We start from the raw sequence: 46,380 nt of genomic DNA, 5'->3' as shown, positions 1-46,380 counted from the left end.
ATTTTGGATGCAAGTCAACAGATCGTGCCCATCCTTCTTCTCATGCATCGGCTATGGGGTGTTTCAAAGGTCAATATCACGGCAGGGGGCACCGCTTACGGATTGCTAATTGGCGGTGCATTGGCCTCAAATGGGAAAATCGCTTGATTAGCGGTGGGCCCGCTTCTGGGGTCGGCGGCAGGGCTCCTTTTCTGGTTGGTTCTTCAGCGCGATCTCCAAAAGAAGGAGCCTAACCAATCGTTCAAGGGGACGCCTGACGGCGCCCCTTAACTCCGACGTTAGAGCTCATGGACGGTATCAGCCACCTGACATTCCTCGTTAGAGACCTAGATCGCATGGCGAGATTCATGTGTGAAGGTCTGGGTGCTGTCGAGGTTTATGACAGCAACGGCAAGAACTTCTCTCTCTCTCGCGAGAAGTTCTTTGTCCTAGGAGGTGTCTGGGTCGCCGCCATGGAGGGGATGCCTCCGGCTGAGCGCAGCTACCAGCACGTGGCCTTCCGCGTTCAACAAGAGGACCTTTCGCAGTACCGCGAGCGACTTGAGCGTATCGGGGCCGAGGTTCTTCCGTCGCGCTCTCGTGTTCCGGGTGAGGGGGAGTCTTTGTATGTCTATGACTTCGACAACCATCTCTTTGAGCTGCATTCCGGCACACTTCAGGAGCGCCTTACTAGGTACGCCGTAGAGCGCTAACATTTCGCTCAAGCGGACGTTATACCTCGTAGGCGTAGAACACATCTCACCGCCAAGAAATTCTTGATCCGGGAGCTGAACCGTCCTGATGCAGAGGAAATTCGAGAGAGTTACCTTTCACTGCCAAATCAAAGTAATGAGCTCGTATTCTTCCCCCTGCGGCTCCGGCCGCCCATCACGTCAAACGTCAGGCTCAGCGAAAACAGGCACCACGGCATGCAAACTGGCTTACTGTCACGGCTCAATCAGGCCGTCTGCCCTGAAAGTCAGCCAACCGCCGGGCTTTTTGCTCCGGGGTGCCTGGATGTCACTTGCACAACTAACTGTATGCATGTACAGTAATTTGGAAATCTTATGATACACAACATCAGGACCTATACATGCTTGATCACATGACGTTTCGCGTAAAGGATATTTCACGCGCGAAGGAGTTCTACAGTGCTGCTCTTGCACCACTAGGCTACAGTGTGTGCTTTGAGGGCAACTACGGAGCGAACATACTTGGGTTGGCCTATCCAGACGCCTCGGAGCCCGATGGTAAGAAGGCAGATGTGTGGTTTATTGACGGGCCATCTCCGTATGGAGGGCCAAGTTCGACGACTGGGTGCCATCTTGCGTGGCGCGCGAAAAGTCGTGCGGAAGTAGATGCATTTTACAAAGCGGCTCTTGCCGCAGGTGGAATAGACAACGGATCCCCGGGCTTGCGCCCGAATTATCATGCGAATTATTATGGCGCATTCATTATTGATCCAGAAGGCAATAATATAGAGGCGGTCTGTCACCTTCCGGAGTAATTGCGACATTCCACGCCCCGTCATATCAAATCAATTCCAATAAGTGGCTGCTACGTTTTCCAGCGCGGATTGATACTTGAAGTGCAACACCTAGCAATTCAGACCATGCGTACTTGCCAAACCTTCCACTCCGCGCCTCAGCCTAACTCAGCGTTGCACGCAGACGCAAAAACCGGCCATGCCTTCGGCATTTTCATGGCCGGTTTTTCGCCCTCCGCCCTCACGGGCTTCGGCGCCGGTGAACTCGGTGTTATGCACCAGTAAGCCGTTCTTCGGAGTAGACAGAGTGAGTATGCGATTTTTATATGTCATGGATCCCATGTGTGCCTGGTGTTATGGGTTTCAACCGGAGTTGGATCGGTTTCTAGAACAGTACCCTTCAGTGGAGGTGGACTGGATAATGGGAGGGTTAGCGCCTGATACCAAAGAACCCATGAGCGAAAACCTGAAAGAAGCTATTTCTTCCTATTGGCATCAAATAGAAAAGGTTTCTCAAGTCATGTTTAATCACAGTTATTGGGAACGGAACACACCTTATCGTTCAACATACCAAGCTTGTAGAGCAGTGATAGCAGCTGAGAAGTTAGCTGCCAGAAGCTCACCAAATATGGCAAAAGCAATTCAATCTGCTTATTACCGTGAGGCCAGGAACCCGTCTTTAGATGAAACGCTGATTGATTGCGCTGGCACAATAGGGTTGTGCGAGGAGCAGTTTTTAACTGTCCTTCACTCCAAAGAAACTGAACATGAGTTTCAAGAACATTTGGCAATTGCACGTCATCTTCAAGTTAGTGGGTTTCCCGCCCTCTTCTGCATTAACAAAGAGAATCAGGCTTATCCTCTAACTCACGGTTTTTGCAAAGCTGAGGCGCTTTTTGAACGTTTCAGTTCAATCGCAGAAGATTAAGCACATAACAAAGCGTTTAAGAGCGACTCAATAAAGCGGAGTTACATTAAACCGGCTCAAGACTACGTTGGGGGCGCTTGAAGTCGAAAGTCTGACGGCCGCTCCGGCCGTTAAACAGTCAAACACTCGACGCCTGCTGAATTACATCCATATCACTGGCATTTACCTTGAGCCACATGGAATCAGCGGGCGAGAGCTTGCAAAAAAACTGGACGTGGCGCCCTATACGCTCAGCCGTATCCTCAACGGTAGTAGCCGGGTAACACCAGAAATGGCACTTCGGCTTTCCAAGGCGATCGGGCGATCACCTGAAAGTTGGCTCGCCATGCAAGACGCTCACGATTTGTGGATAGCACGGAAAAATGTGAATCTACGCCGTGTGGGCAAGCTTCGAACTGCATTAATCAATTCGCCTTCCAAAATCGGTACTCCGCCTTGTAACTCACCTCGGCTTTTTCGCCTTCATTGTCAGCAGTACATTTTTTGGAGGGCGCAACACCGCCCTGCGTATTCACACGCTGTACATAACTGACTCCGGTCAAAGCACCCTGCCCGCCAGCCACATCGGCTTTCACCAGTTGAAGGGGAATATTCTTGCTGCCATTGGGCGACACCGCCACTTGCGAACCAGTGACAAACGAGCCGTCTTTGTGAGCCCAGCGCGCGGGCGGGCCGGAGTAATCGCCCACTTTCTCACCGCCCTTATCGGTCAGTTCGGCTTTCGGACCCACCATGGTCCACTTGTAAGTGGTCAGCGGGTCTTTTTCCTTGCTGCACTGGTATTCAATGATTCCGCTGGCTTTGGTTTCAAGCACCAAAGTATTGGCAGTGGCCACCTGAATGAGTGCGGGCAAATCTTTTTGCGCAGAATCAGTTTGTGCAAAAGCTGCAGGCTGCGCGCAAAGCGCGACCAATCCAAACATCAACAAACCAGTTTTTTTCATGGGTATTGCCTCGTACTGCTTTGTTTCATCAACTAAAGCTAACGCGGGCAAACGCACATGCGTTTACAAACCTGCCTAGAACACGCCGCGCATCATGTTCACTGCAATGCCGAACACCACGATGGCGAACACTTTTCGAAGCAAGGGTGCAGGCAGAATGTGTGCCGCCTGTGCGCCCCATGGGGCTAGCAACACACTGGCCACCACGGTGAACAACAATGCCGGTGTGTATACAAAACCCAGGCTACCAGTGGGTAGACCAGGCGCAGTCCAGCCGTTGAATATAAAACCCAGCGTGCCTCCCAATGCGATCGGAAAACCCATCGCCGATGCAGTGCCAATTGCATTTTTAATCGACACATTGCACCAGACCAAAAACGGCACCGTGAGTGCACCGCCACCTACAGCAACCAGTGAAGACGCCGTACCAATAAAGGTGGCTACACCCATTTGCCCGTTGCGTCCTGGCAGTACACGGCCGGGTTTTGGCTTGTATTCAAAAAACATTTGAAAGGAGGCCAAACCCATGAAGAGCGCGAAAAACACAATCAGGAAAGTGGTGGACACATGCCGAGCGAGGAAGGTACCAAACAAGGTTCCCAATAAAATGCCGGGAATGAAATTTTTCACAACATCCCAGCGCACAGCACCATGAAGGTGGTGCGAACGCACACTGGAAACCGAAGTGAACAAAATGGTGGCCATGGAAGTGCCGAGGGCCAAACGGAAGTTCCACTGCCCGGGCAATGCGGCCAGCTTAAAAGCCCACACCAATGCAGGCACCAGCACACTGCCCCCGCCCACGCCCAAAAGGCCAGCGAGAAAACCGGCAACAATACCGATTGCAATGTACGCAGCCACTGCCTGCACCGTGAAAATTTCAGCAAACAGTGCTGCGTTCAATTCAACCAATTCAATGCACCTTCAAGGGTTTGAAACTCGGACAAGGAACGCGCTTTCACATTCGGAAATCGCTCGCGTACCATGCGGGTGAGCGTATTGCCCGGGCCCACTTCAAAATAAACGGTGGCACCCATTTCTGCAGCAAGATCCAATGTACGGGCCCAGTTCAACGGCTCTGAAATTTGGCGTGCAAGGCAGTCGATTGCCTCGGTGCGACTTTCAACAGGACTGCCATCCAGCGCACTTAGCACCGGGCATTCAAAATTGTTCCAAAAGGCGGCCTGCAATGCGGTTCGATAAGCCACGGTGGCATCAATCAACCATGGCGTGTGCGAAGGCACCTGCACATTCAAATGCACCACATGCGCACCCAACTCACGCTCCATGGCTTTGCAAATTGACTTCATCACCGCGGTGGGGCCAGCGAGCACAGCATGTTGCTCATCATTCACAATGGCCACTGCCAAGCCGTGTTGCTGTGCAATCGATTGAAGCTTCTCTAGCCGTATGCCCTTCACGGCCATCATGCCGTAGGCGGCGGGTGCGGCATGGTCCATGCACTGTGCGCGTTGAACGGCCAGGGTGATGGCATCCAGTGGCCTTACACTGCCAGCCACCACATGCGCAGTCAGCTCACCAATGCTGTAGCCTGCGCTTAAATCGGCCCGAATACCCTGCGCTTTCAGTGCCTGTGTAACGGCTGCGCCCACCGCCACAATCAATGGCTGTGCGTGGGAATTCATTGAGTTAAGTTCGGGATTTTTCGCAACGGCCAAGGCGTCGAATGGCATGCCACTGAACAAGGCTGAAAGGTGGGATGCAATCAGTGGTTCGGCCAGCAAACGTGGCAGCATGTCGGTGGTTTGGCTGCCCTGCCCGGGGCACAGGATGCACAGGCTCATTGCCGGGCCACCATAAAATTTGGTAACTCTGAATTTACTCGCACCAAGGCCTGAATGAACAGGGCTGCTGAAAGCAAATCAGCACTACCGCCCGGGCTTAACCATTGCGCTTCAAACTGACTGCAAAGGTGTTCGGCCCTGCTACGCCAACCCGGTGTAAACACACCACCTTCTGCCAGAAATTGATCAGCCCGGCTTTGCGCCCATTGCAAGCCCTTCAAGCCACCGCGATGTGCAAGGTTGGTATCCGGCAACTTTCCAATCGTGCACACCAGGGCATGCAACTGAGCCTGCTCTGCACTCAAACCCTCGGACAAAGCCCAACGCAATTGGGGCAACGTGGTCCAGAACAGCACCGGGAAACCTTCGGCCGCTTGCTCGCGCGCACCGGGCAAACCAAAGGCATCTTTCACGCGGCGACCATGCGTTGGTGAGTCAAGGCGTTGAACCTGGTCTTGCACGCCTGCCAACAATATATTCACGCCCCATTTGGCCGCCACCAACCTGCCTAGGCTAATCGGGTCGAAGCAACCATGTTCACGAAACTGGGTGCCCGCTGCACCCGCCAGCAAACCCATCAGAAAAATGGCACCTTTGTGGGTATTTATACCTTCAGTGGCCTTGAACATGGCTTTCTCGGCGGCCAGCCCATGCGCCTGCAATGTTCTGAATTCTGCGCCCACTATACCGGCGGCAAAACATCTTCCGAAGTACCCCTGCAAAGCGGCAATACTGCGGTAGAAGGTGGTGCAATTCATGTCAGCGTGGCTGCCATTGTTGCCTGGGCAAACCAAGCCTGGCTTGTACTCCAGGTCCACTTCCTGTCGAAGGGCTTCGCAGGCTGCTGCATCAATTCGCGCGACCAGTTCTTTCATGCAGCACTCCCAACCGGGCACTGGAAACCGGATCGGTAAATGCTCAAACCAAGAAGATTCACGGCGTGATTGGTTTTCACCAGCAACTGCGAATTGGGATCGGAAAAGCTTCGAAGTAGTTCACGCCACTGCACAGCATCGCCGCTTGGGCTGAGTACTTCACCATCCACCTTGAATTCGGGGTATTGGTTTTGAAGTGCATGCAGAAATAGGCACAGCTTTTCTGCATCAGCCCAACTCGATGGCTTGAACAACACATCGAGATCAGAACTTTCAGTCATACATGGCAAACCCGTGAGCACCTGAACTGCACTGGAGCCATACACATGAGCGGCAATACTGTGCTTGGCCAGAAAGAACTGCAATTCGCCCCCACCCGGCTGCCAATGTTGTGGCAACAGGGGTAACACCGCAGCCAACGATGGTCCCTGCTGGTGCTTTTCAACACCTTGGACATTCACCAAAAACGACAAACGCCGCTTGCCCCACGATGCGGGCTCAGCAAGCCCAAGTCGCAAGAAGCCCTCTGGTACATCAGCCTGACGCGCCACAATCAGCGGGTAGTCACCCAGCACCCAGCGGTGCAACAGCGACAAGGCACTGACGGGCTCTATAGGTGCAGGCCCAACGTACTCGGCATGCTTCACGGCATCCAGTTTCAACCACACCAGGTCATGGCGATTAAATGTACTCATTGAGTGCTCACAGGCTGCTCATCAATTCGCCAAAACACGCTCAAGCACCACACCGGCTGCTGTTCTGCCGCCGCGTTCAACGCCACGTTCAATTCGCCTGTCTTTGCCAATTTCCTCACGTGATCTGGCTTGCAAACGGGTGATTGAATCGGCCAGTTGCGCAGCGTAATCGCCTTGCCACACTGCATCCAGGTGGCCCATGCGGAAGTAATTCTCCACCCCGGGTGAAAACACCGGCGACTGTTTGGCCAATTCCTGCAAATGATCCAAAGGAATTTTTGTAATGCGTGACATCGCCGGCAAATTCATCACCTTGATTTCCGCATCGGCCAAGGCATAGCAGGCGTCTGCCATCATGCCAGTGCTGATGTATCCGCCACTGACCGCTTCACCATACACCACGCTCAGAATCACATGACCGCGCTGGCGAGCCAGTTCAACCACCTTGGCCAGGTGCGCCATGTAACCGTTCAAACCCATCAACTCGTCTCGACGTCGAAGACGCTGGCCTTGTGTGTCCAGTAAAAATACGATTGGTTCGCCCGGACGTTGCCTGATGGTTTCAATCACCACACGCGCCATGGTCAGGGCCATGTCTGCACCCACTTCGGCTTTTTCAGAGGTGCCAATCACAGTCACTTCCTGATTGGCAACCCTGGCGCGACCGTAAAAATGATCCGCCTCGAGGTAATCCGCTTTCCAGCCATCGGCAAACAAGGCGTTCAATACCTGGTCCCTGTTCATCGCGTACCCCTTGCTACGTTGCGTGCGCTGTCAGTTGCGCGTACAAATTCATCTGCAGGCATCAACGCCAGTTCTTCGGCGCTGGGTAACCCCAGGCGTTGCCAGATTTCCTTCGCATCCCGGCAGTCACCAAACTGTTCAAGCCGTTGCGTCAACATGGCATGTTCATCTTCCAGATTCTCAAGATCAAAACCCACCTTGCCGGAATCTAGTGCGGCCAAAGCGGCGTTGCGAAACGCATCCACTTCATCGGCCACCAAGGCTTGAATGTCGCCCATCACATAACGATGCTTGCCACCGCTGACCCGCCACACCAGGGCGCGATCGCGTGAATCGAATTCTTCCACGCCATACACTGTTTCAATCACCTCCGGGCCGGACATGGCCAAGCGCCCTTCTTCGGACATGATCAACACATCGCAGCAACGGGCAATCAAGCCGGTACCACCAAAGCAACCTGCAGCACCACCAATCAAACCAATGAACTGCACACCTTGTGCACGGGCTGCGCACACCGCACGCATAATTTCCGAAACCGCAATTAGGCCGGCATTGGCCTCGTGCAAACGCACGCCTCCACTTTCAAAAATCAGCAGCACTGCGCTGGGCTTTTCCTTAATGGCCTTGGCAATGAGCGCAGTAATTTTTGCACCATGCACTTCGCCAATGGCTCCGCCCAGAAACTCACCTTCCTGGGCAGCGACCAGCACAGGTGCGCCACCCAAAGTGGCTCGCCCAATGACCACGCCATCGTCAAATGCTACGGGTTGTTCCAGCAGCGCCATGTGCGGGCTGCTGATGCGATCCGACGGTTTCAGGATTTCTTGAAAGCTGCCTGCATCGCACACGGCCTGCACACGCTCGCGCGCACTGGCCTCCAGAAAACTATTGGCCATGTTGGTTCTCCCATGCCTCAATGGCTTGATCCAGGCGCAAGCTGACCACAGCGGGTGTTGCGCCCACATCATGAATTTCAATTTTCAAACCGCCTGCATGTTTACGCTCTGCAAAGTCGTTCAACACAGCCCGCCAAATTTGTCCAAATCCGCGTGCTGAAGTTTGAATGTCCACTGAACAATGCGCGGCATCTTCGCCTTTCTCCAACAACACTTCGCAGTTGCCGCTGGCGGTGACGCCCACCAGCACTGCGTCGCGGTTTGTTTGCTGAATCTTGCTGGGCAAGTTGTATTTCAGTTGTTCCATGCTCATGATGAAAGCCCCTTACCAGTTGCGGAAACGGCTGGGCGGATTGTACAAACCACCTGAAGCACGCACCAAGTCTTTCACGGTTTTTGCGGCCAATAAATCGCGTGTGGCATCGCACCGGGCAACGCCCAAATCTTCAGCGCGTTTAATCACGCCTCGGGCACGCAGTTCTTCCACCTTTTTTTTGTCGCGGGCCATGCCCACTTCGGTGTAACCAGCCACGCCACGAATGGCTTGTTCACGCTCCTCTTCACTGCGGCACAAAAGCAAATTCGCAATGCCTTCCTCGGTCACAATGTGGGTGACATCATCCCCAAAAATCATCACGGGCGGGTTGTTCAAACCCATGCCGTCGGCCAGGTCCCAGGCATCGAGGCGTTCAACAAATGCTGGCGCCATGTGCTCGCGGAATGTTTCCACCATTTGCACCACCAGCTTTCGGCCGCGCGGCATGTGCTTGGGGTTGGCTTGCGCTTCTCGCCCTGCCTTCACCCAGGCCTCGCTTTCATGCCGGCGCCCACGCGCATCAGCACCCATATTGGGTGCGCCACCAAAGCCTGCAATGCGCCCTTTCGTGGCTGTGCTGCTGTTGCCGTAGGTGTCAATTTGCAAAGTAGAACCAATGAACAGGTCGCAGGCGTAGTGCCCTGCTGCCTGGCAGAATGCGCGGTTGCTGCGCATGCTGCCATCGTTACCGGTGAAGAACACATCGGGCCTCGCCGCAATGTATTTCTCCATGCCCAGTTCACTGCCGAAGCTGTGCACGCTTTGCACAAAACCGGCTTCAATGGCGGGTATCAATGCCGGGTGCGGGTTCAGCGCCCAGTTGGTACAAATTTTTCCCTTCAAGCCGAGTTGCTCGCCATAGGTGGGCAACAGCAACTCAATGGCCGCAGTGTCGAATCCAATACCGTGGTTCAAACGCTTCACGCCGTACTCTGCGTAAATGCCTTTGATCACCATCATGGCCATCAACACCTGTATTTCAGAAATCTGTGCGGGGTCGCGCGTAAACAGCGGTTCAATGTAATTCGGGCGCGGCGCATGAATGACAAAATCCACCCAATCCGCGGGTACATCCACACGCGGCAGTGTGTCGCGTATTTCATTCACCTGCACAATCACAATGCCATTCTTGAATGCAGCTGCTTCCACAATGGCGGGTGTGTCCTCGGTGTTCGGGCCGGTGTACAGGTTGCCTTGTGCATCGGCAGCCTCTGCAGCGATCAGGGCGACATCGGGCGTTAAATCGACAAAGTAACGACCAAATAATTCAAGGTAAGTGTGAATCGCATTGATCTTGATTTTGCCAGCCGCCACCAGGTTGGCCAGGCGCGCACCTTGCGGTCCGGAAAACGAAAAATCAATTTCCTTGGCAATGCCTTTGTCAAACAAAGCCGTGTGTTCGGGCAAAGCCACCACCGATTGCAACAAGTGCAAATCATGCACCTGTTGCGGGTTCACTTTGGCCAAACACTGCGCCAGAAAATCAGCTTGCTTCTGGTTGTTGCCTTCCAGGCAAACCCGGTCACCAGGCTGAATCACACTTTCAAGCAAAGCCACTGTTTGCTCAGCGTTCACCACCTTGCCGGAACTTCCGCCGACAAGGTGGGAAGCTCGGCCCAACCGGGCCGCCTTGGATTGTTGCCCTTGGCGCCACGCAGTGTTGGTCATGCTCATTGTTTTTTTCCTGCTTAGTAGTCGTAGAACATGTCGGGCAAGAACATTACGATTTCCGGGAAAATTGCCAGCAACACGATGTACAACGAAATAATCACGATGAATGGAATAATGCCCCGCAAGATTTCACCGAACTTGATGTCAGGCGCAATGCCGTTGATCACGAACAGGTTCAATCCCACGGGTGGTGTAATCAACCCAAGTTCCATGTTCAAGGTCAAAATAATGCCGAACCAGATTGGGTCGAAACCCGCAGCCAAAATAGGCGGCAGAATAACTGGTGTGATCATCAAGATGATGGCCACTGGCGGCAAGAAGCAGCCCAGCACCAACAGCAGAATGTTCACCCAGAACAGCAAGGCCCACTTCGACATTTCCAGGGCCACCAGCCATTCGGCCATGCTTTGGCTAATTCGCAGGTAGCTCATCACATAGGTGAACAGGAATGACATGGCAATGATCATCATCACCATGCAGCTTTCTTTCGCAGTGCCCGTGAAAATCGCGCTGAGATCCTTCCACTGATAACACTTGTACAGCGCAATCACCAAAATCAGTGCAGCCACTGCACCCACACCCGCTACTTCGGAAGGTGTGCCAAAGCCGCCATACATGGCGCCCATGATCAAGCCAATCAGGAAGAGGAAAGGCAGCAAGCGCGGTAACGCCTCCATCTTTTCTTTCCATGTGAAGTGCTCTTTGTCAGCCACAGCAGCAATTTGCTCAGGCGTGGCGGTTTTCATCCAGGCGTGCCGGTCTTTGGCAAATTTGTACATCACCCACAGCGAGAAAAACACGGCGAGTAAAAGACCGGGAATAATGCCGGCAATAAACAACTTGCCAATGGATTGCTCGGCCATCACGCCGTAGATGATGAGCGTGATGCTGGGTGGAATCAGAATACCCAGTGTGCCGCCCGCCGCAATCAGTCCAGACGCCAATGCGCCCGTGTAACCGCGCTTGCGCATTTCGGGAATTCCCATGCCGCCAATGGCCGCGCAGGTTGCGGGGCTTGAACCACACAGGGCTGCAAAAATGGTACAGCCTGCCACGTTGGCCACGCCCAGGCTACCCGGAATTTTATACAGCCAGCGATAAGCGGATTCATACAAATCCACTGCGGCCCGGGTTTTACCAATGGCTGCGCCCATCAAGATGAACAGGGGAATGGTGAGCAAAGTGAAATTTTCAAGCTCACCGAAAATGGTTTCCGCAATCAAATGAATATTGGTTGGCGGCATGAAAAAGTACATGATGATGACTGCTGTTGAACCCAGGGCAAATGCGATTGGCATGCCCGAGAACAGCAGAATCATGGTGAGGGTGAGTAGTATCAACCCGATTTCGAGTACGCCCATGTTTACGCTCCTTGGCCACTGCCATGACTGTGGTTGGGCAGATCAGGCACTTTGCCTGCAAGGCCTTCAACAACCTGCACAATGAATTGCAAAGTCAGCAAGAACATACCGACCGCCATGAAAAAGTAAGGAATCCACAATTCTGGGCCCCAGGTAGAACTGGTTGTCCAGCCTTGATCCCAAGCCTCGTGGCAATACACAGCGGACAGATAGGCCACCAAACCACAAAACAGCATCGACAAAATATCGCCGATCAGAATTCGAATTCGTGATGCCTGTTTGGACATGACTTCGTCTAGAATTTCAATGCCCACATGCCCACGCTCACGCTGGGTATGTGCGGCCGCCAGAAAAGTGGCTGCAATCAACATGAAAATACTGAGTTCAATAACCCAGTCATTTGAAACTTGAATGACATAACGGGTGATCACTTCGTACACCAGCACGAGTGAACACACGAGAATCAGCAATGCGGACAGATATGCCATGGCTTGGTTGATACCACGCACGGTGCCGCTGAACACTCGCCACAAAGGGTTGTTCATAGTTGTCTCCGAATGGAACTTGAACACCAAACCCGCTTCGCCTGGAAAGGGGTTTGGTGCGCTTTTGCTTTACTTAACAGGCCTTACTTAACGGCGGTGGCCATGTCCAACCACTTCTGGCCGTCTTTCACTTCTTCAGCAAAATCAACCCAAGCCGTTTTCTTGGCAACTTCACGCCATGCATTGAAGGTTGCGTCATCCATGGCATAGGCTTTTTTACCTGCTTTCTTCCAAACTTCCGCAGCCATCTGGTCGTCTTTCTTGGACTCTTCGATTGAGAACTTCTCAAGGCTTGCACCCACTTCCATCACAGCTTTCTGTTGTGCAGGTGTCAGGCGATCAAACGTGGACTTGGCCATCAAGAGGGGTTCGAACATGAACCAGAAAGAGTTCTGGCTTGCATCGGTCAAGTGATCACCCACCTCTTCCAGACGGAAAGAAATGATGGATGTACTCGAGGTAACAGCTGCATCCAACACACCGGTTTGCATCGCGCTGTACACCTCGTTCGATGGCACGTTGGTGATAGAACCGCCTGCGCCTTTCAGCATCAAATCCATGTGCTTGGAAGCACCACGAATCTTCACGCCTTTGACGTCTGCAGGTGCCAATACTTTTTTCTTGGAAGCAATGCCACCGGCCTGCCAAATCCAGGTCACCACTTTCACGCCCTTGCTTTCCAGCAGCTTTTCCAGTTCTTTGCCGATGGGCTGACCTTTCCAGCGGTGGCCTTGTTCGTAGCTGGTAATCAAGCCTGGCATCAAGGTAATGTTTACCTGTGGGATCTTGCCGCCTTCATAGGCCAGTGGGTACAAAGTCATGTCCACTGAGCCGTTTTGCAAGGCACCAAACTGCGCAAAGGTTTTGACCAGCGAGCTGCCTGGGTAAATTTCAAACTTCAGGCTGCCATTGGTTTTCTCAGCCACTTCGCGCGCAAACTTGCGCACCAGGCGGTCACGGAAATCGCCTTTTTCTTCGGTGCCGCCTGGGAACTGGTGCGATACCTTGATGGTGGTGGTTTGTGCCGATGCAACGTTGGCGAAACCAAAAGTGATTGCTGCTGCTGCCATACCGGCCACCAGGGGTTTGATCATGAACTTCATGAGTAAGTCTCCTCTCTGCTTCTAATTGAACGCTGTTGAATCAGGTGAGTGATCCACAAACGCTTTCCACATCCGAACGAAATTTCTGGGTTCGTTCAATATTTCCCGGACAACAGCGAGCCGAAGCCCGGGGCATAGGTCTTCAGACCCAATTTCTTTAACATCATGTATGTCGTCGCAACCGATGAAGACAATACCGGCATACCCGCGCGGTCTTCGATCTGCTGAATGGAGGCCAGCGACGGCATTTGCACACAGGCCGACGCAACAATGGCGTCCACGTTGGCTGTATTCAGTTTCTTGGTGTGCTCAACCGGGGCCAGCGGGTTCAACAAACCCACTTCCAGGTTGTTCGACACTTCCAGCGAAATGCTGTCCAGTACCTCGATGCCTTCGTGCTCGATGTAATCCACAACCAGTTGGGTCAGCGGTTTCATGTAGGGGGTGAGAATGGCCACTTTCTTGGCGCCGATTGCCTTCAAGCTGTCGACCAGTGCACCTGCGCTGGTCACCACTGGCGCGGGGCCACCCGCTTCCACAGTGCGGCCATGCAGGCGTTCTTCTGATTTTTTGTGATAACCCAAACCCATGCTCATGATGGCCACCAGGCAGGCATAACCCAATACATCCACGCGGGCATCGGCCAGTTCCAGCGCACAGCGGTCGGAATCGGCATCCATCTTGGCCAACTCTTCCTTGGTCACATGCTGCATGCGCATGCGGCTGGAGTGAAAGGTGAATCGTTCGGCTTCTACCGCTTCACGTGCCCGCAGAATCGCAGGAATCTCGGTTTCCATGGTGGTGTTTGAACTCGGCACAATCTGGCCGATTCTGTAAATCTTGCTCATTGCATTCTCCGTGTATGCGGGCTTAGGTGGCCAACTGGCGAGCCAAGTCCACAAAGTCTTGTGCTACGAAATCGAACTCGCCTGTTTCAACTTTGGGCAGGGGCACGTGTTCGCCAAATTCAAAAGGCCGCATTACATACGCCGTGCGCATGCCCTGCGCTTTGGCTGCACGCAAGTCGCTGGGGTGGCTGGCGCAAAGCATGACTTGCTCAATTGGCAAATTCAGCAGGCCGGCCACGCCGTGGTACGTTTCAGGGTCGGGCTTGTAATGCTTGAACAGTTCCGCCGATACGATGCAGTCCCACGGCAAACCTGCATTTTTCGCCATGGCTGTGAGCAGGGAAAAATTACCGTTTGAAAGCGTGGTGATCGTGAATTGTTTTTTCAGGGCATGAAGGCCTGCCACTGTGTCAGGCCAGGGTGTAAGGCGATGCCACACCTTGTTCAGGTTTTCGCGCTGTTCTTCACTCAATCGGGAAAGTCCGAACTGGTCCACGATGGAATCGAGGATCATGCGGTGCAGGCTGTCGATGTGCATCCAGGGCAACTCACCCTTGCGCACACGGTCCATGGCCGGGGCATAACCGGCACGCCAGGCATCAGCGAACGCATGTGCGTCGAGTTGCAGGCCCATGTGCTTTGCAATCAATGCGACTTCACGCGCTACACTGCCGCGCCAGTCAACCACTGTGCCGAATACATCAAATGCAAGCGCTTTCACTGCGCTGGCTGCGTGACTCATCCATGTCTCCTGATTCGTTCGCCCGAAACTGATTGTGTTTGGTCGTTTGCTCTCTTATTATTGTATTTAGAGCATCGCATTTTGCATGCGTTATTTGATTTATTGTATACAAGACTAATGTCGGTCGTATACATTGTCAATAACGCTGATTCATTTTTTTTATCACCCCATGAAGAAAAAACTGTCAGAAGACGTACGGGACCAAATTGAAGAACTGATCGCTTTTGGCAAACTGCCGCCTGGCGACCATCTGGACGAAACCGAGCTGGCGGACCGTTTTGGCGTGTCCCGAACGCCGATTCGAGAGGCTTTGAACCAACTGGCCACCGCCGGTTTGGTTGAACTGCGTGCCCGGCGCGGTGCCGTAGTGGCGCAATTTACAGCCCAACAATTGGTTGAAATGTTCGAGGTGATGGGTGAGTTTGAAGGCATGTGCGGCCGCCTTGCCGCCCGGCGACTGACCGATGATGAGCAGAAAGAATTGGTGGCCACGCACGAAGAATGCAAAGCTGCCATGGCCAAGGGCGGCGACCCCGATGAGTACTACCAGCTCAATGACAAATTTCACGGTGTAATTTACCGAGGCAGCCACAATGAGTTTTTGATGGAGCAAGCCTGGGGCCTGCGAAGAAGGCTGCGGCCCTATCGCCGCTTGCAGCTGCGGGTGCGCGGGCGTATACCCACCTCGCTGGATGAACACGATGCAATCGTGAAAGCGATTCTTGCCGGTGATGGCAACACCGCGAATGAATTGTTACGTAGCCATGTGATGGTGCAAGGCCAGCGATTCGCTGATTTGGTGGCCTCACTGCCTTTGTTGAAGGCAAGGTCAGCTGCCTGAATCTTTTCGGCCTCGCTCAGTGGTCTACACTTTCGGCCTGGCCAAATCAAAATTGATGCGGGTGGTGCAATACCCATCACCTGCAAGTTTGCCCACCGCGTCCAGCAAGTCATTGGCAATTAGTCCTGCGCGCAGGGCTGAATCATTCACGTCAACACCCAACACATCCAGCAACATCATCGAGCCGCCCATGGGGCCCTCACCCACAAGTTTCACTTCCCGCAAATTGCATTCGAAACGCACCAGTGCATCTTCAACGCCTGGTGCAGTCACCGCTTTGCTCAGCGACTTATTTAAACCTGCCTTTTCGAACTCATCCACCTCGGGCGGGTAGTCGCCGCAACTGGTATTCATCGCATCCACCAGCACATGGCTCACCACGTTTACCACGCATTCACGCGTGGCTTGAAGATTGGTCAGCGTGTCTTTCTCAGCGCGGTTGCGCGGGTTCACCTGCACAACGCACAACACAGGTGGCTTGCAACTGGCCACCGTGAAAAATGAATACGGTGCCAAGTTCGCAATGCCGTTTTCACTCAAGGTACTCACCCACGCGATGGGGCGAGGCACCACTGCACCGGTCAGCAACTGATAATTTTCACGGGGGCTGATTTCCGAGGTGTTGAAGTACATGCAGTGATGACCTCCCTAAACGATTGCGCTCTTCAGCGTAACAGGCTGCACAGCCACTTCACCCAAATACACCATGCCTTCCTGAATGGTGCAGGCCAGGTTCATGTTGCGCTGGGCCAGCCCGGCGAGCGTTGCGCCATCTTCCACACTCAGTTGAAGTACTTGCACCTTGTCCAGTTTGTTCAACCAGTCCTGGTTTTGTTTCCACCACACCTCCGCTGAACGTGTGTAGCAGTAAATCACCACGCGGTCGGAACGGCCACAGGCTTTTTTAATTCGGCTTTCATCGGGTTGGCCCACATCGATCCACACCTTGATTTGACCCGTGGGGTCCACTTCCCACACAGCAGCTTCGTCTTCAGCCGACAAACCTTTCCCGAACTGAACGTCTTGCCCGGCGTGCATGGCAAAGGCCAGCAGGCGAACCATCATTCGCTCTTCAGTTTCAGAAGGGTGCAGTGCAAGCGTGAGTGAGTATTGGGCGAAGTGGTTGCGATCCAGGTCGGACACATCCAGTTGAACTTTGTAAACGGTGGCTCGAAGGGCCATGGGGCGACTCGCGGTTTGAAACATTCAAACCGCGATTATCGCTGATTACTGCAGGATTAACGACCCATGCGGCGCAGGGCAGCCGTGGAGAAGTCAGCAGGCGAGTACTTCTTGCCAAACTCGGCAAACTTTTCTTCGTTGGTCAAACCACCCACCAGGTAGCGACGCGATTGAAGGTCATAGATAACCTCACCCGCAGAAGCGAAAGCTGGCGCGTGGTAAGCCTGTGTACCGTACACCTCACGAACACGCCAAAGGGTATTTCGGCTGTCGTACTGGTCCGCGTGCAACACACCCCATGAATCTTCATCGATGTAGAACACCCGCTTGGCATAAATATGGCGCTTGCCGGGCTTCAGGTTGGCCTCTACCACCCAAACCCGGTGCAACTCATAACGCACCAAATCAGGATTCACATGGCTTTTCTGAATAATGTTGCTGTACTTCAGTGTTTGATCAGCCAATTTGTAGTTGTTGTAGGGCACGTACATTTCTTTCTTGCCCACCAGCTTCCACTCGTAGCGATCGGGGGAACCGTTAAAACCGTTCAAATCATCGTTGGTACGCAAGCCGTCTGCGCCAATACCTGGTGAGTCGTAAGCCAGCTCAGGAGCACGAATTACGCGGCGTTGACCAGGGTTGTACTGCCAGGCCAAACGCGGCTCAGCCACCTGATTAACAGGCTCATGAACCAAAGCGACCTCACCAGCTGCGTTGGCTGGTGCAGTAATCTGGTTCATGAAGTACAAAATTCGGTTGGGCTCTGGGCTGTCCATGTGAGATGCCAATGACACAGTCTCAATTCGCTTGCCCACTGTGAATGATCCATCGGTCTGAACCGGGAAATCCGCCGAATAGCGAGTGAATGAACCACCCAAATCACGGAAGTTGTGATTCCAGATCACCTCTACGCCACTCTTGGGCACCGGGAAAGGAATGTTGGACTTCTTGATGCCTTCCACGCCATTACCACCATCGACCAGCTTCACATTCGGTGCTTCGGCTTTTGCGTTGTCATACACCGACTGGCGATACCCGGCTGTGCGATGTGTTTTGTACACATTCATCTTGTAGGTGGGGTAACGCTTCATCATTTCCATCTGGCCCGGCGTCAAATTGGCCGCGTACTGCGCCATGTTCGCCGCGCTGATGGTGAACAGAGGCTTCTCGTCGGCGAAAGGGTTAATGTAGCCCTTGTCTGGGTCGAAGCCCTTGGGCGGCGTAACTAAACCGCCTGTCCAATCAGGAATGGTGCCCGCGGCATTGCCTTTTTTCTCAGCACCCACGGGGGTTAAGCTTTTGCCCAATTCAGACAGGTCATTGGCCAGCGCTGCGCCACTTCCCAAAATGATTGCTGCGGCCAGCAAACCGTGTTTCAACTTGTGCACTGCCATTTCATAGTCTCCTCAAGAATGAGTGGTTATCGGTTGGTGTTTTGATCTTGTTCACACAGTGCGAACACCTCGCCACTGCGATTGCTTTGTGTAAAAACGTTTGGGTCGCAATAAATGCCGACAGGCGCGAAATCTTTCATGACATCTGCAAGCGGCTTGCCCTTCTCCACATTCTGTATTGCCTCGGCAAATTCAGGGTTGTGCAGCATGTGGCGGTACAACAGCAGTTGATCAGGATATGGCCCCCAAGGCAACCACAAGAATCCGTTCTCGGGCGTGGCATTGGCCGGGCGATCAGCGGGATCGGAAATCACCACCGTGAAAAATCCTTGATCATCCAGCGGCACCTGATAATCGGCCGCGCAATCGGTGAAGCGTTGGGTTGCAAATTCATTGCCACACAACGACCAGTACCGCAACTGCTCCTCACCAAACTCGACACCTGGCTGGCCACGGTAGGTGGGCGCTTTTGCTCGAACCATTCCTATACTGCCATAGCTGCGTGCAAAACCGGTGCTTGTATACGCATTGTGCACATTGCTTAAAAAGCCACCTGAGCCTGAATCAACTCGACCACCCAGCATGCTGGTGTCTTGCCCGGTTACATTGCCTGCAATTCGAAATGCGGTGTCACCCAGGCTAAAAAACTTCAAGGTGTTGGGCGGATTGGTGGCGGTGGGGAAAGGCAAAGCCAGTTGATTGGGGTAGTCCAGACCCAACAATAGTTCATTCAAACCAAAAGGTGGAGTTGCTCCTCCAGCGCTGGGCAATAGGGGTTCGACACAATTTGGAAGTGTTCCCAATTCGCGGCTGCCATCTGCAGTCTCTAAGGTAAGTGTGGGCAAGCCCACGCCACCGTCGAAAAACTCGCCGGTGTTCGACACATAAACCCGGTAAATAAACACGGCCAGGGCATTTGGAATTTTCAGAGGGCCAAGGCCGATCTCGCCCGTGTAAAACGTGTTGGGCTTGCGTTGCACGCCCGGATTTTGAGTAGGCGATGGGCCATATTCCAGGTAAGCCGTGTAAGCGCCACCTGGCTTGGCACCCTTGCGCGCGAAGGGATTGCCCTCGCGACCTTTTTCTGCGGGCGTCAGCTCAAAGTCTGCCACCGCATCCGTGGGCCGCAGCGCCACATCGTAAGCATTGTAGGAAAAGTAACGTGCATCCGGGTAACGGCCGTCAATTCGCAGCCTTGTTTGCGGCGAGACAGGCGCAGCGGCCACCCAGTACTTGGCTTCGCTGTCGGGAAACGCAATATTCGCTTTGTCGGGATCGCTGGCTGCAATCCAGCCGCACCCCAAACCCAAGGGAGTTTCGCTGCCACCCATGGCCCTAGCCAGCGATTCACTGCTGAGCACGTTGCTGCTGGCCGCGGGCGAAGCGCCAGAACTGACTGTGGTACCTGCGTCTTCAGACGAACAGGCACCCAGCAAGGCAAACGCTGCACCTGCAACCACCGCCGTGAATACTTTTGAAAGTTTCACGCATGTCTCCTGATTTTATGGTTATATTGTATTTAATCACTCTAGATTAATACTTGGGTATTAAATCAGGCAAGCGGAAATTTACTCACAAAAACAAACACATGAACAAATCTGCCGACGCCGCACTTGTCATTGATACTCGCGAACAGCTGTTACGGATTGCGTTGAATGAATTTGCACAACATGGCATTGAAGGGGTCACGTTGAGCAAAATTCGGCAGCTGTCAGGTCAGGGCAACCGCTCGGCAGTGCACTATCACTTCAAAACCAAAGATCGATTGGTGGAAGAAGTGGTGGATTTTGTGACAGGTCAGCTAGATATTCACTGCAAGCAGGCCCACACCGAATTTGCCCGGGGCGCGCCCGAACACAAAGAATGGACCCGCCTGTGCGAACTTATTTTTGATCCCTTTGTGCAACTGTTTTCAAGCGGCGAGACTGGTGCGGTGTGCATACAGTTTTTGTCGCGCCTGACCTGGCAAACCGGCGAACAGGGACAGCGGTTTCTGACCCGCTACTTCAACCCCTACATGGATGTGTTTGCGCCCACTTTGCAACAAATTTTCCCGCAATACTCTGAGGCACAGCTGCGTTTTAAAGTGCATTTGGCCGTGAATACGGCCATTCATGGGCTAGCCGACTTTTCAATGGTGATGCACGATGAAAGGCTATTGCCCTTGGTCAACCAAAGCGGCGGTCTGAAGGAAATGCGCCGACTGTTTCACGAATACATCAGTGCGGGGCTTCGCGGCAACACCCGTTCATAACAGCCGGTTTTGGCGCATGGCATGCAAGCGTGCCTTGCCAAGCCTTAGTGATTCCGCATTGTCGACGATAGGCGTTGGGTAATTGGCAGTGCCATGTTCCGGCAACCACCGCTTCACAAACTCGCCTTTGGGATCTTGCTCGGCCTGTTGTTTCAAGGGGTCATACACCAGCATTTGCGAAAAGTGGCTGGTGCCACTTGCAATGCGAACCTGCCCGTAGTGAATAGCGGGTTCGAAGTCGAGAAACTGCTGTGCCAAAAACAAGGCCACAGGCTGCCAGGGCAGACCCAGTTGCACGCACGCAAACGACACCAACATGGCCCTTGCCCGCATGTTCAGCCAACCCGTTTGTTGCAAAAAGCGCTGGCAAGCGTCTACGTAGGCAAAGCCTGTTCGGCCCTGCTGCCAGGCATTCAAAAATTCCTCATTCACTTCCGCAGGTTCATCGCAGTAAAAAGCATCGGTTTCCAAACCCGTGTGGTTTTCCAGCTGCTGCAAATAACCTTGCCGCCAAATCAACCTGTCCACATAAAACCGCGCAGCATCTTCAACTTTTGCAATGTAGGTCGCATCACCCTGCCCATGCACCCTGTTCACCAAGGCGTTGAGTTTTTGCAGCACCTCGCGGTCGCTCACCACACCATACGCCAGATAAGGCGACAAGCGCGAGCAACCATTCCATGCTTTCAAAGGGCTGGAAATTGAGAAGGGATAACTTTTCAGTTTTGCAGATGTGAAGAATTTTGCAGCCACTGCCCGGGCCTGGGCACGGCCACCTTTCATGCGCAGTGGTTTGTCATCGCCTGCAGCCAGCGGCACCGTGGCACGGTTGAATTCAACAGGGGGTTTGGGTGCGAAGAAGGCCCGCAAATTTCGCCCGGCCGGGTTTTTGATTTCTTCTTGAGCGGCCCGGTCCAGGTAAGTTTGAAAATTAATTTTTTCAGCAAACGGATTGGCCATGAAGGTGCCACGCTGCACATTGTTTTGAGGCAATTCATGAAGCGCCACACCCGTGCTTTTACACCATGCCGCCACGGCCTGATCGCGTTGGTATTGTGCAAGCTGCGTGGTCTCCTGGTGTGCCCACACGTGGGTGAATTTGAACTGTGCATGCAGGCGGGCCAACACATCAACGGCCTCGCCCAATTCCTCGTGAAGGTAGCCACCCACATCGCGCAACTGCTGATGCAAATCATCCAGGCATTCATGCACAAACAACTGGTGTTGGCGCGCGGTGTGCGCATCTGCAATTTGGCTGGGTTCGTGAATGTACAAGGGCAGCACAAGCCCGTGCTGCTTGGCGTTGCGCATGGCTTCAAACAGCGGCAGGTGATCGCTTAAACGCAAATCCCGTTTGAACCACAACACCTGCATACTGCGTTCCTACAACTTTAAAGCGGCTGCAACACCCCGGCGGCCAACAGCGCCAACACCACAACACCCAGTACCACACGGTACACCACAAACAGGCCGTAGCCACGGGTACTGACCAGCTTGAGGAACCACACAATGACGGCATAGCCCACAAAGAATGCAATGAAGGTTGCCAATGCCGTGTTGGCTGGGCTGACCGGGCCGGCCACGCCCCAGCTTTTGTACAACTGGTAAAAGCCGGAGGCAAATACCGCGGGCACCGCGAGCAAGAAGGAATAACGCGCGGCTGCCTCGCGTGTGTAGCCCATCAGCAAACCCGCGGTGATGGTTCCGCCTGAACGGCTCACACCGGGAATGAGAGCCAAGGCTTGCGCAAAACCAAACACCATGCCGTCGCGCCAGGTCATTTCTCTCAGCTCGGTATGGCGCCTGCCCACTTTGTCGGCGAAACCAAGGATGAGACCAAACACAATCAACATGATGGCAGTCAGGTACAAATTGCGCAGATAGGTTTCAATCAGGTCTTGAAACAACAGGCCCAAAACAGCGATTGGCAAGGTACCCACAATGACCAGCCACCCCAAACGGGCATCTGGACTCATTGGCACACCACTGACAGCCTTGCGTTTGAAGGACCCACACCAGGCCAGAAAAATTCGGGCGATATCGTGGCGGAAGTACACCAGCACCGCGAGTTCGGTTCCCAGCTGGGTAATGGCCGTGAAAGCTGCACCGGGATCAAGGCCTGAGGGCAACATCGGGCCAATAATGCGCAAATGCGCACTCGATGAAATGGGCAAAAATTCAGTAAGCCCCTGGATCAGCCCCAAAATAACGGCCTCAAGCCAACCCACACCGTTGCCGGCAAAAAACATGGTGAATTCCCGGTAAATAGATCAATAAAGGCCGTTTTCAAGCCAAATTCAATGCGAACTATAGCAAGCCTGAATGGGGGAAAACATTTTTCTGAAGGGGAAAGAGGCCTGATATTTAACAAATGATTGTGTAACCCAACCGGGATAATGAGGAAAATCAAATAGAAAGGCTTGGGTATGGATCATCGGAAAATTTATGTGACGCAGCCAGCGCTGCCGCCGCTTGCGGAGTTCATACCCTACCTGGAACAGATTTGGGACAGCAAAACGCTGACCAACAACGGGCCATACCACCAGCAGCTTGAAAAGGCGCTGTGCGAGCATTTGGGTGTGCCTTTCATTTCCCTGTTTTGCAATGGCACCATTGCTTTGATGACTGCGTTGAAAGCCCTGCGCATTCAAGGCGAAGTGATTACGACCCCCTATTCATTCGTGTGCACCAGCCACTCGCTGCTGTGGAACGACCTGCAACCGGTGTTTGTGGATGTGGATCCCGTCACCCTGAACCTGGACCCCCGCCGTATTGAAGAGGCCATCACGCCGCAAACCAGTGCCATTTTGCCAGTACATTGCTATGGCCTGCCCGCCAACACCACCGAGATTCAACGCATTGCCGATGTGTATGGCCTGAAGGTGATTTACGACGCGGCCCACGCCTTTGGCGTGAAGCAAAACGGCGAGAGCATTTTGAATGCTGGTGATTTGTCAGTGCTCAGCCTGCATGCCACCAAAGTGTTCAATACCTTTGAAGGTGGAGCCATTGTTTGCAAAGACGCCAAGACCAAACAACGCATTGATTACCTGAAAAACTTCGGCTTTGCCGATGAGGTCACCGTGATGGCACCGGGCATCAACGGCAAGATGAGCGAACTGAATGCCGCCATGGGCATGCTGCAATTGAAGTATGTGGACCAGGCCATTGAAAAGCGCCACCGCATACAGGCCCTGTACCGCGAATTGCTGGCCAATGTCCCCGGAATCGAACACATGGCTGTACCCGAGAATGTGGAATGGAACGGCGCTTACTTTCCGATTTTCGTGAATGCCCACTACCCCATTACACGCGACGCGCTATACGCCCGTTTGCAAGAGCACGGTGTCCATGGTCGCCGCTATTTTTTCCCATTGATCAGCAGCATGCCCATGTACCGTGGTTTGCCCTCAGCGGCGCCACGCAATTTGCCCAATGCCCACAAAGCCGCTGAACAAGTGTTGTGCCTGCCGATTTATCCTGACCTGCCACTGGAAGATGTGGCGCGCATTTGCGTGATTATCGACGAGGCCAGCCGTGGCTAAGGTGCTGTTGGTCGACACCAATTTCTCGTCAGGACCTATCCTGAACTACCTGCGCAACGCCGGGCACACGGTGATGTTTGCGGGTGGCAAGCCCAACGACTTTTTGGCCAAGGCCACGCCGGGTTACCAACAACTGGATTATTCCAGCCCCGCAGCCCTGGCCGATTTATGCACCCAACTGGGCATCGAGTACCTGGTGCCGGGTTGCAATGATCGTTCGTATTACTCCTGCGCAGAAGTGTCGGAAACCTTGCACTTTCCCGGCATTGACCGCCTGGAAGCCACGGAGACCATCAACCACAAGCAGAAGTTTCGCACCTATGCACAACGCGAGGGTTTGTCGGTGCCCCGCGTGTTTGGCAACAATGAAACACCCGCTTGCGCTGTGATTGTAAAACCGGTCGATGCCTACAGCGGCCGCGGCATTACGGTGGTGCAGGCTGGCGAAACCAGCCAGCTGCACAAGGCAATTGGCACCGCCAAAGCCGAATCGAGAAGTGGCGATTGTTTGGTCGAAGAATATGTGGAAGGCCAGTTGTACAGCCATTCTGCATTTGTAGTGAACGGCCGCGTGGTGCAAGACTTCGTGGTGATAGAACATGGCTCGGCCAATCGTTTCGTGGTTGACACCAGCCACCTGGCCATTGATTTTCCGGTGGAGGTTCACACACGCATTCGCCGTGAAATTGAACACTTGGCCCAAAGCCTGCGCCTGTGCGATGGTTTGGTGCACACGCAATTTTTGCTGAAGGGCAATGAATTCTGGCTGGTCGAAATTACCCGCCGTTGCCCTGGCGATTTGTACAGCCAGTTGATTGAACTTTCAACCGGGTTTCCCTATGTGGCCAGTTATGCCAAAGGGTTTTTGGGTCAACGTGCAGCACCTGGCCCTTTGAAGCAACATTTCATTTTGCGCCACACACTGACCCTGCCGCACGAAGGCTTGTTGCAACACCTGCACTTTAACCACCCGGTGCACATGGAGCGTTGGGTGCCCATTGCCGCCACTGGCGATTTCATTGCGCCCAGCCCTGTAGGCCGCATCGCCCTGCTGTTTGCACGCTGCACCAACGCGGCTGAACTTCAAACACTGGCCAGCCTCGCCACACAGCGCAGGCTTTACACCTTCAATGGTTAAAGCCCCACGCAAAGGACATTGAACATGAGCAAATACAACGCACTGAAACCACTGCACAAACCCATCAGGGTCGCCATGATAGGCGGCGGTGTAAATTCAGCCGTGGGCCGCGTGCATGAGATTGCCATGAAAATGGACAATGAATTTGACCTGGTGGCCGGGTGCTTTAGCCGCAATCCGGAATTCAATGCCGAATCGGGCCGCCAGTACAATGTGCAGGCCAACAAACTGTACCCCAGCGCAGAAGCGCTGATCGATGCAGTAGCGCTCGAAGTGGATGCGGTGGTGATTGCCACGCCGATCAAGTCGCATGCGCAGTACATTCATTTGGCACTCGACCACAACTTGCGGGTCATCTCCGACAAGCCCCTGTTGGCCAATGTGCAGGAATGCAAAGAACTACTGGCCCGTGTCCAGCCCGACAACACCCAGGTATTTTCAATTTTCAATTACACCGGCTACCCCGCCGTGCGCGAGATGAAACGCCGCGTGGAAAGTGGTGCCATTGGCAGCGTGTTCAAGGTGATGGTGGAAATGCCGCAAGACTCCTACATGCGGCTGAGCAACCAAAACAAAACCCACGCCATTCAGGCCTGGCGGCTTGAAGACGGCGACATCAGCTGTGTGTCGCTCGACCTTTTTGTACACCTGCACAGCCTGGTGAACTTTGTGTGCGGCAACACACCACAAGCCGTGAATGCCTGGCAACGCGCAATCACCAACGTATCGCCTGGGCTCATTGATGAAGTGGATGCAGTCATTCAATACAGCAACAACCTGATGGTCAACGCGTGGTACGGCAAAGCGGTGTTGGGTTATCGAAACGGCTTGCGCATTCGGATATTCGGCAGCAAAGGCAGTTTGCAATGGCATCAGGAAAGCCCGGAAATGATTGAAGCCGCCGATGAAGCAGGTAACCGCATGTTGCTCGACCGAATTTCAACCGGCAGTGAAATAACCGCACAGCCCCGCTACAACCGTTTTAAGGCTGGCCACCCCTCGGGTTTTATCGAAGCCTTTGCCAACTACTACGCCGACATTGCACAAGCCATGCGCGATGAAAAGCTGAATGCCTACACCTTGTCGACTGGTGTCGCTGCAGAAGGCCTGGCCTTGAGCCAGGCGATTGCACAAGCCTCGGCCACTGGCCGCACCGTTCCACTTTAAGTTTGAGATTTTCTAAACCATGACCACAGCCAGCCTGGAAGAACAACTACAACCGCTGTTTGATGACATTGATGCAAAACTGCAAAGCATAGAGAGTGGCGTATTCATTCAACAGCAGGATGCAGAAAAAACCATTAACCAATTGGCCGTGCTGGTGAATGAGTGCGGAAACAATCCGTATGCCAGCCTGATGCAGTTAAACGTGGTGGGCACCACAGAACTGTGCACAAGGTTTGCCGCGCTGTACGTGAATGTACTCACCGATCTGAAGCACGCCCTGAGTTTGAACAGCCTGTTGGTGCTGACCAAACAAAAGCGCTTCATGAGCCATGTGTTTGAAGTTTCCGGTTATGGCAACAACCGCGCTGTGCTCAAGCTGTTGTTGAACAAGGCACACGAACGCAAAGCAAAACAACTGACGGATAACCCCGCTTTGGTGCGCGCCCTGCTGCTGGCCAGCGTGGGCGACCTGGACCCGGCCGACCTCGTGGAATTGACCCTGGAAAGCACGGAAACTTCGGCCCTGTTGGCGATTGGCCTGTTGCTCGACCGCCTGCCCTTGACCGTGACAGGCGATGCTGGCCGCACATTCTTGCTGGAAGAGTACAACCCCTATGGCGCACTGCGCCCGCTCGACCAATACCGCGCCTTGATCTCGAATATCTGGATGCTGTGCAGCTACAGCACCTCACCTAAAAAACATGAAATCAAAAAACACCTGAACCAGTGGTTCAAACGTGTGCACAAGGCCAAAGGCATACAGGCCAAACCTGCTGGCAGCGTGCGTCACACCGGGAACATCGACAACAAACCCGTGATGGTGGTGATTGCAGAAACGTTCAAGTCGGTGCACGCCATGTACCGTTGGTATGCACCCATGATCAAGCGCCTGAAACGCGATTACTACCTGGTCATGGTGTCAATGAAAGCCGATGTGGATGATCAATCCATTGGCCTGTTCGATGAGTTCATTGAAGTACCCGAAGAAGAAATGAACTTGCAACCGGTGTTGAACCAATGCACCCCCGACATTGCCTGGTTCATGAGTGTGGGCATGCGCTCTTGGGGAATTTCCCTCGCAAACCTGCGCTGGGCCCCACTACAAGCGATGAGCTTTGGCCACCCGGCCAGCAGCTTTAGCAGCGAGATGGACGTAGCATTTGTGACCACCCGCGTATTTGGCGGCTCCGGTGTGGTGAATGAGAACATGTTGATTCTGGAGAGCGAAATTGGCAATGTGGCCGAGGCCCACAAAGACTTGAAACTGCCACCACCCCCAGTGCTGGATGACGCTGTGGTGTCGATTGCGGTGCCCTGCAACACCATGAAGATCAACCTGGGCTTCATGACTGCGCTGAAGGAGATTGAACGCCTCTCGGCCAAGCCGATTCGCTTCACCTTCTTCCCCAATGAATACGGCGTTGGTCACCTTTCAACCGAGAAACGCCTGCGCAGCTTCTTCCCCACCGCCGTGGTGGCCCGCCGCACGGGTTATGAAGCCTACCTGAACATGCTCAACCAGCACCACCTGGCACTCAGCCCCTTCCCGTTTGGCAACGCCACCAGCACCATCGATTGCATGGTGTTGGGCCTGCCTGTGATCAGCCTGATCGGTGCCGAACCCCATTCGCGCAGTGACTACGACATTTTGGCTTCGCTGGGACTGGCTGAATACTGCGTGGCGGATTCAGTTGAAAACTACGTGCATGGCGTGGTGCGTTACATCAACGAGCCGGGCCTGCTTGAGGAATTGCGCGCCATGGTGGCATCCAAACAGTTCATGGATTTGCACCAGCAAAACGAAAACGAATTTTCAGATGAAATGTGCAAGGCCTTGAACTGGGCCTATGCAAACCAGAATGAAGTGCGTGGGCCGAGGGGGTTGGTGATTGAAGGGGCCGGTAGGTGGGTAGCGTGATTATCAATAATTAACACTCAATAAACCCCCCGGCTCCACCACCGTTTTCGGCCAGTTTTCAGCCTTTTGAACAGGTTCAAAACCGTGTTCAACAATCCACTGCACCGCGCGAATGACGCCAGCGTGGGTAATCCACAATTCATTGCTCTGGATACCTTTTAATACCTGCCACACGCGTTGCAACACCAAATGTGTGCTTTCAGTACCGCCAAAACAATGGTGATCAAAATCAGCCAGCCAGGCGTCGAATGCGGTTTGTGGAATTGCGTCCCAAGGCTGCATTTCCCAGCAACCAAAGTTCATTTCATTTAAGCGGGCATCTACAATTGCGGTGGGGAGATCGGGCCGTAGCGCCGCCAAATGGTTTGCAAGTTGTTGCGCGCGCAGCAGGCCTGAAACACGCACAGGCAAGCCTAGCGGCAATTGTTCTGCTGCTTGCCGGGCCGCTTGCAGGCTGGCCGCATCATCGGCCAATACATCGCTTGCGCCGTAGCAAATTCCTGCAGGTAACAGCACCGGGGCATGGCGAACCAACCACAGCTTCATGACACAGCAGCCAGCGGCCAAGCCAATAACAAGCCCAGGTAAAAAACCACCTCACACACTTGTTGTGTGGCCCCCAAACCGTCGCCAGTAAATCCGCCCAGCCTGCGTTTTAGCAAGCGCCACATATAACCCAGTGCCAATACGGCGCCCAAAGCAGCTGCCCACCAGGGTGCGCCTGGTGCAAGCGCATACAACACACCAAAAACCATTGCAGCCCACACCGTGGCTACCGCTAAACTACGATTGCCAATTTGATCAGCCAGTGGCTTTGATTTGGATTGATGTGTGTCGCCCACATGCGGCAAACTGCGAATAATGAACAAGGGCAAGAAGCGCGACACCACATGCGCACCCAACACGCCCACCGCTGCAATCGGCAAGGTTGCGATTTGCAACAACATGGTTAGCAGGCTGATTTTAAGCAACACCACCAGCACCAACGCCAGTGCGCCATAGGTGCCCACACGGGAATCTTTCATGATGTCGAGCGCGCGTTCGCGGTTCATGCTGCCACCCAAGCCATCAGCCGTGTCGGCCAAACCGTCTTCATGAAACGCACCCGTCAACATTACACTGAACACGGTGCACAACACGGCTGCCACCCAGCTTGCAGCGGGTACTTCAGGCAAGGCGCACACCAAACCCCACAACACGGCTGCACATGTTGCTCCCACTAGCCAGCCCACACCGGGAAAATGTGCAGCACTGGCACGCAACATGGCGGGCGAGAAGCCCACCCACTCAGCCAATTTTCCGGTAATGGGTATGCGTGTGAAAAACTGCACTGCAAGCAGGTAGTGGCGAATGAATTGAGTGAGCAGTTGAAGCATGGGAAATTACGCCTGTGTTGCATCGCCTGCGCGCGATACGCTGGCTGAATCGAAACTGGCCATGTCGCGCAGTATGCTACAAGCCGACACCAGCAAGGGCCACGCCAAAGCTGCACCAGAGCCTTCACCCAAACGCAAACCAAGATCAAGCAAGGGTTGTGCATTCAAGAATTTCAGCATCTTGCGGTGGCCTTGCTCGCCCGATTGATGCGCAAAAACACAGTACGCCAACACCTTGGGGCACATTGCATGCGCCACCAGCACCGCTGCAGTGGCAATAAAACCATCAACCACCACCACACGGCGTTCACTAGCGGCCTGCAACACCGCCCCCACCATCGTTGCAATTTCAAACCCGCCAACGGCTGCAAGTATTTCAAGCGGTGTTTGTGCCTTGGCATGTTGGCTTAAAACCTGCCGCAAAATACTCGTTTTGCGCTGAACAGCTTCGGGATTCAAACCCGTGCCCGCACCGGTGCATTCAGCAATGTCGTACCCGGTGAAACACGCCATTAAAAGCGCTGCAGCCGATGTATTGCCAATGCCCATTTCCCCCAACAACAGCACGTTGCCAGGCAGGCTGCGAAGCAACTCAACACCATTGAGCAGCGCCTGTTCGCATTGATGAATCAACATGGCCGGGCCTTCAAGGCTGTCAGCCGTGCCATATCCAATTTTGCGAATCAACAAACCGGGGCGCGCCGTGAAGTCATGGCGCACACCGCAATCGACCACGCCCAAATTCAAGCCATGCTGGCGTGCCAGTACACTGACCGCCGCACCACCAGCCAGAAAATTTTCCACCATTTGCCAGGTCACATCGCTGGGGTAGGCGGACACCCCGCGCTGTGCCAAACCATGATCGGCTGCGAACACCAGCAATTGCGGCTGTTCCAGAACCGGGCTGTCAGTGCCCAAGGCCAGGCCTATTTGAACGGCCAGTTTCTCAAGCAGGCCCAATGAACCGAGCGGTTTGGTTTTGTTGTCAAGCAAGGCCTGGATCCGTGCTTGCAAAACAGCACTGCAGGGGTCGCGAACAAGGGGTAAATCAAATGGCATGGGTGCTGTGTACCTTAAGAATTAGGGTTCGATAAGTGCATTCAACACGCCCGGCTGAACATGTTGTTCCAGAAAATCTGCCAACCCGTTGAATACGCTTTCCAACGTGGGGGCTTGTGCGCCAAACAGTGCGGCCAACACTGCGCCATCTTCAAACAGGCCGTGCACGTAAACACCCAGCACATTGCCCGCTGTATTTTGCCAACCCAAACCGGGCAGCACTTCGCGGGCCAGCTGCCCGGCTTGAGCCAGCGCCGGGTGTTGCGCGGTTTGACCATGGTGAATTTCATAGCCGTTGACCAGTTGCTGCGCCAACGCGGCCCAAGGCCCTTGCACGGCGCCAAAAAGCAGCGTGGTACGGCGCACTGTTTTGTCGGGTTCAAAGCAGGTCACCAAAGGCAAAAGCCCCAGCCCCGGTGCATTGCCATCAATGCCGTGCGCATCCACCAGTGCCTCACCCAACATTTGCAGGCCACCACAAATGCCCAACACGGGCTTGCCTTGTTCGGCGTGCTCGGCCACGGTTTGGTCCAGCCCTTGTTCGCGCAACCATGCCAAATCGGCTGTGGTGTGTTTTGAACCCGGCAGAATGATCCAGTCAGCACCCGCACAATCGGCAGGTGTGCGGGCCCACACCAAACGCACACCGGGCATGTTTTTCAGGGGCTGGAATTCATCCAGATTGCTGATGCGCGGAAAAGCCAGAACAGCAACAGTGGTGTGCACGCGGCCAGTGGAACGGCTGCGGTCATCGAACACCCCATCTTCTTCCGGCAAACCATGCTGAAACCACATGGGCAAGGTGGCCACGGTGGGCACACCGGTCAGCTGCTGCAACAGTTCGGGCGCAGGAGCCAGCAAGGCCGCATCACCTCGAAATTTGTTCAACACAAAACCGCGAATCAAGGCACGTTCCTCGGTGGGCAACAAAGCCCAGGTGCCGTACAAGTGGGCAAAAGCCCCACCACGGTCAATGTCGGTAACCAGCAGGCAGCGCGCCTGCGCGTGCACGGCCACGCGCATGTTCACAATGTCGCTGGCATGCAGGTTGATTTCTGCGGGTGAACCTGCGCCCTCGATCACCACCACATCATGGTCGGCACGCAGTGCATCCAGTGATGCCATGATGTGCGGCCACACTTGGGCGCTGCGTTCCCGCCACGGGGTCTTGCTCAACGCCATGTCCACTTGTCCCAACACCACCACTTGGCTTTTGGTGTCGGCTTCGGGTTTTAACAACACCGGGTTCATGTGCACATGCGGTTCGCAACATGCGGCCAGCGCCTGGAAATACTGGGCAGAACCAATTTCCCCTTCACTGCCATGCAACCCCGCCACCACACGAGCGTTGTTGCTCATGTTTTGTGCCTTGAAGGGGGCCACCTTGAAACCCATGCGTGCGTAATGGCGACACAGTGCAGTGGTCACCCAGCTTTTGCCTGCACCGCTGCTGGTGCCCAGAACCATGACACACACTGCGGTCATTCGTGGCCCTGCCTTGCAGGATAATATTCAAGCGCACTTGAAAGCGCAGCCATGGCCTGTGGCCCTTGCGCGCACAAGCGCCACCAGCCGGGCAAACCAAACGAGGTGGCATCGCGCAGCTTGATGCCACGCGCGCGCAGGTGCACCTCATCAATTCCACAAGGTGCTTTGGCACACACAAACGAGGCAATGCTGGGCATCGTTTCCCAACCCCGCTGGTGAAGGCAATCCAGCAGATCCAGTTTCCATTGCGCCAGCACGCTGCGGCTTTCGGCCAGCCAACCTTGTGTTTCCGGCAAGGTCCAGGCAAGCAGCATTGCTTGCCCGTGCGTGCCGATCGGCCAGGAAGGTGCCAGGCTATTCAGTGCGCACACCGCTCGGCTTTCACCCACGGGTGCAATGGCGTAAGCGCCGCGAATACCTGTCATGCCCAATGCCTTGTTGGGCGACCACAATTGCCACAAATGGTCTCGTTTTTGCACGGCCGTGCGGGCCTGTTCATCAAGGCACAGGGGTTCATAAGCACAATCAAGCACGGCAACCACCTCGGGGTGGTCCTCTACAATTTTCAATAGCTCGGTCGATTCAGTTTGCCCCAAGGGGCTTGAAGGGTTGCACAACCACACCAAGCCAGCCTGACTTGGGTCATCAACCAGTTCCATGTCCCACACCTGCGCGGCGTGCGCATAATCGCCATAAGCGTGTTGCGGCACCCAGTAAGAATTGCAGCCCTTGCGCCACTGGCAGGTGGTCAGGCGTTGAATGAATTCGCTTGCACTGCCCGCAACCACAATTCTGGATTCATCCACTTGATGAAAGTCGGCAAGCGCAGTGCGCAAGGCCGTGTAATTCGGGTCGGGGTAACGCAGTGCGTCAGCCTGCTGAACTGCGTTCAACACCGCAGGGCAAGGCCCAACGGCATTGGCATTGCTGGAGAAGTCAAAGGGCACGGGCCCGTGCTCATCGGTACCGCCATGTATCCGTGTGTTCATGTTACCCCCCACAAAACAGCCACCAAGCAAAGCACCGCTATGAATACCACCACTTGTGCGCAGGCATGCAAGGCGGCTTCGATATGGCCACTGCGGGGCGCCTCGCCTTGCCTATTCAAACAATACACGCCTTTCTTTTCCAAACAAATATTCATCCCCAAAGCCAAGGCCCCCATGGGCCAACCGCCATTCGGTGAAGGGGTTTGTTGTGCAATACCGGGTAATTGAAACAGGCCACGACCTTTGAACAACAGGCAAATCAGCACGGCAGTGATGCGGGCAGGCAACCAGGACAACACATCGTCTGCGCGTGCTGCCCACTTGCCTGCCCAGGTCCAGTCGCGCCCTGCGCGTTCGCCAAGATAGCCCCACATGGCGTCGGCCGTATTGGCAAAGCGATAAACTGCAGCGCCTGGCAAACCCAGCACCGCAAACCAGAACAGCGGGGCTACCACAGAGTCATTTAAATTTTCTGCAAGTGTAGAAATGGCAGCCTGCCGAACCTGCGCCTCGCTCAGGCCGTTCACATCGCGGCTGACCAAACGCGCCACCTGCTGTCGGCCTTCGGGCAGTGAACGTTGCAAGGCTTTTTCAACAGCGTGTACTTCATCGCGCAGCACCCGCCAGGCCAACATGGGTTTGAACAACAGGCCCAGCAACAACACTTGGAAAACCCAATTCGCCTGTGCCAACCACATTGAAAGCAACGCAGCCAGAATGAATACGCCCGCAGCACCCACACACCACGCCAAGGCACCGGCTGTGAATGGGGCCGTCACTTTGCTGGGCACAACACCTATTGCAGGCGCAAACAAGCGACCTGCCCACCCCAGATAATTGCCCATCCACACCACCGGGTGCCAGCGAACCGGCGGTTCGCCGAAACAATAATCGACGAGCAAAGCCACCAGCATGGCACCAGCCAAACCGTCAATGGATGTAAAAGACGTGGCGGAAATCAAAGCGGGGCTGGCATTGTCCATTTGCGTTGCGTTTAATCTTCGATACCGCGCTGGGCCGGTATACCTGCCTTGAAAGCATGCTTGACCATGGTCATCTCTGTCACCGTATCGGCCATATCCATTACTTCCTGCGGGCAACGCCGCCCGGTGATTACAACATGCACGTCCTTGGGTCGATCACGCAGGGTTTGCAACACATCCTCCAACGAAATCCAGCCGTAGATCAAGCCGTAGGTCAGTTCATCCAGCACCACCATGAAATGTTCGCCAGCCAGAATGGTGTCGCGGGCTTTGGCCCAGCCGTCCCGGGCCAGTTGCGCTGAATGTTCGATGTCTTTGCTTTTCCAGCTAAAGCCATCACCCAGCCCTTCGATGGACAAACCCAGTTGCTCGAACGATCGATGTTCACCAAAACGCGCACTGGGCACTTTCATGAACTGGTAAATTTTCACGAGCTTGCCATGCACATGGGTTCGCCCAAATGCACGCAAGGCCAAGCCAAATGCCGCAGTGCTTTTGCCTTTGCCATCACCGGTGTTCACGATGATCAGGCCACGCCTTTCGCCTTCGGGCCTGTCGTAGCGTTTCTCGGTGGGGGGCGTTTCAATTTGCATGGGGTTTTCTCTCGCGGTCAGGTTGGCAACACAAGCCAACGGTTGTTCACCTGGTGAATGGAAAGTCGATGATCAAAAACAGTTTGCAGGGCGTGGTGTGCCGTCGGCTCGTGACTGGGGCCGGCGTAGTGCAATTGGCCTGCTTGCAACACCAACAGGTCGTCGGCCAGCAAGGCCAGGGAAATTTCATGCAACACGGTCACCACCGTTCGTCCTTGGGCTACCAGGCTACGCACCAGCGCAATCCAGTCGGCCTGGTGCGGCGGGTCGAGGTTGGCCAAGGGTTCGTCCATCAACACAATGTCGGCCTGAACAGCCAACAGGCGCGCCAGCAGCACGCGCTGGCGTTCGCCCCCGGAAAGACTTCCAAACAAACGGCTGCGCCATTCCCACACACGGGTTTGTTCCATGGCCTGCTGCACAGCGGCGTGGTCGGCTGGGCCGGGCGGGCTTAACCAGGGCAAATGGGGAAAGCGGCCCAGCATTACGATGTCGTAGGTACTCAAGTCATCAGCAGCCTGATCGGCCCCGCCCTGGGCAAGCCAGGCCACAGTTTTGGCGCGTTCGCGGTGTGCATAGCTTTGCAAGTCTTTTCCATTCACCTTGACACGGCCTCGCTGCGTGGGAACAAGCCCAGCCAAGGCACGCAGAAAAGTGGATTTTCCCGCGCCGTTTGGGCCCACCACACAGGTCCAGCGGCCAGCCGCAATACGAGTATCAAGCTGGTGTATGACGGGGCACGCAAAGCGGCCCGAACCCAGTGAAACCGAAAGGCCTTTTACCTCGAATGCGGCAGTATTCTGGTTCATGTTCATTACCCCGCCCTTCTGTGCATCAGCCAGAGCAAATAGCCGCCACCCAGCGTGGCAGTCAACACGCCAACGGGAATTTCCTGAGGCGCAATCAAACCACGGGCCAGAATATCGGCAGCCAGCAGCAACACCCCACCCATCAGGCTGGCCAACACCACCAACTGTGCATAGGTAGTGCGCACCGCAGCGCGCACCAAATGCGGTGCAGCCAAACCCACAAAGGCAATCAGGCCGGTGTGTGCAACGGCAGTGCCGGTGGCCAAAGCGACCACAGCGATCAACGCCATGCGTGCGGGGCGCAAGGGCAAACCCAGACTTTGCGCGGTGTGTTCTCCCAAGGTAAGGGCATCCAGCGTGCGGGAAAAAGCCCAGGCCACAGCCAGACACAACACGCCGGAAAGCAGCATGATTCCCAGCGATTGCCAACCCACAAAACCGGTAGAACCCAGAATGAACGCTTGCATGGCCTGCAAGGTTTGCGGAACTGCAATGGTGATTAATGATGTCAGCGCACCCAACACCATGCCAACCACCACACCTGCCAGCAACAGGCGCAATGTATGTTGCACGCCTTTGGCCAACGTCAGGGTCAGCAGCACAGCGCCCACCGCACCCACAAAAGCGGCACCGGTTAGGCCCAGCCGCACCACCCACGCCTCGGCAAATGGCGACACGCCCAGTACAGCCAGCGACACTGCCACCGCCAAGGAAGCACCCGACGCGCTGCCCAACAAAAACGGATCGGCCAAGGGGTTGCGAAACAGACCTTGCGCAACCGCACCCGCCAGTCCAAGCAAGGCACCGGCGGCCCAAGCACCCAGTGTGCGTGGGGCACGAATATCGACAATAATTTGATGGGCCACCGGGTCACCCCACATGCGCCACACTGATTCAAGACCTGTGCTGCCCACACCCAAACCGATGGCGCACAACAACAGGCTTAAGGCCAACAACAAAACACCCAGCCACAGGCTTGCACGTGTATTCATAAGGCACCACCCCGGCTTGATGGTGTTGCATTGCTGTGTTTCAGAATGCACTGCGCCAGCAGGCGGGCACCTTCGGCCATGCGGGGGCCGGGGCGCACAATGGCGTCCTCATCGTCACTGTTGAAAATGCAAATGCGTTGTTCACGCACCGCACGCAGGCGCTGCCAGCCGGGCCGCTCGGTCATGCCTTGCACATTGCGCTGACCCACCATAATAAGGTCGGGGTTGGCACGCACCACAAATTCAGGGTTCAGCTTTGGAAACGGCCCCAGTTCAGCAGGCACCACATTGCCCACACCAAGGCGCTTGAGTGTTTGACCGATAAAAGATGATTCACCTGCCGCGTAGGGCGCCCGGTTCACTTCAAAATAAACGCGAATACCGCGCGCATGTTCCGGCAAGGAGGCCGCGGCCGCAGACACACCCGCATCCACATTGCGCCACACCTGCTCGGCCTTTGCCGGTGCAAGTCCCAAGGCTTCGCCCACTTTGGCCATCACCACCTGCACCTGTTCATGTGTTTTTGGCTCAAGCATCAGCACTTTCAGGCCGAGTGCCTGCAACCTTTCGGCTGCACGTGTCGATTCTGCCATCAACACAAGGTCTGGCTTCAATGCAATAATCGCTTCAATATTCGGATCAATCCCGCCGCCTACACGGGGCAGTTGTTGAACCGATGCTGGCCAGTTGGAATATCGATCTACACCCACCAAGCGGCTACAGGCCCCCAATTCACATACACTTTCAGTGAGCGAAGGCAACAGGCTGACAATGCGCTGCGGTGCTGCGTGTGCAGCCCATGCCGACAATGCCAGCAGAAAAGCGATTGAATGCCGCACGCCAAATATTTTCATGCGGGTGCCCCTTTCACATACAGCGCCTGCCCGGCCACCATCAAGGTAAGCCGTTCACATGCATCGGCCATGGTTTGGTTCAAGCGCCCCAGTTCATCCACGTAATGGCGCACCTCCTTGCCCATGGGCACAACACCCAAACCAATTTCATTGCTCACCAACACCACCGGCCCTGGCAAGTTGTGCAGCGTGTGAACCAGTTGCTCGACCGCATGGTGAAACCCTTGTGCAGGTGCAGGCACACCGGGTGGTGGCATCAACCAGTTAACCAACCACAGGGTTAAACAATCCACGATCAACAGGGTGTTGCTGGTGCTGTGCAATTTCAAGGCTGCAGGCAGGTACAGGCTTTCCTCAACCGCCACCAAACGGGGCACGCGCTTTGCGCGGTCAAGCTGGTGCTGCTCAATGCGTTGCTGCATTTCATCGTCGCCAATATGGGCTGTGGCCACGAGTACGGCTTGCCGTTGTGGATCGGCCTCAAGCCATTGAATAGCCAGGTTTTCAGCGCGGCGCGATTTACCGCTGCGCTGGCCACCCAATATCAGTTCAGAACGGGCAAGCATGTGCGTCAATCAGGTTTCACCCTTTAAAAAGACCAGTTGGCAGACACAAACAGGTTTCTGCCAGGTGTGGTAAAGCCATTGGCCAGTGAATAGGTTTTGTCGGTGATGTTGTTCAAACGGGCCGACACGGTTAGATCCTGATTCACTTTGTAACCAACACCCGCATTCAACAAGCCATAACCGCCTAAGTTAAATTCTCGGCTTCCAGACCGGTCAATACGGTCGCTGGCCAGTTTCAGTTCACCATAGTACTGCCAGGGACCGGTTTCACGGCTCAAGTTTAAATTGAATACATGGCGGGCAATGCGCGCAATGCGCTTGTCATCGGGTTCGGTTCTGGGGTCGGTGTAATCATAGGAAGCTTTGACCAACAGTGTTTCAAACTGGCGATCCACCGCAAACGTAGCGCCACGCAAAGTGGCACGGTCCGACTGCACATTCGTCGACGGCGTAATGAAACCCTGCACCTTGTTTTCATACACCACCGCGCTGGCTGCAAGGGCGTGTGCTGCGTACTTCACACCCAGTTCTTTCGAGCGGCTGCGCTGGGGTTGCAATTCGGGATTGCCAGAAAAATTGCCAGTTCTGGGAAAATACAACTGATTGAAGGTGGGCGCCTGAAAGCTGCTGCCCGCACTGCCCACCAAACGCCATTGTGAATTCAGTTTGTAGCCAGCTGACAAGGCATAGTTATTGAAACGCCCGAACTGGGAATTGTCGTCGCTTCGCAGCACCCCAAGCGCGTCCCACTGGTCGCGGTTCAAGGCGTAAGAAGCCATCAATCCATCAATCGTGCGGGCCTTCACGGGGTAGTTCGTGGTGCTATCCACTTCTTCGCTGCGTTGCTCGGCCAACAGGGTAAGCACATCGCTGCCAAAGCCAATGTCGTTTTGCCAACTGTATTGGTCACGTTTGGTGTTGAACCGTGCGACACCGGCGTCTGCGCCATCGGACAGGCGGCGATATTCAGTGACCGACTTGTCATCGGACTGCGCAACCAATACGGTGGACTTCCAACGAGGAGCCCAGTTTGCTACCCATTGCAGGCTGGACTGGTTCACTTCTGGATTGGCAATTGCCTCGCTATTCATGGAATTCAAACCCAGCGGGTTGGGCGATGGCGTTCCGTCAAAACCATACAGACCTTTGCTATACAGGGATTGAAACTTCAGTTGGTGATTGGTGTGTATATCGGCCACCAGACTGAAATTCAAACTGCTGGTTTCAAAACGATCTTCATCCGGATTCAAGCCGGTTGCCGCGGGCGTCTTGGCATCAATGCCGCTGCCTCGCTCATGCGAGAAGCCCAGGTTGTAGCCAAAAATACCGCTTTTGCCACCGAAATGAGCGGCTCCCAGGCGCTGGCCATCGGTGCCCACACCCACACTGACAGAACGCCGGGGAACACCCGCTTGCCGCGTAATAATTTGAATCACACCGCCCACTGCATCTGGGCCATACAAGGCTGAAGCAGCACCACGCAATATCTCGATGCGCTCGATGGATTCAAGCGGAATGGTTTCCAGCGAAAGGCTACCATTGGTTGCAGAACCCACACGCACGCCATCCACCAGCAAAATGGTTTGTGTGGCCGAAGCACCTCTTAAAAAAATCCCCGTGTTAGAGCGGTAACTGCCGTTGGAAGACATTTGCACGCCCGGCTGTTGGGCCAGCAATTCACGCAGCGACGTTTGCCCGGCGCGGCTTAGCGTATCGCGATCAATCACCGTGACATCGGCCAACACATCAGTGACAGGCTGTTCGGTGCGGGTGGCGGTGACCAACACGGGTTCGAAAGTTGGATTGGTTTGTGCAAATACAGGAGCGGCCGCAGCAATAGCGACCGGCGTGGCAAGCCATAGCTTTCCCAAGCGAATTGAGTTCATTGTAAGTTTGATTGACGAGTACCCTCACCGCCTTCCCCGACAGTGCATGGGACACAGTGTGCAAATTGCACACCCCGCTGTTGGCCGGTATCCGGGCTGGCAGACGAACCCTCATCACCTTCTCAGGCGTTTAAAACACCCAATGGTTTTTGATGAAAGCCAAGCACAAGGCTTGTCTGCGTACCGTTGCGGGGGCAGCGCCAAAGGGCTTCCCGTTTAACTTCAGAACATGGACTGTTCCAAGAGCACCAACAGGCGCATTGTAACGCAGCAGCGCGAAAGCAATTGTGTTTTCTGTCGGTAAGGCCACGATTGATTTGCTTGTTATAAGTACCAATCGATGGTTAAACGTGGTCACTTCCACCCCTGCAACCACTGCGCTTCGTCTTGCAAATCCCGCCAGTGAATAATTTGCGTTCTGCCTGAATGCACAGCTTCCAGTTCAAAGAGTTCAATGGGCAAATCTTCGCTGGCAGGCTTCACGGCACTGCGAACCAAAAAATGCTTTTCCTTGTTCACGGGCTTCGCGGCGGTCCACTTACTAAGCAGCAATTTCTTGGGATTCAACTGGCGCATGGTTTAACTGCCTTGCGGCGACAGTTCAAGCTTGTTCAAGTCAAAACCTTTGGCTTTCAGCCGTTGCAGCAGTGCATTGTATTTGGCTTCGTCCACTTGTTGCGTGCGAGCCAAAACCCACAGATATTCGCGACTGGGCTCGCTCACGGCCACCAACTGGTATTCCGGGTCTAGGTCTATCACCCAGTACTTACCCCACACCATGGGCAGCCAACTTAACCACGCGGGTGCAAAACGCACTTGCAGCTTTGGCGACTTCAAACCCCCAATTTGACGAGCCTGCCCCTCGGCTTCATCCATGTCGCCGCTGGCCAGTTGGCAACGGTTCATTACTTTCACCGTGCCGTCTTTTTGCAATGAATATTCGGCGCTGGTGTTGCGCACACATTGCTTCTGAAAACGGTTGGGGTATTTCGCGATTTCAAACCAGGTGCCCATGTAACGGGGTACGTCCAATGATTGGATCGTGCGAAGGGCTTGGGGGGGGTCGGCGGCGAGTGCGGGCGCGAGAATCATGAAACTCGTTAAACACGAAATTAGTAATTTCATCGAATGCTTTTAGATTAATTGAATAGTTGAGGTGCTTGGCACACTGTTCACTAACTTGGCCAAATTACACCATGGCGCAATACGCTCCACGCTGGGCGGATACCGCACCGGGGGCGATGCCGCAGAATATGATATCTAAGTCCGGCTGAAGAACGTCGGGTAAAACTGGCACCTCGGCAGAATTCCTTTTAAACCCAGCGATTTACAGCCTCGGCCGTGTCACCGGGATTGGTGTTAAAGCAGATTTTCGCACTCGGCGCATGCGCATGGATGGTGTTGATTATTCTCTCGAATAGCAAAAAATGTGTGGGTACTGTTCGAACGCCTGCACCGACCAACACGCAATCATATTGATTCTGGATCAAAGCGCTTCGAAGCACATCTTCAGCCGTGGCACCAAAGTCAGTCAAGCAAAGTTGCGCCTCATAACCCTGCGCCCTCAAACTGGCCGCACCTGCATTCAACCCGGCCATGACTTTCTCGGCTGTCAGCCCAGGAAAGGCTGCGTATTCAGGGCGGGAAAAGTCAATCAACTCCGGTTGCAAACCAACAATTAGAACTTGCTTGCGCTTTTCCATAATTTCTTCTCCCACGGTTTACTACGACGCGTGCCGATTCACAATTTATTCGCTTTGTACAAACCCGAATGGATAGGCCTTGGTACTCTTGTGTTGTCACACTGGGACCTTCAGCAAGCGAATGTCCACTTCACGCTCCACATACTTCCATTCCTCCGAGGCCCGTAATTTCACGAGCAACTCATCAAATGCATCGGTATGCTCTGGCGCAAACTCAAACCAAGTTAAAAAGTCAAAAGGCTCACCAAGATCACGCGAGTGATGCAATTGCCGGGCGATTTCCGGCAGGTAAGCCAATCCAATTTCAGTGTGGTGCGACTGTGCCTCGAATATTGCACGGCGTTCATCTTGCGACAAAGCCCACCACTGCGCATTTTTCTTGATTGGTATCAGCGCAGCGCAGGTCGAGGCAGGTCGATTCAAGCCCTCTTGCCTGGCTCGCAGTTGGGTAATTTCATGGCGCTCGGCATAACGCACATTGCTGGTAAAACCCTGAAGCACCCAAGTGCCGCGCTGGCCTAGCTGGCTTGCAGGGGTGTTCACCACGTTCAGCCTTTGTACAGCATCAACAGGCTCGCCCACAACTGCGTGGCAACGGGTAACCCGCCATGGGCCCTCGTGGCCGCCGATGAATGAGTAGTGATTTTGCATGTGGGGAGCGGGATATCAGTTTGAAACATCAATATCCCAGCATGCCCCACGCCGGTCAAGCACTTAACGACAACTTTCCTTAACCGTGGTCTGGAATGTCAGGCTCAACCAGCTTTGCCAGTTGCTCAAGCGATTCTTGCCAACCTAAATAGCACATCTCTACGGGGATGACTGAGGGGATTCCTTCCTGCACAATGCGTAGCTCCGTTCCGCAAGACACTGCTTTCAGATCAACTGTGACAATCATTTCCCCGGGCAGATTGTCGTCGTCGAATTGATCTGTGCTTCGGATTCTTTCATTGGGCACCAATTCCAGATATTTCACTGCAAAGGTGTGGCTGCTGCCGGTGCTGAAGTTGGTAAATGACATGCGGTAGCCGCCACCCTCGCGAACATCGATTTCATGAATGGTGCCCGTGAAACCATAAGGTGGGCTCCAGTACTCCAACGCACTTTGATCGGTGAACGCCTTGTAAACCCGCTCTGCTGGCGCGCGCAATACTCTGTGCAACTTCACTGTACCTGTGTTGTTCGACATCGTCATCTCCTTGAAGTGGTTCAACCCTTCGCCCTGCCCCTAATTTCCAAAGCCCTGGCATCGCCCTTCTTCGCATGGTAGCGCACAGCATGGCGCACCACCCACTTCAATTCGTCGGACGCACCCGCCTGAAGCCAACGCTCACAAGTTGAAAAGGCAATCTCCGGGTGGTCTTTGGCAATATCCCCAAGATGGTTGGCCACACTGCGGCGCACATACAACGACTCGTCGTTTTTAAGGTGTTCGAGTATGGGTAATGTGGGCTGCGGGTTTGCTACAAATGACTGAATCCGTTTTCCCCAAGGCAGCTTGGGGCGTGTGCCCTCACTGCACAGCCGCCTTACATGCGGGTTGGGGTCACCCAGCCACTTGCCAACCTGTTCCAGGGTGCGTGTTTGATGGTGTATGAGAAAAGGTCGAATGGCAAATTCAGCCGTAAACCGCATGGTGAGTTCACGCAAGGCCTGCATGGAGATATCGAATGGATCATTGCCGTCGTTGTAACTTGGGTCTAAACCGAAATCGGCAATGAAAAAACTGTGAGGCATGTAGAAAAACCCAGCCAGCCCCAAGGACCCTACTTCGGTTTCTGCCAGCGTGAATGAGTCAATCAGAATGGACACAGCTTGCTGGTAATTGGCAGGCAAAAATTCCCGCAACGATTTTGCAATGTGCTGTGCGCGCTGCATCAGCTCCAAGGGTTCAAGATTGGTCAGTGCGTGCTGGCAAAACGCTTCAGCAGGAAATGCCTTGTGCACATACAGAATGTTTTGAGCCAGGCACTCAATCGACTCCCGGTTCATCAAAACCTTCAGCGGTGTGCCTTTTTGAATCGCGTTGGGTGCCAGTGGAACGGTAGGAGGACGTGGCTTCATTAGATTTCAATTCCGAGAAGTGTTTGCCAAGCCGGCAGCCCAAAGGGAAAGGTTCTCGGGGTTTGATACAAAAACGTATATATCGGCTGGCTTAAAGTCGATGAAGGTCGCGATGTGTGCAGCTTTCGATATCGACATAGCGGACAACATTAAAAATGAGCGAAAAATTCATAGGCCCTTGCCTCGGACGCTTGCTTGATTATATGTCGCCTGGAGCAAGGCCCTTAGCGTCACTGCCATCAAGATAAAGCGATCCTTTGGCTCCAGCCGATTCCACTCAGCTACCTGAGTGTCATCAAGCTGACTGCGTGTTTTTCGATGCGAAATTTGTATGATTTCCTTGTCTTCAGAAGCAAATGACTTATACAAAGCATCCACTCTGCTCTTGGTCAGAGTAGTCCCCGGCTGGTGCGCGAATGCATTCCTAAGAGTTCCAAGTGCTAAAAGCGGTGACTGATAACGAGGACGTAAGCCCAATGCTGTCGCCAACATTACTTTTTGAGAAAAGTCGAGATTCATTTTTTCAACATGCTTGGGACTGACGAGTAAAACATCGAGCACATCGTTTAGTCCGGCCTCAATGTGTATATGCGCTCGAATAACCATGCCGAGTTGATCGTCTCCTTCCAAAGCAGCCTGAAACTCTTTATCAATGAATCGCATATCATTCACCAAGCCAATATAGAAATAGAAGTGCTCGGCGTTAGACCGTTAAGGCAGGTACCCGAACATAAGACATATCGCAATCAACCCCATCGCCGCCATACATAAAACAGCATAGCCGAATACAAAGTACATATAAAATCGGCAAGCCAAGTTGAACCATAGCGGCACCTGCGTGTGAATGTCACCAAATTTTCTGATTTGCCTCGCAAATGGAATCGCAATCGCCAAGCTGAACAAGTTAGTACGGATAAGACTACTTGGGAAGTATCGATATGCCAAAGATTCAAATTCACTGAAGTGAGGCGGCTGCAAGTAACGATCAATCACAGAGACTGGTGTAATCCAAGTCAAAAGCAGCAAACTGGTCGGAAACACAACCACCATCAGCAATATGCTGTAAATCAAAAAGTGTACAAATGACTCAATCATGAACAGAATCGTCCTAGTGAGGTACCGCTGACCAAATCAAGTTTTTGACCATATTGGTCGAACACTACTTTGCTAACCGCCTTGCCCGCTTCTTGCGCAAAGAAACCGCCCAAGGCTGAGGCAATTAGTGCAACACCCCACCCCACTGGGCCACTCGCGACCAGCAAGCCGACCGCTACACCCGCGCCTGTGCCGCCAAGCGCACCCGCGAGAATTCCTGATCCATCAACCCACAGAACCTCATTCTTCTTCTGAACACTATCAGTTGAAGCAATCTTCCCACACGCCCCCACCGCTCCAAACGCTGTCAGTAACAACCCACCCCCTTTCGCAAATTTGCTCAACTTGGCCATTCTTTCCGCATGCTTTACAAACACTGGCGAGGGGTTCACGCCCACCGCCCTGTTTTGGTAAAGCACGTTGAACGAGTTCTGGCCGCCGTGCATGTGCCTGCCTATCCAGCCCAGCTTTGCTAGGTAGTTATTCAGTATCTCTTGCTGGCGTAACTGGTATTGACGCTCGCTCAGCTTGCCTGCCAATCGTTCGGTGTTCAATTGTTGTAATCGACCCATCACGTCCCGGTTTTGTACGCCACTTAAATAACCAAGTACACCAAGGCCAAAACCAGCAAAGTCGGTTACATGCTGCGTGTCGTTGCTTACCCGGGCCAAAAATTCATACACACCGCGCTCGGCTGGGTCATTGGGAACAAACTTACGTGCGGTATCGATCAGCGCAAACTCGCCTCCGCCATTCACCACTTGGCGTATGCGGGCCTTCACCACCTCGGGGTTCATGCACAACAGCACATGCGGGTCGTGCGAAATAAAATCGAGCGTTCGCGGGGCTTGGCTGCCCAAGGCCATGCGCGGATTTTTAACAGTTGGGTTCAGTGCCAGCAGGTAATCCAATAACACCGAAAAAACCGGCTCTTGGCCCGGCAATATGCCGTAGCTGTGAGTAATCACATCAAGTAATGAATGTTGTGCTTGGGGAATATAAAAAGCAGGTTGGGTTAGCGACAATTTGCCGAAGCTGGAGTTAAACATGGTGAGAAGTGGGGAGTGGTACAGCCCAACATTCAAGCCTTGCGCCAGGAACCTGTCAAAAAAGAAGAATTTGAATCGCTACTTATAGGTAGGGTGTTGATGCGGGCGAATGGCGCGGCTGGCGGGGATCGAACCCACGACCCTTGGCTTCGGAGGCCAATACTCTATCCACTGAGCTACAGCCGCGCAAGAAGGCGTTAGTGTACACCAGCGCTGGGATCTAGGATACTGACGGCATATGTCCACCGTATAACCAATAAAAATGAAAATCGCCAATATTCTTCGCTCCAAAGTGGTGTTAATACCGCTTTTCATCCTCGTTTTTGTTTACCTGTTCGCCTGGGCTGGCTTGCCGCGCCTGGTGCACTGGCAGGCTGAAAAGCAGGTGCTTGAACGTTCGGGCCATGTGCTGAAAATGGACTTGCCCGAGGTCAACCCCTTCAAGCTGACCGTTCGGATCCCCAATCTGAGCCTGGCCACGCCCGAGGGCGAGCAGC

General features: G+C 54.2%; 52 protein-coding genes, 1 tRNA gene, 1 pseudogene and 1 riboswitch. Of the genes and pseudogenes, 11 read left to right on the top strand and 43 right to left on the bottom strand.

The window, feature by feature from the left end:
• Nucleotides 1–287: 287 nt before the first annotated feature.
• Complete coding sequence (fosX, locus tag PY990_RS14885) at nt 288–692, top strand: FosX/FosE/FosI family fosfomycin resistance hydrolase (RefSeq protein WP_275272277.1); 405 nt, start codon at nt 288–290, stop codon at nt 690–692.
• A 380-nt stretch (nt 693–1,072) separates the two neighbouring features.
• Nucleotides 1,073–1,486: a VOC family protein gene (locus tag PY990_RS14880; protein WP_275272276.1), complete on the top strand. Its 414-nt coding sequence runs from the start codon at nt 1,073–1,075 to the stop codon at nt 1,484–1,486.
• Nucleotides 1,487–1,633: 147 nt separating this feature from the next.
• Here PY990_RS14880 and PY990_RS14875 read toward each other — a convergent pair whose 3' ends face one another.
• On the bottom strand, nt 1,634–1,798 hold the full coding sequence (locus tag PY990_RS14875; RefSeq protein ID WP_275272282.1) for a hypothetical protein: 165 nt from the start codon (nt 1,796–1,798) through the stop codon (nt 1,634–1,636).
• Here PY990_RS14875 and PY990_RS14870 point away from each other — a divergent pair.
• Together PY990_RS14870 and PY990_RS14865 are read left to right on the top strand one after the other, a co-directional pair.
• Nucleotides 1,779–2,393: a DsbA family protein gene (locus PY990_RS14870; protein WP_343075084.1), complete on the top strand. Its 615-nt coding sequence runs from the start codon at nt 1,779–1,781 to the stop codon at nt 2,391–2,393. The two genes, PY990_RS14875 and PY990_RS14870, sit on opposite strands and share 20 nt — an antisense overlap.
• A 67-nt stretch (nt 2,394–2,460) precedes the next feature.
• Nucleotides 2,461–2,742 (top strand): annotated as a pseudogene (locus PY990_RS14865) (HigA family addiction module antitoxin); the annotation flags it as partial.
• Nucleotides 2,743–2,797: 55 nt separating this feature from the next.
• Here PY990_RS14865 and PY990_RS14860 read toward each other — a convergent pair.
• The 14 genes from PY990_RS14860 to PY990_RS14795 all read right to left on the bottom strand — a co-directional run bounded on the left by PY990_RS14860 (nt 2,798) and on the right by PY990_RS14795 (nt 14,938).
• Nucleotides 2,798–3,337 (bottom strand): DUF3455 domain-containing protein, encoded by a 540-nt coding sequence (locus PY990_RS14860; RefSeq protein ID WP_275272275.1) that lies wholly within the window; start codon nt 3,335–3,337, stop codon nt 2,798–2,800.
• Between the two features lie 75 nt (nt 3,338–3,412).
• Nucleotides 3,413–4,249 carry a sulfite exporter TauE/SafE family protein gene (locus PY990_RS14855; RefSeq protein WP_275272274.1) on the bottom strand — a complete coding sequence of 279 codons (837 nt, stop codon included), beginning with the start codon at nt 4,247–4,249 and terminating at the stop codon, nt 3,413–3,415.
• Complete coding sequence (locus PY990_RS14850) at nt 4,237–5,142, bottom strand: acyltransferase domain-containing protein (protein WP_275272273.1); 906 nt, start codon at nt 5,140–5,142, stop codon at nt 4,237–4,239. The genes PY990_RS14855 and PY990_RS14850 overlap by 13 nt, the downstream gene beginning before the upstream one ends.
• Nucleotides 5,139–6,017 (bottom strand): triphosphoribosyl-dephospho-CoA synthase, encoded by an 879-nt coding sequence (locus tag PY990_RS14845; RefSeq protein ID WP_275272272.1) that lies wholly within the window; start codon nt 6,015–6,017, stop codon nt 5,139–5,141. Before PY990_RS14845 ends, PY990_RS14850 begins: the two co-directional genes overlap by 4 nt.
• Nucleotides 6,014–6,712 carry a malonate decarboxylase holo-[acyl-carrier-protein] synthase gene (gene mdcG, locus PY990_RS14840; protein WP_275272271.1) on the bottom strand — a complete coding sequence of 233 codons (699 nt, stop codon included), beginning with the start codon at nt 6,710–6,712 and terminating at the stop codon, nt 6,014–6,016. The genes PY990_RS14845 and mdcG overlap by 4 nt, the downstream gene beginning before the upstream one ends.
• Before the next feature lie 21 nt (nt 6,713–6,733).
• Nucleotides 6,734–7,456 (bottom strand): biotin-independent malonate decarboxylase subunit gamma, encoded by a 723-nt coding sequence (mdcE, locus tag PY990_RS14835; RefSeq protein ID WP_275272270.1) that lies wholly within the window; start codon nt 7,454–7,456, stop codon nt 6,734–6,736.
• Entirely contained in the window at nt 7,453–8,352 is a 900-nt protein-coding gene (locus PY990_RS14830) for a biotin-independent malonate decarboxylase subunit beta (RefSeq protein ID WP_275272269.1), read from the bottom strand. Before PY990_RS14830 ends, mdcE begins: the two co-directional genes overlap by 4 nt.
• Nucleotides 8,342–8,665, bottom strand: a complete 324-nt coding sequence (gene mdcC, locus PY990_RS14825; protein ID WP_413789546.1) for a malonate decarboxylase acyl carrier protein — start codon at nt 8,663–8,665, stop codon at nt 8,342–8,344. The genes PY990_RS14830 and mdcC overlap by 11 nt, the downstream gene beginning before the upstream one ends.
• 12 nt (nt 8,666–8,677) lie before the next feature.
• Nucleotides 8,678–10,336: a malonate decarboxylase subunit alpha gene (gene mdcA / locus PY990_RS14820; protein ID WP_275272279.1), complete on the bottom strand. Its 1,659-nt coding sequence runs from the start codon at nt 10,334–10,336 to the stop codon at nt 8,678–8,680.
• A gap of 20 nt (nt 10,337–10,356) precedes the next feature.
• Nucleotides 10,357–11,700 (bottom strand): TRAP transporter large permease, encoded by a 1,344-nt coding sequence (locus tag PY990_RS14815; RefSeq protein WP_275272268.1) that lies wholly within the window; start codon nt 11,698–11,700, stop codon nt 10,357–10,359.
• A gap of 2 nt (nt 11,701–11,702) precedes the next feature.
• Nucleotides 11,703–12,245: a TRAP transporter small permease subunit gene (locus PY990_RS14810; RefSeq protein ID WP_275272267.1), complete on the bottom strand. Its 543-nt coding sequence runs from the start codon at nt 12,243–12,245 to the stop codon at nt 11,703–11,705.
• 83 nt (nt 12,246–12,328) lie between these two features.
• Nucleotides 12,329–13,348, bottom strand: a complete 1,020-nt coding sequence (gene dctP, locus PY990_RS14805; RefSeq protein ID WP_275272266.1) for a TRAP transporter substrate-binding protein DctP — start codon at nt 13,346–13,348, stop codon at nt 12,329–12,331.
• A 95-nt stretch (nt 13,349–13,443) separates the two neighbouring features.
• Nucleotides 13,444–14,196: a maleate cis-trans isomerase family protein gene (locus tag PY990_RS14800; protein ID WP_275272265.1), complete on the bottom strand. Its 753-nt coding sequence runs from the start codon at nt 14,194–14,196 to the stop codon at nt 13,444–13,446.
• 22 nt (nt 14,197–14,218) lie between these two features.
• Complete coding sequence (locus PY990_RS14795) at nt 14,219–14,938, bottom strand: haloacid dehalogenase type II (protein WP_275272264.1); 720 nt, start codon at nt 14,936–14,938, stop codon at nt 14,219–14,221.
• A 169-nt stretch (nt 14,939–15,107) separates the two neighbouring features.
• On the opposite strand from PY990_RS14795, the gene PY990_RS14790 reads away from it, so the two are divergent.
• Entirely contained in the window at nt 15,108–15,779 is a 672-nt protein-coding gene (locus PY990_RS14790) for a GntR family transcriptional regulator (protein WP_275272263.1), read from the top strand.
• Nucleotides 15,780–15,803: 24 nt separating this feature from the next.
• Here PY990_RS14790 and PY990_RS14785 read toward each other — a convergent pair whose 3' ends face one another.
• The 4 genes from PY990_RS14785 to PY990_RS14770 are packed head-to-tail and all read right to left on the bottom strand — an operon-like array spanning nt 15,804 to nt 19,842.
• Complete coding sequence (locus PY990_RS14785) at nt 15,804–16,412, bottom strand: flavin reductase family protein (RefSeq protein WP_275272262.1); 609 nt, start codon at nt 16,410–16,412, stop codon at nt 15,804–15,806.
• A 15-nt stretch (nt 16,413–16,427) separates the two neighbouring features.
• Nucleotides 16,428–16,985 (bottom strand): YaeQ family protein, encoded by a 558-nt coding sequence (locus PY990_RS14780; protein ID WP_343075083.1) that lies wholly within the window; start codon nt 16,983–16,985, stop codon nt 16,428–16,430.
• Between the two features lie 32 nt (nt 16,986–17,017).
• On the bottom strand, nt 17,018–18,355 hold the full coding sequence (locus PY990_RS14775) for a DUF1329 domain-containing protein (RefSeq protein ID WP_275272261.1): 1,338 nt from the start codon (nt 18,353–18,355) through the stop codon (nt 17,018–17,020).
• 26 nt (nt 18,356–18,381) lie between these two features.
• Nucleotides 18,382–19,842: a hypothetical protein gene (locus PY990_RS14770; protein ID WP_275272260.1), complete on the bottom strand. Its 1,461-nt coding sequence runs from the start codon at nt 19,840–19,842 to the stop codon at nt 18,382–18,384.
• 101 nt (nt 19,843–19,943) lie between these two features.
• On the opposite strand from PY990_RS14770, the gene PY990_RS14765 reads away from it, so the two are divergent.
• A complete protein-coding gene (locus tag PY990_RS14765; protein ID WP_275272259.1) occupies nt 19,944–20,609 on the top strand; it encodes a TetR/AcrR family transcriptional regulator in 666 nt (221 codons plus the stop codon).
• Here PY990_RS14765 and PY990_RS14760 read toward each other — a convergent pair.
• Both PY990_RS14760 and PY990_RS14755 read right to left on the bottom strand, forming a co-directional pair.
• Nucleotides 20,604–21,983, bottom strand: a complete 1,380-nt coding sequence (locus PY990_RS14760) for an FAD-binding domain-containing protein (protein WP_275272258.1) — start codon at nt 21,981–21,983, stop codon at nt 20,604–20,606. The two genes, PY990_RS14765 and PY990_RS14760, sit on opposite strands and share 6 nt — an antisense overlap.
• 17 nt (nt 21,984–22,000) lie before the next feature.
• Nucleotides 22,001–22,858: an undecaprenyl-diphosphate phosphatase gene (locus tag PY990_RS14755; protein ID WP_275272257.1), complete on the bottom strand. Its 858-nt coding sequence runs from the start codon at nt 22,856–22,858 to the stop codon at nt 22,001–22,003.
• Between the two features lie 177 nt (nt 22,859–23,035).
• Between PY990_RS14755 and PY990_RS14750 the strand changes: the two genes are divergently transcribed.
• Genes PY990_RS14750 through PY990_RS14735 form a run of 4 tightly spaced genes read left to right on the top strand, consistent with a single transcriptional unit; the run spans nt 23,036 to nt 28,377 of the window.
• On the top strand, nt 23,036–24,154 hold the full coding sequence (locus tag PY990_RS14750; protein WP_275272256.1) for a DegT/DnrJ/EryC1/StrS family aminotransferase: 1,119 nt from the start codon (nt 23,036–23,038) through the stop codon (nt 24,152–24,154).
• Nucleotides 24,147–25,292 (top strand): ATP-grasp domain-containing protein, encoded by a 1,146-nt coding sequence (locus PY990_RS14745; RefSeq protein ID WP_275272255.1) that lies wholly within the window; start codon nt 24,147–24,149, stop codon nt 25,290–25,292. Before PY990_RS14750 ends, PY990_RS14745 begins: the two co-directional genes overlap by 8 nt.
• Nucleotides 25,293–25,316: 24 nt before the next feature.
• The gene (locus tag PY990_RS14740; protein WP_275272254.1) at nt 25,317–26,459 is read left to right on the top strand and encodes a Gfo/Idh/MocA family protein; all 1,143 of its coding nucleotides are present in this window, start codon (nt 25,317–25,319) and stop codon (nt 26,457–26,459) included.
• 19 nt (nt 26,460–26,478) lie between these two features.
• A complete protein-coding gene (locus PY990_RS14735; protein WP_275272253.1) occupies nt 26,479–28,377 on the top strand; it encodes a tetratricopeptide repeat protein in 1,899 nt (632 codons plus the stop codon).
• A gap of 3 nt (nt 28,378–28,380) precedes the next feature.
• Here the strand turns inward: PY990_RS14735 and PY990_RS14730 are convergent, their stop codons facing one another.
• From PY990_RS14730 to PY990_RS14625, 22 genes are all read right to left on the bottom strand, one after another.
• A complete protein-coding gene (locus PY990_RS14730; protein ID WP_275272252.1) occupies nt 28,381–28,923 on the bottom strand; it encodes a histidine phosphatase family protein in 543 nt (180 codons plus the stop codon).
• Nucleotides 28,920–29,753 carry an adenosylcobinamide-GDP ribazoletransferase gene (locus PY990_RS14725; RefSeq protein WP_275272251.1) on the bottom strand — a complete coding sequence of 278 codons (834 nt, stop codon included), beginning with the start codon at nt 29,751–29,753 and terminating at the stop codon, nt 28,920–28,922. Before PY990_RS14725 ends, PY990_RS14730 begins: the two co-directional genes overlap by 4 nt.
• A 6-nt stretch (nt 29,754–29,759) precedes the next feature.
• Nucleotides 29,760–30,812: a nicotinate-nucleotide--dimethylbenzimidazole phosphoribosyltransferase gene (gene cobT / locus PY990_RS14720; protein WP_275272250.1), complete on the bottom strand. Its 1,053-nt coding sequence runs from the start codon at nt 30,810–30,812 to the stop codon at nt 29,760–29,762.
• 21 nt (nt 30,813–30,833) lie between these two features.
• On the bottom strand, nt 30,834–32,297 hold the full coding sequence (locus tag PY990_RS14715; RefSeq protein ID WP_275272249.1) for a cobyric acid synthase: 1,464 nt from the start codon (nt 32,295–32,297) through the stop codon (nt 30,834–30,836).
• Nucleotides 32,294–33,289 (bottom strand): aminotransferase class I/II-fold pyridoxal phosphate-dependent enzyme, encoded by a 996-nt coding sequence (locus tag PY990_RS14710; RefSeq protein WP_275272248.1) that lies wholly within the window; start codon nt 33,287–33,289, stop codon nt 32,294–32,296. The genes PY990_RS14715 and PY990_RS14710 overlap by 4 nt, the downstream gene beginning before the upstream one ends.
• Nucleotides 33,286–34,272 carry an adenosylcobinamide-phosphate synthase CbiB gene (gene cbiB, locus PY990_RS14705; RefSeq protein ID WP_275272247.1) on the bottom strand — a complete coding sequence of 329 codons (987 nt, stop codon included), beginning with the start codon at nt 34,270–34,272 and terminating at the stop codon, nt 33,286–33,288. Before cbiB ends, PY990_RS14710 begins: the two co-directional genes overlap by 4 nt.
• 11 nt (nt 34,273–34,283) lie before the next feature.
• Nucleotides 34,284–34,865, bottom strand: a complete 582-nt coding sequence (cobO, locus tag PY990_RS14700; protein WP_275272246.1) for a cob(I)yrinic acid a,c-diamide adenosyltransferase — start codon at nt 34,863–34,865, stop codon at nt 34,284–34,286.
• A 17-nt stretch (nt 34,866–34,882) separates the two neighbouring features.
• Entirely contained in the window at nt 34,883–35,674 is a 792-nt protein-coding gene (locus PY990_RS14695; protein ID WP_275272245.1) for an ABC transporter ATP-binding protein, read from the bottom strand.
• A gap of 5 nt (nt 35,675–35,679) precedes the next feature.
• A complete protein-coding gene (locus PY990_RS14690) occupies nt 35,680–36,666 on the bottom strand; it encodes a FecCD family ABC transporter permease (RefSeq protein WP_275272244.1) in 987 nt (328 codons plus the stop codon).
• On the bottom strand, nt 36,663–37,520 hold the full coding sequence (locus PY990_RS14685; protein ID WP_275272243.1) for an ABC transporter substrate-binding protein: 858 nt from the start codon (nt 37,518–37,520) through the stop codon (nt 36,663–36,665). The genes PY990_RS14690 and PY990_RS14685 overlap by 4 nt, the downstream gene beginning before the upstream one ends.
• Entirely contained in the window at nt 37,517–38,086 is a 570-nt protein-coding gene (locus PY990_RS14680) for a bifunctional adenosylcobinamide kinase/adenosylcobinamide-phosphate guanylyltransferase (protein ID WP_275272242.1), read from the bottom strand. Before PY990_RS14680 ends, PY990_RS14685 begins: the two co-directional genes overlap by 4 nt.
• A gap of 23 nt (nt 38,087–38,109) precedes the next feature.
• On the bottom strand, nt 38,110–39,972 hold the full coding sequence (locus PY990_RS14675) for a TonB-dependent receptor domain-containing protein (RefSeq protein WP_275272241.1): 1,863 nt from the start codon (nt 39,970–39,972) through the stop codon (nt 38,110–38,112).
• Nucleotides 39,973–40,037: 65 nt separating this feature from the next.
• A riboswitch (cobalamin riboswitch) is annotated at nt 40,038–40,240 on the bottom strand.
• Between the two features lie 86 nt (nt 40,241–40,326).
• Nucleotides 40,327–40,548, bottom strand: coding sequence for a TIGR02450 family Trp-rich protein (locus PY990_RS14670; RefSeq protein WP_275272240.1), 222 nt, complete (start codon nt 40,546–40,548; stop codon nt 40,327–40,329).
• A gap of 3 nt (nt 40,549–40,551) precedes the next feature.
• Nucleotides 40,552–41,064 carry a lipocalin family protein gene (locus PY990_RS14665; protein ID WP_275272239.1) on the bottom strand — a complete coding sequence of 171 codons (513 nt, stop codon included), beginning with the start codon at nt 41,062–41,064 and terminating at the stop codon, nt 40,552–40,554.
• A 221-nt stretch (nt 41,065–41,285) separates the two neighbouring features.
• A complete protein-coding gene (locus tag PY990_RS14660) occupies nt 41,286–41,675 on the bottom strand; it encodes a hypothetical protein (protein ID WP_275272238.1) in 390 nt (129 codons plus the stop codon).
• Nucleotides 41,676–41,771: 96 nt separating this feature from the next.
• Nucleotides 41,772–42,326: a chlorite dismutase family protein gene (locus tag PY990_RS14655; protein ID WP_275272237.1), complete on the bottom strand. Its 555-nt coding sequence runs from the start codon at nt 42,324–42,326 to the stop codon at nt 41,772–41,774.
• A gap of 79 nt (nt 42,327–42,405) precedes the next feature.
• Nucleotides 42,406–42,864 (bottom strand): SRPBCC family protein, encoded by a 459-nt coding sequence (locus PY990_RS14650; RefSeq protein WP_275272236.1) that lies wholly within the window; start codon nt 42,862–42,864, stop codon nt 42,406–42,408.
• A 20-nt stretch (nt 42,865–42,884) separates the two neighbouring features.
• Complete coding sequence (locus tag PY990_RS14645; RefSeq protein ID WP_275272235.1) at nt 42,885–43,739, bottom strand: DNA alkylation repair protein; 855 nt, start codon at nt 43,737–43,739, stop codon at nt 42,885–42,887.
• A 168-nt stretch (nt 43,740–43,907) separates the two neighbouring features.
• Nucleotides 43,908–44,402 carry a hypothetical protein gene (locus PY990_RS14640; RefSeq protein WP_275272234.1) on the bottom strand — a complete coding sequence of 165 codons (495 nt, stop codon included), beginning with the start codon at nt 44,400–44,402 and terminating at the stop codon, nt 43,908–43,910.
• Nucleotides 44,403–44,450: 48 nt separating this feature from the next.
• On the bottom strand, nt 44,451–44,834 hold the full coding sequence (locus tag PY990_RS14635; RefSeq protein ID WP_275272233.1) for a hypothetical protein: 384 nt from the start codon (nt 44,832–44,834) through the stop codon (nt 44,451–44,453).
• Nucleotides 44,831–45,883 (bottom strand): hypothetical protein, encoded by a 1,053-nt coding sequence (locus tag PY990_RS14630; protein ID WP_275272232.1) that lies wholly within the window; start codon nt 45,881–45,883, stop codon nt 44,831–44,833. The genes PY990_RS14635 and PY990_RS14630 overlap by 4 nt, the downstream gene beginning before the upstream one ends.
• Nucleotides 45,884–45,993: 110 nt before the next feature.
• Nucleotides 45,994–46,069: transfer RNA gene (locus tag PY990_RS14625), tRNA-Arg, on the bottom strand.
• 76 nt (nt 46,070–46,145) lie between these two features.
• On the opposite strand from PY990_RS14625, the gene PY990_RS14620 reads away from it, so the two are divergent.
• Nucleotides 46,146–46,380: hypothetical protein (locus PY990_RS14620; RefSeq protein WP_275272231.1), on the top strand; the 235-nt coding region annotated here is incomplete at its 3' end.

The organism is Limnobacter olei (genome assembly GCF_029087225.1).
Lineage (GTDB): Bacteria > Pseudomonadota > Gammaproteobacteria > Burkholderiales > Burkholderiaceae_B > Limnobacter > Limnobacter olei.
This window is presented reverse-complemented; position numbering and strand designations above follow the sequence as displayed.

What these genes read in the sequence shown, in the direction of transcription:
- fosX (WP_275272277.1), top strand. Translation starts at nt 288, where the DNA reads ATGGACGGTATCAGCCACCTGACATTCCTCGTTAGAGACCTAGATCGC.
- PY990_RS14880 (WP_275272276.1), top strand. Translation starts at nt 1,073, where the DNA reads ATGCTTGATCACATGACGTTTCGCGTAAAGGATATTTCACGCGCGAAG.
- PY990_RS14870 (WP_343075084.1), top strand. Translation starts at nt 1,779, where the DNA reads ATGCGATTTTTATATGTCATGGATCCCATGTGTGCCTGGTGTTATGGG.
- PY990_RS14875 (WP_275272282.1), bottom strand. Translation starts at nt 1,798, where the DNA reads ATGACATATAAAAATCGCATACTCACTCTGTCTACTCCGAAGAACGGC.
- PY990_RS14860 (WP_275272275.1), bottom strand. Translation starts at nt 3,337, where the DNA reads ATGAAAAAAACTGGTTTGTTGATGTTTGGATTGGTCGCGCTTTGCGCG.
- PY990_RS14850 (WP_275272273.1), bottom strand. Translation starts at nt 5,142, where the DNA reads ATGAGCCTGTGCATCCTGTGCCCCGGGCAGGGCAGCCAAACCACCGAC.
- PY990_RS14845 (WP_275272272.1), bottom strand. Translation starts at nt 6,017, where the DNA reads ATGAAAGAACTGGTCGCGCGAATTGATGCAGCAGCCTGCGAAGCCCTT.
- mdcG (WP_275272271.1), bottom strand. Translation starts at nt 6,712, where the DNA reads ATGAGTACATTTAATCGCCATGACCTGGTGTGGTTGAAACTGGATGCC.
- mdcE (WP_275272270.1), bottom strand. Translation starts at nt 7,456, where the DNA reads ATGAACAGGGACCAGGTATTGAACGCCTTGTTTGCCGATGGCTGGAAA.
- PY990_RS14830 (WP_275272269.1), bottom strand. Translation starts at nt 8,352, where the DNA reads ATGGCCAATAGTTTTCTGGAGGCCAGTGCGCGCGAGCGTGTGCAGGCC.
- mdcC (WP_413789546.1), bottom strand. Translation starts at nt 8,665, where the DNA reads ATGAGCATGGAACAACTGAAATACAACTTGCCCAGCAAGATTCAGCAA.
- mdcA (WP_275272279.1), bottom strand. Translation starts at nt 10,336, where the DNA reads ATGACCAACACTGCGTGGCGCCAAGGGCAACAATCCAAGGCGGCCCGG.
- PY990_RS14815 (WP_275272268.1), bottom strand. Translation starts at nt 11,700, where the DNA reads ATGGGCGTACTCGAAATCGGGTTGATACTACTCACCCTCACCATGATT.
- PY990_RS14810 (WP_275272267.1), bottom strand. Translation starts at nt 12,245, where the DNA reads ATGAACAACCCTTTGTGGCGAGTGTTCAGCGGCACCGTGCGTGGTATC.
- dctP (WP_275272266.1), bottom strand. Translation starts at nt 13,348, where the DNA reads ATGAAGTTCATGATCAAACCCCTGGTGGCCGGTATGGCAGCAGCAGCA.
- PY990_RS14800 (WP_275272265.1), bottom strand. Translation starts at nt 14,196, where the DNA reads ATGAGCAAGATTTACAGAATCGGCCAGATTGTGCCGAGTTCAAACACC.
- PY990_RS14795 (WP_275272264.1), bottom strand. Translation starts at nt 14,938, where the DNA reads ATGAGTCACGCAGCCAGCGCAGTGAAAGCGCTTGCATTTGATGTATTC.
- PY990_RS14790 (WP_275272263.1), top strand. Translation starts at nt 15,108, where the DNA reads ATGAAGAAAAAACTGTCAGAAGACGTACGGGACCAAATTGAAGAACTG.
- PY990_RS14785 (WP_275272262.1), bottom strand. Translation starts at nt 16,412, where the DNA reads ATGTACTTCAACACCTCGGAAATCAGCCCCCGTGAAAATTATCAGTTG.
- PY990_RS14780 (WP_343075083.1), bottom strand. Translation starts at nt 16,985, where the DNA reads ATGTTTCAAACCGCGAGTCGCCCCATGGCCCTTCGAGCCACCGTTTAC.
- PY990_RS14775 (WP_275272261.1), bottom strand. Translation starts at nt 18,355, where the DNA reads ATGGCAGTGCACAAGTTGAAACACGGTTTGCTGGCCGCAGCAATCATT.
- PY990_RS14765 (WP_275272259.1), top strand. Translation starts at nt 19,944, where the DNA reads ATGAACAAATCTGCCGACGCCGCACTTGTCATTGATACTCGCGAACAG.
- PY990_RS14760 (WP_275272258.1), bottom strand. Translation starts at nt 21,983, where the DNA reads ATGCAGGTGTTGTGGTTCAAACGGGATTTGCGTTTAAGCGATCACCTG.
- PY990_RS14755 (WP_275272257.1), bottom strand. Translation starts at nt 22,858, where the DNA reads ATGTTTTTTGCCGGCAACGGTGTGGGTTGGCTTGAGGCCGTTATTTTG.
- PY990_RS14750 (WP_275272256.1), top strand. Translation starts at nt 23,036, where the DNA reads ATGGATCATCGGAAAATTTATGTGACGCAGCCAGCGCTGCCGCCGCTT.
- PY990_RS14740 (WP_275272254.1), top strand. Translation starts at nt 25,317, where the DNA reads ATGAGCAAATACAACGCACTGAAACCACTGCACAAACCCATCAGGGTC.
- PY990_RS14735 (WP_275272253.1), top strand. Translation starts at nt 26,479, where the DNA reads ATGACCACAGCCAGCCTGGAAGAACAACTACAACCGCTGTTTGATGAC.
- PY990_RS14730 (WP_275272252.1), bottom strand. Translation starts at nt 28,923, where the DNA reads ATGAAGCTGTGGTTGGTTCGCCATGCCCCGGTGCTGTTACCTGCAGGA.
- PY990_RS14725 (WP_275272251.1), bottom strand. Translation starts at nt 29,753, where the DNA reads ATGCTTCAACTGCTCACTCAATTCATTCGCCACTACCTGCTTGCAGTG.
- cobT (WP_275272250.1), bottom strand. Translation starts at nt 30,812, where the DNA reads ATGCCATTTGATTTACCCCTTGTTCGCGACCCCTGCAGTGCTGTTTTG.
- PY990_RS14715 (WP_275272249.1), bottom strand. Translation starts at nt 32,297, where the DNA reads ATGACCGCAGTGTGTGTCATGGTTCTGGGCACCAGCAGCGGTGCAGGC.
- PY990_RS14710 (WP_275272248.1), bottom strand. Translation starts at nt 33,289, where the DNA reads ATGAACACACGGATACATGGCGGTACCGATGAGCACGGGCCCGTGCCC.
- cbiB (WP_275272247.1), bottom strand. Translation starts at nt 34,272, where the DNA reads ATGGACAATGCCAGCCCCGCTTTGATTTCCGCCACGTCTTTTACATCC.
- cobO (WP_275272246.1), bottom strand. Translation starts at nt 34,865, where the DNA reads ATGCAAATTGAAACGCCCCCCACCGAGAAACGCTACGACAGGCCCGAA.
- PY990_RS14695 (WP_275272245.1), bottom strand. Translation starts at nt 35,674, where the DNA reads ATGAACCAGAATACTGCCGCATTCGAGGTAAAAGGCCTTTCGGTTTCA.
- PY990_RS14690 (WP_275272244.1), bottom strand. Translation starts at nt 36,666, where the DNA reads ATGAATACACGTGCAAGCCTGTGGCTGGGTGTTTTGTTGTTGGCCTTA.
- PY990_RS14685 (WP_275272243.1), bottom strand. Translation starts at nt 37,520, where the DNA reads ATGAAAATATTTGGCGTGCGGCATTCAATCGCTTTTCTGCTGGCATTG.
- PY990_RS14680 (WP_275272242.1), bottom strand. Translation starts at nt 38,086, where the DNA reads ATGCTTGCCCGTTCTGAACTGATATTGGGTGGCCAGCGCAGCGGTAAA.
- PY990_RS14675 (WP_275272241.1), bottom strand. Translation starts at nt 39,972, where the DNA reads ATGAACTCAATTCGCTTGGGAAAGCTATGGCTTGCCACGCCGGTCGCT.
- PY990_RS14670 (WP_275272240.1), bottom strand. Translation starts at nt 40,548, where the DNA reads ATGCGCCAGTTGAATCCCAAGAAATTGCTGCTTAGTAAGTGGACCGCC.
- PY990_RS14665 (WP_275272239.1), bottom strand. Translation starts at nt 41,064, where the DNA reads ATGATTCTCGCGCCCGCACTCGCCGCCGACCCCCCCCAAGCCCTTCGC.
- PY990_RS14660 (WP_275272238.1), bottom strand. Translation starts at nt 41,675, where the DNA reads ATGGAAAAGCGCAAGCAAGTTCTAATTGTTGGTTTGCAACCGGAGTTG.
- PY990_RS14655 (WP_275272237.1), bottom strand. Translation starts at nt 42,326, where the DNA reads ATGCAAAATCACTACTCATTCATCGGCGGCCACGAGGGCCCATGGCGG.
- PY990_RS14650 (WP_275272236.1), bottom strand. Translation starts at nt 42,864, where the DNA reads ATGTCGAACAACACAGGTACAGTGAAGTTGCACAGAGTATTGCGCGCG.
- PY990_RS14645 (WP_275272235.1), bottom strand. Translation starts at nt 43,739, where the DNA reads ATGAAGCCACGTCCTCCTACCGTTCCACTGGCACCCAACGCGATTCAA.
- PY990_RS14640 (WP_275272234.1), bottom strand. Translation starts at nt 44,402, where the DNA reads ATGCGATTCATTGATAAAGAGTTTCAGGCTGCTTTGGAAGGAGACGAT.
- PY990_RS14635 (WP_275272233.1), bottom strand. Translation starts at nt 44,834, where the DNA reads ATGATTGAGTCATTTGTACACTTTTTGATTTACAGCATATTGCTGATG.
- PY990_RS14630 (WP_275272232.1), bottom strand. Translation starts at nt 45,883, where the DNA reads ATGTTTAACTCCAGCTTCGGCAAATTGTCGCTAACCCAACCTGCTTTT.